Origin of the sequence: uncultured Alsobacter sp., from assembly GCF_945952055.1 — a bacterium.
In the GTDB taxonomy this organism is placed as follows: Bacteria; Pseudomonadota; Alphaproteobacteria; order Rhizobiales; family Beijerinckiaceae; genus Alsobacter.
On sequence record NZ_CAMFHB010000009.1, the window covers coordinates 114,051 to 168,006 of the forward strand.

General features: G+C 67.4%; 60 protein-coding genes (2 of these 60 only partly in view). 49 read left to right on the plus strand and 11 right to left on the minus strand.

Annotated elements, in window-relative coordinates; genetic code table 11:
• The 11 genes from Q0Q47_RS09465 to Q0Q47_RS09515 form a co-directional block, all read left to right on the plus strand.
• A protein-coding gene (locus Q0Q47_RS09465; protein WP_293857933.1) for a molybdopterin cofactor-binding domain-containing protein crosses the window boundary here: on the plus strand, positions 1 to 454 show its 3' portion. Its footprint begins 1,793 nt before the window's first position; only the last 454 of its 2,247 coding nucleotides appear in the window; the start codon falls outside the window, past its left edge; it ends in the stop codon at positions 452 to 454.
• A gap of 312 nt (positions 455 to 766) precedes the next feature.
• Positions 767 to 2,431, plus strand: coding sequence for a magnesium-protoporphyrin IX monomethyl ester anaerobic oxidative cyclase (gene bchE, locus Q0Q47_RS09470; RefSeq protein WP_293857936.1), 1,665 nt, complete (start codon positions 767 to 769; stop codon positions 2,429 to 2,431).
• A 39-nt stretch (positions 2,432 to 2,470) separates the two neighbouring features.
• Complete coding sequence (bchJ, locus tag Q0Q47_RS09475) at positions 2,471 to 3,088, plus strand: bacteriochlorophyll 4-vinyl reductase (protein ID WP_293857939.1); 618 nt, start codon at positions 2,471 to 2,473, stop codon at positions 3,086 to 3,088.
• A gap of 102 nt (positions 3,089 to 3,190) precedes the next feature.
• A complete protein-coding gene (locus Q0Q47_RS09480) occupies positions 3,191 to 3,508 on the plus strand; it encodes a hypothetical protein (RefSeq protein WP_293857942.1) in 318 nt (105 codons plus the stop codon).
• Positions 3,498 to 5,390 carry a methyl-accepting chemotaxis protein gene (locus tag Q0Q47_RS09485; protein WP_293857945.1) on the plus strand — a complete coding sequence of 631 codons (1,893 nt, stop codon included), beginning with the start codon at positions 3,498 to 3,500 and terminating at the stop codon, positions 5,388 to 5,390. Before Q0Q47_RS09480 ends, Q0Q47_RS09485 begins: the two co-directional genes overlap by 11 nt.
• Before the next feature lie 61 nt (positions 5,391 to 5,451).
• Positions 5,452 to 6,066, plus strand: a complete 615-nt coding sequence (locus tag Q0Q47_RS09490; RefSeq protein WP_293857948.1) for a cysteine hydrolase — start codon at positions 5,452 to 5,454, stop codon at positions 6,064 to 6,066.
• A 169-nt stretch (positions 6,067 to 6,235) separates the two neighbouring features.
• Entirely contained in the window at positions 6,236 to 6,895 is a 660-nt protein-coding gene (locus Q0Q47_RS09495; protein WP_293857951.1) for a hypothetical protein, read from the plus strand.
• Positions 6,896 to 7,121: 226 nt separating this feature from the next.
• The gene (locus Q0Q47_RS09500; RefSeq protein ID WP_293857954.1) at positions 7,122 to 7,583 is read left to right on the plus strand and encodes a hypothetical protein; all 462 of its coding nucleotides are present in this window, start codon (positions 7,122 to 7,124) and stop codon (positions 7,581 to 7,583) included.
• A 41-nt stretch (positions 7,584 to 7,624) separates the two neighbouring features.
• On the plus strand, positions 7,625 to 7,993 hold the full coding sequence (locus Q0Q47_RS09505) for a YciI family protein (RefSeq protein WP_293857957.1): 369 nt from the start codon (positions 7,625 to 7,627) through the stop codon (positions 7,991 to 7,993).
• A gap of 3 nt (positions 7,994 to 7,996) precedes the next feature.
• Positions 7,997 to 9,232, plus strand: coding sequence for a DUF6596 domain-containing protein (locus Q0Q47_RS09510; protein ID WP_293857960.1), 1,236 nt, complete (start codon positions 7,997 to 7,999; stop codon positions 9,230 to 9,232).
• Positions 9,233 to 9,270: 38 nt separating this feature from the next.
• Positions 9,271 to 11,169: an Ivy family c-type lysozyme inhibitor gene (locus Q0Q47_RS09515; protein ID WP_293857963.1), complete on the plus strand. Its 1,899-nt coding sequence runs from the start codon at positions 9,271 to 9,273 to the stop codon at positions 11,167 to 11,169.
• Here Q0Q47_RS09515 and Q0Q47_RS09520 read toward each other — a convergent pair.
• Positions 11,163 to 12,182, minus strand: coding sequence for a ParB/Srx family N-terminal domain-containing protein (locus Q0Q47_RS09520; RefSeq protein WP_293857966.1), 1,020 nt, complete (start codon positions 12,180 to 12,182; stop codon positions 11,163 to 11,165). The genes Q0Q47_RS09515 and Q0Q47_RS09520 overlap by 7 nt on opposite strands.
• A gap of 97 nt (positions 12,183 to 12,279) precedes the next feature.
• Between Q0Q47_RS09520 and Q0Q47_RS09525 the strand changes: the two genes are divergently transcribed.
• The 4 genes from Q0Q47_RS09525 (at position 12,280) to Q0Q47_RS09540 (ending at position 15,588) form a co-directional block, all read left to right on the plus strand.
• Complete coding sequence (locus Q0Q47_RS09525) at positions 12,280 to 12,648, plus strand: VOC family protein (RefSeq protein ID WP_293857969.1); 369 nt, start codon at positions 12,280 to 12,282, stop codon at positions 12,646 to 12,648.
• Positions 12,649 to 12,774: 126 nt separating this feature from the next.
• Positions 12,775 to 13,158, plus strand: a complete 384-nt coding sequence (locus Q0Q47_RS09530) for a hypothetical protein (protein WP_293857972.1) — start codon at positions 12,775 to 12,777, stop codon at positions 13,156 to 13,158.
• Positions 13,155 to 14,570, plus strand: a complete 1,416-nt coding sequence (locus tag Q0Q47_RS09535; RefSeq protein WP_293857975.1) for a hypothetical protein — start codon at positions 13,155 to 13,157, stop codon at positions 14,568 to 14,570. The genes Q0Q47_RS09530 and Q0Q47_RS09535 overlap by 4 nt, the downstream gene beginning before the upstream one ends.
• Positions 14,571 to 14,601: 31 nt before the next feature.
• Complete coding sequence (locus tag Q0Q47_RS09540) at positions 14,602 to 15,588, plus strand: kelch repeat-containing protein (protein ID WP_293857978.1); 987 nt, start codon at positions 14,602 to 14,604, stop codon at positions 15,586 to 15,588.
• Between the two features lie 10 nt (positions 15,589 to 15,598).
• Here Q0Q47_RS09540 and Q0Q47_RS09545 read toward each other — a convergent pair whose 3' ends face one another.
• Both Q0Q47_RS09545 and Q0Q47_RS09550 read right to left on the minus strand, forming a co-directional pair.
• Positions 15,599 to 15,973 (minus strand): MGMT family protein, encoded by a 375-nt coding sequence (locus Q0Q47_RS09545; protein WP_293857981.1) that lies wholly within the window; start codon positions 15,971 to 15,973, stop codon positions 15,599 to 15,601.
• Positions 15,974 to 16,034: 61 nt separating this feature from the next.
• Positions 16,035 to 16,586, minus strand: coding sequence for an MOSC domain-containing protein (locus Q0Q47_RS09550; protein WP_293857984.1), 552 nt, complete (start codon positions 16,584 to 16,586; stop codon positions 16,035 to 16,037).
• A gap of 155 nt (positions 16,587 to 16,741) precedes the next feature.
• Between Q0Q47_RS09550 and Q0Q47_RS09555 the strand changes: the two genes are divergently transcribed.
• Complete coding sequence (locus Q0Q47_RS09555) at positions 16,742 to 17,227, plus strand: AAC(3)-I family aminoglycoside N-acetyltransferase (protein ID WP_293857987.1); 486 nt, start codon at positions 16,742 to 16,744, stop codon at positions 17,225 to 17,227.
• The gene (locus tag Q0Q47_RS09560) at positions 17,224 to 17,670 is read left to right on the plus strand and encodes a GNAT family N-acetyltransferase (protein ID WP_293857990.1); all 447 of its coding nucleotides are present in this window, start codon (positions 17,224 to 17,226) and stop codon (positions 17,668 to 17,670) included. Before Q0Q47_RS09555 ends, Q0Q47_RS09560 begins: the two co-directional genes overlap by 4 nt.
• An 18-nt stretch (positions 17,671 to 17,688) precedes the next feature.
• On the opposite strand, the gene Q0Q47_RS09565 is transcribed toward Q0Q47_RS09560, so the two are convergent.
• Positions 17,689 to 18,654, minus strand: a complete 966-nt coding sequence (locus Q0Q47_RS09565) for an OmpA family protein (protein ID WP_293857993.1) — start codon at positions 18,652 to 18,654, stop codon at positions 17,689 to 17,691.
• Positions 18,655 to 18,826: 172 nt separating this feature from the next.
• The gene (locus Q0Q47_RS09570; protein ID WP_293857996.1) at positions 18,827 to 19,537 is read right to left on the minus strand and encodes a helix-turn-helix transcriptional regulator; all 711 of its coding nucleotides are present in this window, start codon (positions 19,535 to 19,537) and stop codon (positions 18,827 to 18,829) included.
• Between the two features lie 104 nt (positions 19,538 to 19,641).
• On the opposite strand from Q0Q47_RS09570, the gene Q0Q47_RS09575 reads away from it, so the two are divergent.
• The 6 genes from Q0Q47_RS09575 to Q0Q47_RS09600 all read left to right on the plus strand — a co-directional run bounded on the left by Q0Q47_RS09575 (position 19,642) and on the right by Q0Q47_RS09600 (position 25,297).
• A complete protein-coding gene (locus Q0Q47_RS09575; RefSeq protein ID WP_293857999.1) occupies positions 19,642 to 19,971 on the plus strand; it encodes an NIPSNAP family protein in 330 nt (109 codons plus the stop codon).
• The gene (locus Q0Q47_RS09580; protein ID WP_293858002.1) at positions 19,968 to 20,324 is read left to right on the plus strand and encodes an antibiotic biosynthesis monooxygenase; all 357 of its coding nucleotides are present in this window, start codon (positions 19,968 to 19,970) and stop codon (positions 20,322 to 20,324) included. Before Q0Q47_RS09575 ends, Q0Q47_RS09580 begins: the two co-directional genes overlap by 4 nt.
• Positions 20,325 to 20,493: 169 nt before the next feature.
• Positions 20,494 to 22,041, plus strand: a complete 1,548-nt coding sequence (locus Q0Q47_RS09585) for an ABC transporter substrate-binding protein (protein WP_293858005.1) — start codon at positions 20,494 to 20,496, stop codon at positions 22,039 to 22,041.
• Between the two features lie 7 nt (positions 22,042 to 22,048).
• Positions 22,049 to 23,026 carry an ABC transporter permease gene (locus tag Q0Q47_RS09590; RefSeq protein ID WP_293858007.1) on the plus strand — a complete coding sequence of 326 codons (978 nt, stop codon included), beginning with the start codon at positions 22,049 to 22,051 and terminating at the stop codon, positions 23,024 to 23,026.
• Positions 23,023 to 23,850: an ABC transporter permease gene (locus Q0Q47_RS09595; protein ID WP_293858010.1), complete on the plus strand. Its 828-nt coding sequence runs from the start codon at positions 23,023 to 23,025 to the stop codon at positions 23,848 to 23,850. Before Q0Q47_RS09590 ends, Q0Q47_RS09595 begins: the two co-directional genes overlap by 4 nt.
• Positions 23,831 to 25,297: an ABC transporter ATP-binding protein gene (locus Q0Q47_RS09600; protein ID WP_293858013.1), complete on the plus strand. Its 1,467-nt coding sequence runs from the start codon at positions 23,831 to 23,833 to the stop codon at positions 25,295 to 25,297. Before Q0Q47_RS09595 ends, Q0Q47_RS09600 begins: the two co-directional genes overlap by 20 nt.
• Before the next feature lie 19 nt (positions 25,298 to 25,316).
• On the opposite strand, the gene cydB is transcribed toward Q0Q47_RS09600, so the two are convergent.
• From cydB to Q0Q47_RS09615, 3 genes are read right to left on the minus strand one after another with little or no spacing between them, the layout of a single operon-like run.
• Positions 25,317 to 26,321, minus strand: a complete 1,005-nt coding sequence (cydB, locus tag Q0Q47_RS09605; RefSeq protein ID WP_293858016.1) for a cytochrome d ubiquinol oxidase subunit II — start codon at positions 26,319 to 26,321, stop codon at positions 25,317 to 25,319.
• The gene (locus Q0Q47_RS09610) at positions 26,318 to 27,691 is read right to left on the minus strand and encodes a cytochrome ubiquinol oxidase subunit I (protein ID WP_293858019.1); all 1,374 of its coding nucleotides are present in this window, start codon (positions 27,689 to 27,691) and stop codon (positions 26,318 to 26,320) included. Before Q0Q47_RS09610 ends, cydB begins: the two co-directional genes overlap by 4 nt.
• Positions 27,692 to 27,734: 43 nt before the next feature.
• On the minus strand, positions 27,735 to 28,310 hold the full coding sequence (locus Q0Q47_RS09615; protein WP_293858022.1) for a GbsR/MarR family transcriptional regulator: 576 nt from the start codon (positions 28,308 to 28,310) through the stop codon (positions 27,735 to 27,737).
• Between the two features lie 253 nt (positions 28,311 to 28,563).
• On the opposite strand from Q0Q47_RS09615, the gene Q0Q47_RS09620 reads away from it, so the two are divergent.
• The 14 genes from Q0Q47_RS09620 to Q0Q47_RS09685 all read left to right on the plus strand — a co-directional run bounded on the left by Q0Q47_RS09620 (position 28,564) and on the right by Q0Q47_RS09685 (position 39,206).
• Positions 28,564 to 28,830: a DUF6719 family protein gene (locus Q0Q47_RS09620; RefSeq protein WP_293858025.1), complete on the plus strand. Its 267-nt coding sequence runs from the start codon at positions 28,564 to 28,566 to the stop codon at positions 28,828 to 28,830.
• Between the two features lie 313 nt (positions 28,831 to 29,143).
• Entirely contained in the window at positions 29,144 to 29,851 is a 708-nt protein-coding gene (locus tag Q0Q47_RS09625; protein WP_293858028.1) for a TIM barrel protein, read from the plus strand.
• 49 nt (positions 29,852 to 29,900) lie between these two features.
• The gene (locus Q0Q47_RS09630; RefSeq protein ID WP_293858031.1) at positions 29,901 to 30,329 is read left to right on the plus strand and encodes a nuclear transport factor 2 family protein; all 429 of its coding nucleotides are present in this window, start codon (positions 29,901 to 29,903) and stop codon (positions 30,327 to 30,329) included.
• On the plus strand, positions 30,326 to 30,994 hold the full coding sequence (locus Q0Q47_RS09635) for an EthD domain-containing protein (protein ID WP_293858034.1): 669 nt from the start codon (positions 30,326 to 30,328) through the stop codon (positions 30,992 to 30,994). Before Q0Q47_RS09630 ends, Q0Q47_RS09635 begins: the two co-directional genes overlap by 4 nt.
• Positions 30,995 to 31,112: 118 nt before the next feature.
• Entirely contained in the window at positions 31,113 to 32,336 is a 1,224-nt protein-coding gene (locus Q0Q47_RS09640; RefSeq protein ID WP_293858037.1) for a cytochrome P450, read from the plus strand.
• Complete coding sequence (locus tag Q0Q47_RS09645) at positions 32,333 to 32,533, plus strand: ferredoxin (RefSeq protein ID WP_293858040.1); 201 nt, start codon at positions 32,333 to 32,335, stop codon at positions 32,531 to 32,533. The genes Q0Q47_RS09640 and Q0Q47_RS09645 overlap by 4 nt, the downstream gene beginning before the upstream one ends.
• A 65-nt stretch (positions 32,534 to 32,598) precedes the next feature.
• Positions 32,599 to 33,726 (plus strand): ABC transporter substrate-binding protein, encoded by a 1,128-nt coding sequence (locus Q0Q47_RS09650; RefSeq protein WP_293858043.1) that lies wholly within the window; start codon positions 32,599 to 32,601, stop codon positions 33,724 to 33,726.
• A gap of 229 nt (positions 33,727 to 33,955) precedes the next feature.
• Positions 33,956 to 34,894 carry an SDR family oxidoreductase gene (locus tag Q0Q47_RS09655; RefSeq protein ID WP_293858046.1) on the plus strand — a complete coding sequence of 313 codons (939 nt, stop codon included), beginning with the start codon at positions 33,956 to 33,958 and terminating at the stop codon, positions 34,892 to 34,894.
• Entirely contained in the window at positions 34,891 to 35,781 is an 891-nt protein-coding gene (locus Q0Q47_RS09660) for a branched-chain amino acid ABC transporter permease (protein WP_293858049.1), read from the plus strand. Before Q0Q47_RS09655 ends, Q0Q47_RS09660 begins: the two co-directional genes overlap by 4 nt.
• The gene (locus tag Q0Q47_RS09665; protein ID WP_293858052.1) at positions 35,781 to 36,674 is read left to right on the plus strand and encodes a branched-chain amino acid ABC transporter permease; all 894 of its coding nucleotides are present in this window, start codon (positions 35,781 to 35,783) and stop codon (positions 36,672 to 36,674) included. The genes Q0Q47_RS09660 and Q0Q47_RS09665 overlap by 1 nt, the downstream gene beginning before the upstream one ends.
• The gene (locus Q0Q47_RS09670) at positions 36,655 to 37,413 is read left to right on the plus strand and encodes an ABC transporter ATP-binding protein (protein WP_293858055.1); all 759 of its coding nucleotides are present in this window, start codon (positions 36,655 to 36,657) and stop codon (positions 37,411 to 37,413) included. The genes Q0Q47_RS09665 and Q0Q47_RS09670 overlap by 20 nt, the downstream gene beginning before the upstream one ends.
• Positions 37,413 to 38,132: an ABC transporter ATP-binding protein gene (locus Q0Q47_RS09675; protein WP_293858058.1), complete on the plus strand. Its 720-nt coding sequence runs from the start codon at positions 37,413 to 37,415 to the stop codon at positions 38,130 to 38,132. The genes Q0Q47_RS09670 and Q0Q47_RS09675 overlap by 1 nt, the downstream gene beginning before the upstream one ends.
• Before the next feature lie 103 nt (positions 38,133 to 38,235).
• Positions 38,236 to 38,559, plus strand: a complete 324-nt coding sequence (locus Q0Q47_RS09680) for a PepSY domain-containing protein (RefSeq protein ID WP_293858116.1) — start codon at positions 38,236 to 38,238, stop codon at positions 38,557 to 38,559.
• Positions 38,560 to 38,597: 38 nt separating this feature from the next.
• On the plus strand, positions 38,598 to 39,206 hold the full coding sequence (locus Q0Q47_RS09685; protein WP_293858061.1) for a general stress protein: 609 nt from the start codon (positions 38,598 to 38,600) through the stop codon (positions 39,204 to 39,206).
• 416 nt (positions 39,207 to 39,622) lie between these two features.
• Here Q0Q47_RS09685 and Q0Q47_RS09690 read toward each other — a convergent pair whose 3' ends face one another.
• Both Q0Q47_RS09690 and Q0Q47_RS09695 read right to left on the minus strand, forming a co-directional pair.
• Positions 39,623 to 40,378: a hypothetical protein gene (locus Q0Q47_RS09690; RefSeq protein ID WP_183788628.1), complete on the minus strand. Its 756-nt coding sequence runs from the start codon at positions 40,376 to 40,378 to the stop codon at positions 39,623 to 39,625.
• A complete protein-coding gene (locus tag Q0Q47_RS09695; RefSeq protein ID WP_293858069.1) occupies positions 40,375 to 40,986 on the minus strand; it encodes a hypothetical protein in 612 nt (203 codons plus the stop codon). Before Q0Q47_RS09695 ends, Q0Q47_RS09690 begins: the two co-directional genes overlap by 4 nt.
• A gap of 289 nt (positions 40,987 to 41,275) precedes the next feature.
• Between Q0Q47_RS09695 and Q0Q47_RS09700 the strand changes: the two genes are divergently transcribed.
• The 8 genes from Q0Q47_RS09700 (at position 41,276) to Q0Q47_RS09735 (ending at position 50,952) form a co-directional block, all read left to right on the plus strand.
• On the plus strand, positions 41,276 to 42,034 hold the full coding sequence (locus tag Q0Q47_RS09700) for a hypothetical protein (protein ID WP_293858072.1): 759 nt from the start codon (positions 41,276 to 41,278) through the stop codon (positions 42,032 to 42,034).
• A gap of 193 nt (positions 42,035 to 42,227) precedes the next feature.
• Positions 42,228 to 43,244, plus strand: coding sequence for a DUF1837 domain-containing protein (locus Q0Q47_RS09705; protein ID WP_183788621.1), 1,017 nt, complete (start codon positions 42,228 to 42,230; stop codon positions 43,242 to 43,244).
• Positions 43,241 to 45,805 carry a DEAD/DEAH box helicase gene (locus Q0Q47_RS09710; protein ID WP_183788619.1) on the plus strand — a complete coding sequence of 855 codons (2,565 nt, stop codon included), beginning with the start codon at positions 43,241 to 43,243 and terminating at the stop codon, positions 45,803 to 45,805. Before Q0Q47_RS09705 ends, Q0Q47_RS09710 begins: the two co-directional genes overlap by 4 nt.
• Positions 45,806 to 46,111: 306 nt before the next feature.
• Positions 46,112 to 47,332, plus strand: a complete 1,221-nt coding sequence (locus tag Q0Q47_RS09715) for an SIR2 family protein (protein WP_183788617.1) — start codon at positions 46,112 to 46,114, stop codon at positions 47,330 to 47,332.
• On the plus strand, positions 47,329 to 49,173 hold the full coding sequence (locus Q0Q47_RS09720; protein WP_183788615.1) for an ATP-binding protein: 1,845 nt from the start codon (positions 47,329 to 47,331) through the stop codon (positions 49,171 to 49,173). The genes Q0Q47_RS09715 and Q0Q47_RS09720 overlap by 4 nt, the downstream gene beginning before the upstream one ends.
• Before the next feature lie 278 nt (positions 49,174 to 49,451).
• A complete protein-coding gene (locus Q0Q47_RS09725; RefSeq protein ID WP_183788613.1) occupies positions 49,452 to 49,979 on the plus strand; it encodes an antirestriction protein ArdA in 528 nt (175 codons plus the stop codon).
• Between the two features lie 192 nt (positions 49,980 to 50,171).
• On the plus strand, positions 50,172 to 50,387 hold the full coding sequence (locus Q0Q47_RS09730) for a DUF6499 domain-containing protein (RefSeq protein WP_183788611.1): 216 nt from the start codon (positions 50,172 to 50,174) through the stop codon (positions 50,385 to 50,387).
• Between the two features lie 46 nt (positions 50,388 to 50,433).
• On the plus strand, positions 50,434 to 50,952 hold the full coding sequence (locus Q0Q47_RS09735) for a DUF2285 domain-containing protein (protein ID WP_183788609.1): 519 nt from the start codon (positions 50,434 to 50,436) through the stop codon (positions 50,950 to 50,952).
• 17 nt (positions 50,953 to 50,969) lie between these two features.
• Here Q0Q47_RS09735 and Q0Q47_RS09740 read toward each other — a convergent pair whose 3' ends face one another.
• Positions 50,970 to 51,257, minus strand: coding sequence for a DUF2285 domain-containing protein (locus Q0Q47_RS09740; protein ID WP_183788607.1), 288 nt, complete (start codon positions 51,255 to 51,257; stop codon positions 50,970 to 50,972).
• 465 nt (positions 51,258 to 51,722) lie between these two features.
• Between Q0Q47_RS09740 and Q0Q47_RS09745 the strand changes: the two genes are divergently transcribed.
• The 4 genes in view from Q0Q47_RS09745 to Q0Q47_RS09760 are tightly spaced (at most 58 nt apart) and all read left to right on the plus strand, a layout consistent with a single transcriptional unit that may run on beyond the window.
• Entirely contained in the window at positions 51,723 to 51,992 is a 270-nt protein-coding gene (locus Q0Q47_RS09745) for a helix-turn-helix domain-containing protein (protein WP_183788605.1), read from the plus strand.
• Complete coding sequence (locus Q0Q47_RS09750) at positions 51,993 to 53,069, plus strand: replication initiator protein A (RefSeq protein ID WP_293858093.1); 1,077 nt, start codon at positions 51,993 to 51,995, stop codon at positions 53,067 to 53,069. It begins immediately after the preceding gene.
• A 58-nt stretch (positions 53,070 to 53,127) separates the two neighbouring features.
• Positions 53,128 to 53,646: a DUF2840 domain-containing protein gene (locus Q0Q47_RS09755; protein ID WP_183788601.1), complete on the plus strand. Its 519-nt coding sequence runs from the start codon at positions 53,128 to 53,130 to the stop codon at positions 53,644 to 53,646.
• Positions 53,643 to 53,956 carry the 5' portion of a S26 family signal peptidase gene (locus Q0Q47_RS09760; RefSeq protein WP_293858098.1) on the plus strand. Its footprint extends 232 nt past the window's final position, so 314 of the gene's 546 nt are visible here — the first part of the coding sequence; it begins with the start codon at positions 53,643 to 53,645; its stop codon lies off the right edge, out of view. The genes Q0Q47_RS09755 and Q0Q47_RS09760 overlap by 4 nt, the downstream gene beginning before the upstream one ends.

Below are 53,956 nucleotides of genomic sequence, written 5' to 3' on the forward strand. Positions count from 1 at the left end.
TGGCATCGCCTTCGCCCGCTACAAGAACCTCGCCGCCTTCACGGCGATCGCCATGGAGGTCTCGGTCGACCCGTCGGATGGGTCGATCAAGGTGCTGCGGGCCACGATCGCCAACGACTCCGGCGAGATCGTCAACCCGGACGGCATCGCCAACCAGCTCGAGGGCGGCTTGATCCAGTCGCTCTCCTGGTCGCTCAAGGAGGCGGTGAAGTTCGACGGCGAGGGCATCCGCAGCAGCGACTGGGAAGCCTATCCGATCCTTACGTTCGAGGAGGTCCCGCACGTCGACATCGTGCACATCGACCGGCCCAACGCGCCGTTCCTCGGCACCGGCGAAGCCTCCCAGGGGCCCACGGCGGCGGCGCTCGCCAACGCGATCTTCGACGCCTGCGGCGTGCGCTTCCGCGACCTGCCGTTCACGCCGGACCGCATCAAGGCGGGTCTGCCGGCCTGACGGACTGCAACACGGGGAGCCGGGCCCTCGGTCCGGCTCTCCATTGTTTTTCTGATACCCTCCGAGCGTCATGCCCGGGCTTGGCCCGGGCACCCACGACTTGCGCTGCTGGGCCGAAGTCGTGGATGGCCGGGCCGAGCCCGGCCAGGACGACGGAGAGGGTGAGCAAAGCGACTGCCCACCTTTGAGGCGCTCGCACCACCGCAGGCTGCCCCTCTCATCGTCAACGCAGTATGTCGTTGATGTGTGTCAATGCAAGTTGACACACGCGGGTGTCCGCTGGGCCATTCTCCTCCGGCCCAGGTGCACCCCATGCGCATCCTCTTCATTCACCCGAACTACCGCTCCGGCGGAGCCGAGATCGCCGGGGCCTGGCCGCCGGCGTGGGTCGCGTACCTCACGGGTTCGCTGAAGAACGCGGGCTTCACCGACGTCAGCTTCATCGACGCCATGACCAACGGCATCGAGGAGGATCGCCTGCGCGAGATGATCGCGGCGGCGAACCCCGACGTGGTCGGCACGACGGCGATCACGCCGTCGATCTACAAGGCCGAGCGGGTGCTGCAGATCGCCAAGGAGATCAAGCCGGACGTCGTGACGGTGCTCGGCGGCGTGCACGCGACCTTCATGTACAAGCAGGTGCTGGCCGAGGCGCCCTGGATCGACGCCATCGTGCGCGGCGAGGGCGAGGAGATCATGACCGAGCTCGCCCGCTGCATCGACGACGGGCGCTGGCCCCGGGATCGCCAGTCCATCAAGGGGCTCGCCTTCATCGAGGACGGCAAGGTGATGGCCACGCAGGCCGCGCCCACCGTCAAGAACCTCGACGCGATCTCGCCCGACTGGAGCGTGCTCGACTGGTCCAAGTACATCTACATCCCGCTGGGCGTGAGGGTCGCGATCCCGAACATGGCGCGCGGCTGCCCCTTCACCTGCTCGTTCTGCAGCCAGTGGAAGTTCTGGCGCGACTACCGCATCCGCGACCCCAAGAAGGTGGTCGACGAGATCGAGGCGCTGAAGCGCGACCACGACGTGGGCTTCTTCATCCTCGCGGACGAGGAGCCGACCATCAACAAGAAGAAGTTCGTCGCCTTCTGCGAAGAGCTGATCAAGCGCGAGGTCAACATCCTGTGGGGCATCAACACCCGCGTCACCGACATCCTGCGTGACGAGGACCTGCTGCCCTTCTATCGCAAGGCCGGTCTCATCCACGTCTCGCTGGGCACCGAGGCCGCCGCGCAGCTGAAGCTCGACCTGTTCAACAAGGAGACGACGATCGCCCAGAACAAGCGGGCGGTGGAACTGCTGCGCAACGCCGGCATCGTCGTCGAAGCCCAGTTCATCGTCGGCCTCGAGAACGAGACGGCAGAGACGCTGGAAGAGACCTACAAGATGGCCTGCGACTGGAAGCCGGACCTGGCCAACTGGTCGATGTACACGCCCTGGCCGTTCTCCGACCTGTTCAACGACCTGGGCGACAAGGTCGAGATCTTCGACTTCGAGAAGTACAATTTCGTCACGCCGATCATCAAGCCCGAGGCGATGGACCGCGGCGAACTGCTCGACCGGGTGATGAACAACTACCGCCGCTTCTATATGAAGAAGGCGCTGTTCTCCTATCCCTGGGCCGGCAGCGGCGAGCGGCGACGCTATCTGCTGGGCTGCCTCAAGGCGTTCCTCAAGGCGGGCTTCGAACGCAAGTTCTACGACCTCGGCAAGGTCGACTACTGGGGCCCGCAGTCGCGCAAGAAGGTCGACTTCCACTTCGACAAGACGCGGACGAGGCCGGACCCCGACAAGGTCGAGTGGCAGACCACCCACAACCGCAAGCCCAAGCCGGCCCAGTCGCCGGAACAGCTCATGGCCTGCGGCGGCAGCCACGAGCAGATGGAGGACGACGCGCCTCCGCCGCGCCCGGGACTGCGCGTGCCGATCGTGCACGCGTCGCGCGGCGGAGACGACCGGCCACAGGCCTGATCGGGGGCGTCACGGCCGCGCCTGCCGGGAGACTGCGTCATGAACAAGCCGCTGCGACACCACGAGACGCGGCCTCGGACCGGCCGCATCGGCCCGAACGCGGTGACGCGGGTCGCCGAAGCCCTGGCCGGCGACCCGGACCTGCGCCTCGCCGTGTTCCGCCGGGCGGGCTGCCTGCGCCATCTCGCCGCGCCGCCGACCGCCATGGTGGACGAGCACGACGTCGCGGCCCTGCACGAGGCGCTCCACGTCCTTGCGGGAGAGGAGCGCGCGGCAGCGATCTCGCGGGAAGCCGGACGCCTGACCGCGGACTATCTGCTGGCCAACCGGATCCCGCGGGCCGCGCAGTGGATCCTCCGGCGCCTTCCCCGCCGGCTGGCCCTGCGCATTCTCGCCCGCGCGGTCGCACGCCATGCCTGGACCTTCGCGGGCAGCGGGGTCTTCACCTACGCGTTCGAGCCCGACCTCGTGCTGCAGATCGAGAACTCTCCGGTCGCCAGGCTCGTGACGACGCACGCCCCCGCCTGCACCTACTACGCCGCCGTTTTCGAGGGCTTGTTCGCCGGAGCAATCGGCATGGCGGCACGTGTCACGGAAACGCACTGCGAGGCCTGCGGCCATGGGTCGTGCCGGTTTATACTGACAACCGTAGGTTAGAATCTAATTCAGGATTTTCCGCCATAACTCGTCGCGAAGTATAGCGACGGGTCCGTTTTGGAAAATATCAAAAACAATCTACCTAAGAATACAGGAAGCGCCTTGCCGTTTGCGGCGGCGCTCACGCTCACCTGCGTGCTGGCCACCGCCACGGCCGCCCTGGGCCTGACGCCATCGGAGGACGACCCGGTCGCCGTGATCGGCCTGTCCTCCGGGCAGGCGGACCTGGTCCGCGCCGTCGCGCAGGCGGGCGGATCGCTGGTGCGCACCGTCGGCGACAACGTCGCCGTGGCCCTGCCCGGCGGTCCCGATTTCGTGTCCCGTCTCCATGGCCAGGGCTACTGGCTGGTCGTCGATGCCGGGGCGTTCCCGGGGTGTTCCGTGGTGGCTCCATCAAGCCGAGGTCAAGATGTCCGATAGCACTCTCGAACAGCTGCGCCGGAAATTCGCCGGCCCCATGGTGGCGCTCATCTGGGTGGCGGCCATCGTGGCGGGCGTCGTGGCAACCCTCCTGGGCCGGTCTCCGGTCATGATCGCCACGGTCGCCATCGGCCTCGCCGTGCTGGCCACGGTCTTCTGGCGGATGTCGCCGACGGGAGACGCGACGCGCTGGACCTCGACCGTCGTCCTGCTCGCGCAGGTGGCCCTCCTCGTCCTGGCGGCGGAGGGAACGCACCTCCAGCCCGACATGCACATGGCCTTCTTCGCCGCCCTGGCGGTCGCCGCGGGATGGTGCTGCCCGCCCTCGATCGTGCTCGGCACGGTCTTCGTCGCGGTTCACCACCTCGTCCTGAACTTCGCCTATCCGGCCGCGGTCTTCCCGGACGGGGCCGACTTCGGCCGTGTGGTGATCCACGCCGTCATCCTGCTCATCGAGGCAGGAGCGCTGATCATGCTGTGCTGGAACCTCGGAAAGGCGTTCGCCAGCATGGACGCCGATGCGAGCCGCGTGCAGGCGGCGCTCGCAGCCCGCGAGGCCGCCGAAGCCGAGCGGCTGACGATGAGCAGCCAGGTCGATACCACCCGCGCCCAGACCGAGGACAAGGTGCTGGGCACCGTCGGCGCCATCGTCGCCGCCGCGAAGGCCGGCGACTTCACGGTCCGGCCCGAGATCCCCCCGGAGCTCGGCCGGTTGGGCACCCTGGTCCAGGGTCTCAACGAGATGACGACGTCCATCGACAGCGCCAACACCGAGTTCCTGCGCGTCCTGAACGCGCTCAGCGAGGGCGACCTCACCCAGGAGATCAAGACGGCCTATCCCGGCCGCTTCGGCGAGTTGCGCGATGCCGTGAACCACACGATCGAGCGCCTGTCGACCACGATGTCCTCGATCCAGGGCACGACCCGGGACGTCGCCGTGTCGGCCCGGCAGATCCGGGCCGGAGCCGACGATCTCTCGGGCCGCACCGAGGAGCAGGCGTCCTCGCTCGAGGAGACCGCCGCCACGACCGAGCAGCTGGCGGCGTCCGTGAAGGCGTCCGCCGCATCGTCCCGCCAGGCCGTCGACCTCGCCGAGGAAGCGATGAAGGTGGCGCAGGACGGCGGTGCGATCGTCACGCAGGCGGTCGACGCGATGACCCGGATCGAGCAGGCCTCGCAGAAGATCACGGACATTACCTCCGTCATCGACGACATCGCGTTCCAGACCAACCTCCTCGCCCTCAACGCCGCCGTCGAGGCGGCGCGGGCCGGCGAAGCCGGCAAGGGGTTCGCGGTCGTGGCGTCGGAGGTCCGCACTCTCGCCCAGCGGTCGTCCGACGCGGCCAAGGACATCTCGGCGCTGATCGGCTCGTCGACCCAGGAGGTCGGAGAGGGCGTGAAGCTCGTGCGGTCCGCCGGCGAGGCGCTGGGCAAGATCGTCGGCGCATCGCAGCGGGTGGCCGACACCGTGACCGAGATCTCGACCGCCTCGGCCGAGCAGGCCAACGGCATCGACGAAATGAGCCAGGCCGTCGCCCACATGGACGACATGACCCAGCAGAACGCCGCGCTGGCCGAGGAAAGCGCGGCCTCCGCCGGGGCCATGGAGTCGCAGATCCAGCACCTGGACTCCCTGGTCGCGAGTTTCCGGACACGCTACGCCGCGCCCGTGAACCGCGCCGTCGCCCCGACCAGCGAGCCGGACCGGCTGCGCAAGCTGGCCAGCGAGGCCTTCAGCGCGGCGCGCCCCGGCGCCGCCGCGCCGCCGGCCGCCAAGGTCGCCGCAACCAGGCCCTCGCCGCCCCGGTCCTCGGCCCCCAAGCCGGGCCCGGCCCGCGCCGCGGCGGGCGGGCGGCCGCAAGGCGGCTGGGACGAGTTCTGACGCGAACCCGGAACGGCCTCCCGCAGCGGACGTTGAGCGGCTCCACGACCGTGGAGCCGTCATGTCCGGCAAGAGCTTCGACCCGCCTGGCCCGCGCGCGGTGCATCTGTGCATCGACATGCAGCGCCTGTTCTCGGACGACGGCCCCTGGCCCACGCCGTGGATGGAGCGGGTCCTGCCGGTGGTGGCCCGCCTGGCCGAACGCGCGCCCGAGCGGACCGTGTTCTCCCGCTTCATGCCCCCGCACAGGCCCGAGGATCGTCCGGGCCGCTGGCGCGCCTACTACGAGCGCTGGCGCGACGCCACGCTGGACCGGCTCGATCCCGCCCTGGTCGACCTGATGCCGGCTCTCGCCAGGCTGGCGCCGCCGGCCGAGGTGTTCGACAAGCCCACCTACTCCGCGTTCGCGGACGGCCGGCTCCATCGCAGGCTGTCGGCGCGGGGCTGCGACACCGTGGTCGTGTCCGGCGCGGAGACCGACATGTGCGTGCTGGCGACGTGCCTGGGTGCCGTCGACCTCGGATACCGCGTGATCGTGGTCACCGACGCCGTGTGCTCCTCGTCCGACGAGGGGCACGACAGCCTGCTGGCGCTCTATGCGTCGCGCTTCAGCCTGCAGATCGAGACCGCCACCTGCGACGAACTCCTCGCGGTCTGGCCGGCGCGGGACGGTTGAGCCGACTGGCCGCCGCCGCGCCGGCGTGTGCGTTTGCGCACAGCGGGCCGCCTCGATGTGCGGCATTCTGGAAGCATCAGACGACGTCGCGTAACCTCCCAACGTCCTGGACCCGCCGCGGCCCGAACCCGGCGGGTCATTTGTATCGGAACCTGCGAGGACCTGACCCATGGCGCGATCGGAATGGGGACGTGCGGCCGCCTTCGAGACGGATGCCGGGATCCAGGGAATCGCCGACAGCGACATCCACATGTCGCGTCTCACCGGAATGAGCCCGGCCGACATCGAGCACTTCCGCATCTTCACCATCCGCGAGGCGCTGCTCATCATCGTGCGGTGCCCCAAGCGGCAGGCCCGCTATTTCCAGGGCCACGTCCCCGCAAAGCCGCTGGTCGTGAAGCAGAAGTCGAACGAGGAAGGCCTCGTCGAGATGCCGGACGGCAGCCTGCGCGTCTCCGACTACGACCTGATGTGCGTCTACCGGCTCGCCGGAGCAAACAGCTACGAAAAGATCTTCTTTTCGGGCGTCGACCCGAAGAACCCGCGCAGCGCGCTGATGGCCGAGGCCAAGGAGATCATCCGCAAGCTCAATTCCAAGGTCGGCCTGCAGTCGAAGATCCAGCACGGTGCCCAGGACGATTTCAACAACCCGAAGAACCCCGGCGTGAAGCCTGCCGGCGGGTCCGGGCGTCCCGACCGTTTCGTCGCCTTCAACCTGGGCGATGTCACCTACCTCGCGGAACCCAACGAGGCCCGAGCCTATTATTCCAGGCATGGCCTGCATTGGCCGTACGACGACGGGGGCCGCCACACCGGTGGCGTTTCCTGACGCCCCATGCCCCGGGACGTGCGCAAACGCACCGCAAAGAGGCCAAGGTTTGAGGATCATCATCCCGTCACTTGAATTCGCGTAACCTCCAAATCCCTTCCGACCCGCCGCGGCCCGAACCCGGCGGGTCATTTTTTTGTCGCGTGCTGTCGAAATGCCGGCGGCATGGGTGTCATCGCGGTATCCGGACCCATGGCGGGGCCGGACACCGTGAGGAGAGTCCCCCATGTCCATGGCAAGCTTCGCGTCCGACGCACGGCGCGGCCGGTCCCGTCCCGCAATCGTCCTGTTCGCCTCCGCCGCGCTCGGCGTCGCCTGGAACGTCTTCGGGCTGGAGCGTTTTTCCGCGACGTCGTTCGCCTCCCGCGACGAACTCATCGCGCAGGGCCTGTCGGCGGCCCAGGCCACGCTCTATGTTGGGTTGCCGGGATGGATGACGGCAGCCTTCGCGATCGGGGTGCTCGGCGGTCTCGCCGGCAGCATCCTGATGCTGATGCGTCGCCGGTGGGCCGTGCCGGTGCTCTCGGTCTCGCTCGCGGCCTATGTCGCCCTGTTCACCGGCGACTGGGTGCATGGCGTGTTCGCCGCCTTCCCGGGCCAGTTCGCGATCCTGTCCACCGTCGTGGCGATCGCCGCGGGTCTCCTGGCCGTCGCCGTCCACGCGCGACGCCACGGCCTGCTGCGCTGACCGGCGACCCGAACCAACGACAGACAAGGGGAATCCAGACCATGCAGTACATGCTGATCCTGAACGAGACGGCCGAGGAATTCGCCAAGCGCAACCATCCGCAGCAGGCGGCCGAGTACTGGGGAGGCTGGAACGCCTTCATCGGCGCCATGGCGGCGGCAGGCGTCATCGTGAAGGGCGACGGGCTTCTCGGCCCCGAGACGGCCACCACCGTGCGGCTGCGCGACGGCCAGCGACAGATCCAGGACGGCCCCTTCGCCGAAACGAAGGAACAGCTGGGCGGCTACTTCGTGATCGAGGTGCCGGACCTGGACGCCGCCATCGCCTGGGCCCTCAAGGCGCCGTCGGCGGCCTATGCCTCGGTCGAGGTGCGGCCCGTGCTCGTGATGCCGGCACCGCCCGCGGCCTGACGAATGGACGCCGGGCAGACAGCGCAGGACGTGGCGAGGCGGTCCTATGGCCGCCTCGTGGCGATGCTGGCCGCGCGCGGGACGGGCCTGGCGGCGGCCGAGGACGCCCTCGCCGACGCCTTCGCGGCGGCGCTGGCCACCTGGCCCGCGCGGGGCATTCCCGCCAATCCCGAGGCCTGGCTGGTGACGACCGCCCGCAACCGGCTGGCCAACACCCGGCGGTCCCGGCGCGTGTCGGAGGCCGCCACGGGCGAGATCCTGATGCGCCTGGGAGACGCGCAGGCGGCATCCGACTTTCCCGACGAGCGCCTGAAGCTCCTCTTCGTCTGCGCCCATCCGGACATCGACCCGTCCATCCGCACGCCCCTGATGCTGCAGACGGTGCTGGGGCTCGACGCCGCCCGCATCGCCTCGGCCTTCGCGGTCCAGCCCGCGGCGATGGGGCAGCGCCTCGTCCGGGCCAAGGCCAGGATCGGCGCGTCCGGGCTGCGCTTCGAGGTGCCGGACGTGGCCGACCTCGACCTGCGCGTGGCCGACGTGCTGGAGGCCATCTACGGCGCCTACGGCACGGGCTGGGATGCCATCGCGGGGGCGGACGGCGACGAGAAGGGCCTCTCGGGCGAGGCGATCTATCTGGGCCGTCTGGTGGCGGCCTTGCTGCCGGACCATCCGGAGCCCAAGGGACTGCTCTCGCTCATGCTGTTCTGCGAGGCGCGGCGGCCGGCCCGCTTCGATGCCGCGGGCGCATTCGTGCCGCTCGCCGCCCAGGATGCCCGGCGGTGGACCCGTGACCTGATCATCGAGGCCGACGCCCTGCTGACGCTCGCGTCGAAGGCCGGCCGGTTCGGACGCTTCCAGTGCGAAGCGGCCATCCAGTCCGTGCACGTCCAGCGCCCGATCGTCGGCCACCTGAACCACGAGGCCATCGGGCTCCTGTACCGGATGCTGGTGGCCCACGCGCCGACCCTCGGCAACAGGGTGGGCCAGGCCGCCGCCACGCTGGACGCCGGCGATCCGGCCCGCGCCCTGGACCAGCTCGACGCCATCGAGAGCGACGGCAAGGAGCGCTACCAGCCCTATTGGGTGACGCGTCGTGCCTGCCTCGAGGCACTCGGCCGGCCGGACGAGGCGGGCCAGGCGCTCGAACGGGCCATTGGGCTGACCGAGCACCCGCGGCTGCGCGCCTATCTCCTCGCCTCCGCGCGACCCACCACCGAAGGCGTTGACCGCGCCGGTTGACCCCGTCCACCATGGCGGCCCGACAATCGGAGATGGTCATGCGCGCATCCGTCCACCGTCGTGCCCTTGCCACGGCCCTCGCCCTGGCTGGTGCGGCAGGGGGGGCCGGGGTGTCATCGGCCGCCGCAGCCGACTGGAGCGTGAAGCGAATCGCCCCCATCGTCGGCGGCGCGTCGCTCGGCAGCCTCGACCGCAGGTTCTCCCTCGGCTTCTCGTGCAGTCCCGACCCCAACAAGCTTGTCGTCCTCAGCCTGTTCCTGTCGGTGCCGCGCGGCTGGCAGGCCACCGAGCCGAGCATCCGTTTCATCGCCGACGGCGTGCCGATGGACCTGGAGATGAGCCCCTCCGAGGACGGGGTGACGATCAGCGACGCACTGTACGGCAACAGCATCGGCGTCACGCGGGAGCTCGCCCGGACGCTGATGTCGGCGCGCACCATTGCCGTCGAGGGGCCGCGGCAGAAGGGGCGCATTCCGTCCACGACTTCCTTCGAGGCGGCGGGGACGCCCCAGGCCCATGCCGCGCTGGACGGCCTGTGTTCGAGCCTCGGGCCATGGGCGACGGCGACCTCCGCCGCGGCGCCGATCGCGTCGTCACCCCCATCGCCGTCCGGGCAGGCCCCGGCCGCTCCGCCGGTCAAGGTCACGACGGGCCGCTACGTCTTCGAAGCCACGCGCAAGGAGCCGTGGAAATCGACCTGGCGCTCTCTCACCGAACAGGCGCCGCGCTGGCTCAAGAACCAGAACGGGCCCGCCTCGCCCTCGGTCGCCGAGACGGTGGATGGCGAGACGTTCGAGCATTTCGAGATCTGCATGGCGCATGCCTGCGACGAATCGAACGCCGAGTTCCTGTTCGCGCCGGATGGCACCCGAGGCTATGGCGTGGCCGTGGAGCGCAACGGGGCGCAGTGGATGGGCTCGCCGCCTCCCGCGGTCGCGGGCAAGCTCGCGTCCTACTTCCCGGCCGGACGCCGTCCCGCCTTGCCGTCGTTCGCGCAGGCTCCGCTTCCGGCTGCGGCGGCCCCGTCCCCCTCCGGCGCCGCCGCGCTGCCGCAGATCTCCTCCGCGCTCCAGCCGCTCCAGTCGACCCTGCAGCCGGCAACCCCCGCTCCGCTCCCGCCGGCGCCGCCGCCCGCAACGGCCGCGCCCCCGTCCACGATGGCGGCCTTGCCGCCAGCCGCGGCCGCGCCGCCGGTGGCGGACCCCGTCGCGGATCCCGCCTCGCCCGTCGCGGTCGGCGTGCGCGCGGTGCGAGCCGGATCCTCCGTCGACGGCTATGCGATCCTCCGGAAGGCCGCCGAGGAGGGCGACGCCCGGGCCATGGCCAATGTCGGGATCATGCTGCTCTACGGAACCGGCACACCCCGCGACGAGCGGTCAGGCCTGACGTGGCTGCGCCGTGCGGCCGACGCCGGAGAGCCGTTCGGGCATCTCGGCCTGGCGATCGCCGCGAGCACCGGCCTCGGCATGAGCAAGGACCTCGACGTCGCCAAGGCCTCGATCCGCCAGATCCTGAATTCGGCGGCTGCCCCGGAGGCCCTGCCATTGCTGCTGGCGATCCCGTCGTCCGGTCTGGCGCCAGGAACGGCCTACGACCAGGTCCTGGCGGAACAGAAGCGGATCTGCGCATTGATCCGCCCGACCGGACATCGTGGCGGAACTCTGAGCTGCCAGCTGCGGGACTCCGCACCGGACTTCCAGGCCGCCGCGGCCGCAGCCCTGCGCCGGAAACCCTGGACGGCGGGGCGCTCCGTCGAAGCCCTCTATGTCCCGGATTTCTTCGCCGACCGCGACGACGTCCTGCGCAACAACCTCTCCGACGTTCACGAGCAGTCACGCGGATACGACAAGTACGACCTGAAAGCCTACCTCCGCGCCCAGGGTCTCAGCCTCGACCGCGACGCGCCGCAAGGCGCGACGGCGGCCACGCCTCAGTAGCCGTGGGCGGCCTTGTACTTGAAGGCATAGGCCACCTTCCCCGGCTTCGCGTCAGAATAGGGGCGCGACACCTTCGCGAACTCGCCGGCATCCCACGGAGACAGGCGCCCGAGGCTCTTGGCCGTCCGGCCTTCGGCCACGATGGCGTCGTCCGGCAGGGCCGAAAAGCCGTGGGTCGCGTCCTTCAGGAAGGCGAGGTAGCCGGAGACGTCCTTCAGGTCGTAGTTGGCGGCCTTGATGGTGGGGTGATCGCGCAGCCAGGCGCCGATGTAGAACTCCTGGAACGCCACGTTCGAGGGCACCTGCCTGTAGCCCACGTCGCGGCCGAAATAGAGCACCGACCGGTACTGGTCGTTGCCGAAGTTCTTCATGCCGAGGCTCCTGGGAAGCGTCTCCGGCGCGACCTCCTTGCCGTTGGCGTCGCGCAGCCAGGTGAGGGCATTGCGGCGCATCTCGGTCCAGAAGGCGGTTTCGTCCAGGCTGCCGAAATTGTGGGTGATCCTGACACGGACGACGAGATCCGGCCCGCCGTCCGGCGTCTCCATGAACGAGGTGAAGGTGTGGTGGCCGTCGGTGAGGTAGAGCTGCCCGGCGGGACCGACGACGGCCGTCTTCATCGGCTCGATGGAGGCCTTCGTCTCGCTGCCCTTGCCGAGTTCGCAGCGGAAGCTCGACGGGTCGCCGAGCTTCGCGTCCGGTTTCGCCGACACGGCGGCGACGTAGCCGCTCGACTCGCACCAGTCGTCGAAGCGCTTGTTGATCTTGTCCTTGCCGAACTCGAAGCGACCCAGCCGGTAGTACAGTTCGTCGAAGCCGAGCGACGGCTGTGTCGGCCGCAGGTCGGCCAGCTTCACCTCCACGAGCTGCTCGGGCGTGTAGCCGCAGTGGACCTTGGCGGCGGGCGTGGCGGCCGTGGCGGCGCAGGCCTCGGCCCGTGCGGCGTCGGGCGCGAGGATCCCCGCGACGCAGGCGGAGGCCAGGAGCAGGCAGGCGAGGGACATCGGGCGCGACATGATGGAACTCCCTGGGCTGGGACGCGTGTGGCGCTTGGGGTATCGTGGCCTCGCGACGCTTCCATGACGCAGGCGCTGGAGCCTACCAGATCCGCCCATGACGATCCTCTCCCTCGATCACGTCCAGCTCGCCATGCCGCCCGGCCGCGAGGCCGAGGCCCGCGCCTTCTATGCCGGCACGCTCGGCCTTGCCGAAGTGGCCAAGCCGGCCACCCTGGCCGCGCGCGGCGGCTGCTGGTTCGAGAGCGGCGGCGTGAAGGTTCACCTGGGGGTCGAGGAGAGCTTCGCTCCGGCGCGCAAGGCCCACCCGGCCTTCCTCGTCGCCGACCTCGAGGCCTTCAAGCGCCGGCTGGCCGATGCCGGCATCCCCACCCGGGACGACGAGCCGTTGCCCGGCTACGCGCGGACCTTTGTGTCGGATCCCTTCGGCAACCGCATCGAGCTGATGCAGCGCGTCGCAGCCTGACCGCGCACCGCGGGGCCCGCGCCTCGGCGCGATGATGCCTGCCGATTGCACCGGTACGGCCGCGCGGTACAGTCTCGCCGGCCGCGAGGTCGGCCGTGTTTCCCCCTCACGTCCTGGAGGTTCTTCTTGATCTTGTCACGACGGCGCGTCGGTGCCGCATTGCTGCTCATGGGCCTGTCCGGCGGCGTGGCTCTCGCCCAGGGCAAGGCCGGTCGCGTTGTCGACTTCGGCATCAGCGAGGGAAAGATCTTCGGCCCCGGTCTCGACACGCAAGCGAAAGGCGGGCCGACGTTGCGGCTGCGCCAGAGCGAACGCGTGGAACTGCGCTGGACGAGCGACCGCGCGGTGGTCGTCCACATCCACAGCCATGGCATCGAGGCCAACGTGCCCGCGGGGCGGCCCACCTCCATCGTTTTCGAGGCCCGTGCCGCCGGCCGGTTCCCCGTCGAGCGGCACGACGTGGTCGGCCGCCACGTCACCCTGCTCTACATCGAGGTCATGCCCCGATGATCCATGGCGCCGCCGCGGCGATCGTCGTCGCGGCGCTGTGGCCGCGGGCGGCCTGGGCCCATGCCTTCGCGCAGCGCTACGACCTGCCGTTGCCGCTGTGGCACTACCTGGCAGGGGCCGGCGCGGCGGTCGCCCTGTCTTTCGTCGCCACGTCGCGCATCCGTGTCCATGGCCAGCTCGAACGCAGCGTGCCGATCGCGGTCGTGCCCCGGGCCCTCGTCCGGCCCCTGCGGGCGCTCGCGCGGGGCATCGGCGTGGCGGCCCTCGTGCTGCTGGTGGCGGTCGGCCTCCTCGCGGACCAGGGCGATTGGGACAGCAACCTGCTGCCGGTCGCCGTCTGGGTGCTGTGGTGGGTGGGCCTCACGCTGGCGACGATGCTGCTGGGACCCGTCTGGCGCCTCGTCGACCCGTGGCAGGCCATCGCCGCCCACGCGATCGGCCGCCGTGCGGCCAGGCGGCCGGGCCGTCTTGCCCGCGCCGGGTGCTGGCCGGCCGTCGCGCTGTTCCTCTGCTTCACCTTCGCCGAACTCGTGTGGACCGAGAACGCGGTGCCGTGGAAGCTGGCGACCGCGGTGATCGCGTGGTCGGTCCTGGCCCTGGCCGGCATGGCCCGGTGGGGCCGTGCCGCGTGGCGCCGGCACTGCGATCCCTTCGACCGCTTCTTCGGTCTCGTGGCGCGCGTCTCTCCTCTCGCCTGGCAGGAGACCGCCGGCGGAATGGCGCTGCGGCTGCGCTGGCCGGGTGCCGGACTGCTGAATGCGGGGCGCGCCGCCACCCCTTCGCAGGTCGCCTTCATCCTCGTCATGATCGCGACCGTGAGCTTCGACGGTCTCTCCGAGACCCCCTTGTGGGAGGCGGTGACCGGCGAGGCGCTGGCGCTCCTCTACGGCGCGGGTGTCGTGGCCCGCTGGGGCTACGGCGCGGCCGGCGCGCTCATCAAGTCCACGGGACTGCTCGCCGTGCCGCTCGGCTTCGCCGCGCTCTACCTCCTGGCCTGCGTGGGGACGGCGCGCATCGGGCGGGAGGCGTCCGGGACGGCGGCGCGCCGCTTCGCGCTCAGTCTCGTTCCCATCGCGGTGGCCTACCACCTGGCCCACTATCTCTCCTACGTCCTGGTCCAGGGCCAGGCGGCGCTTCCCCTGCTGTCGGATCCCTTCGCGCTCGGCTGGGACCTCTTCGGCACCCGGGGCCGCGAGATCGACATCGGCGTCATCGACATGCGGACGGTGTGGCTCGTCGCCGTCCTCGCCATCGTCGCGGGGCATGTCGTCGCGGTGGTCCTGGCGCATGCCGAGGCGTCGAGGGCCTATGGCGAGAGAGCGCAGGCCAGCCAGATCCCCATGCTCGTCCTCATGGTCGGCTACACCATGCTGAGCCTCTGGATTCTGGCGCAGCCCATCGTCAATCTATGAGTCCCGTGCCGCGACGACCGGAGCAGCAGCCATGACGACGTTTCGCGCCCGCCTTGCCGGCCTCCTCGGGCTCACCGTCCTCGCCTGCGGGCCGGCGGTCGCCCAGACGGCCGATCCCGCTCCCGGCGCCTGGGGGCAGAAGGCCCCGATGCTGGACGCCAATTCCGAGTTCACGCTGGCCTCCACCGGCGGCCGGATCTACGTGCTCGGCGGGTACCCGAAAGGGCGGGTGAGCGTGAAGACCGTGCAGGTCTACGACATCGCCACGGACAGCTGGACGCGCGGACCGGATCTGCCCGAGGTGAACAACCACGGGATGGCGGCGGCCCATGACGGGGTCGTCTACCTCTTCGGCGGGCAGACCGACCCCGACACCGCCTATGTCGACACGGTCTACGCCCTCGACACCAGGCAGGGCGCCGCCGCGCGCTGGGTCGAGAAGGCCCGCATGCCCACGCGGCGCAGCGCCGGCGCCGCCGTGGTGCACGAGGGCAAGATCTACGTGGTGGCGGGCCGCCCGCCGCGCGGCACCGACTTCGCGGTCTACGACCCGGCCCGGGACAGCTGGGAAACGCTCCCGCCCCTGCCCAGCCAGCGCAACCACATTGCCGTCGAGCTCATCGCCGGCAAGATCCACGTGTTCGGCGGCCGTCTCGGCGGAGGCTTCCAGTCGGACAAGACGGCGGCCCACGAGGTGTTCGACCCCGCGACGAAGACCTGGGGCGTCGCCGCGCCGATGCTGCGGCCGCGCAGCGGCATCAACAGCGTCACCGCCTTCGGATGCGTGCACGTGTGGGGCGGCGAGGAAAGCGCCGGCGTGTTCCCCGACCACGACGTCTACGACCCGCGCAAGGATGCCTGGACCAAGTTGCCCAACATGGCGATCCCGATCCACGGCGTCACCGGCGCGACCTTCGCCAACGGTCTCATCTACGTCACGGGCGGAGGCACGCAGGTCGGCGGCAACAGTGGCAGCACCCTCAACCAGGTCTATCGGCCGGCGATGACGTGCCAGTAGCGCCGAGCGATCAGGGCTCCTCCGCCCAGAACGTGCCGCGATGCGTGTCGTCGGGCTCCCACCGCAGGTCGGGTCGCAGGGTCAGCCGCCTGCCGTCCTGGAGGGTCAGTCCTTCCGCGGACAGTCTGGCGACCTGGACGATCTGGCGCGCGGTGCGACGGTCGGCCTTTCCGAAGTCGCCGTCGGCGGGGATCACCCGGTGCCACGGCACGAGCTCGGCTTCCTCCGGTGCCAGCTGCGACAGCATGTAGGCGACGTGCCGCGCGGGGATGTTGAGGGCCTCGCCCATCTGGGCCGCTTCCACGACGCGCCCCTCGGGGATACGGCGGACGCCGTCGAGCAGGGCCCGGCGCATGCGGGCGAAGGCAGGAGATCCCCGGCTCATGGAGATCCTCCGTCGACGGTCCGGCGAAGGAGACGGCCGGCGGGACGGGCGGACCCGCCCATCAGACCCGCTCCAGCCGCACATGCGGTTCCGGCGGAAGGACGACCCGGATCGGATCGTCGGCTCGAACCTCGCCACCCTCGAGAACCACGGCCATGATGCCGGCCTTGCGGACGAGGTTGCCCGCCGCGTCGCGATCGAGCACGGCCGAGAGCAGGCCACCCTGGAAACCGTCGATCTGGCTGCAGGGGTTGCGCAGGCCGGTGACCTCGATCACCGCGGCAGGGCCCAGATGGAGGCGGGTGCCCCGCGGCAGGGCGAGGATGTCGAGCCCGCGCGTCGTGACGTTCTCGCCCATCTCGCCCGGCAGCACCCGGAACCCCTTGGCGGCGAGTTCGTCGAACAGCTCGGCATGGATGAGATGGACCTGCCGCAGGTTCGGCTGCGTCGGATCGACGGCCACCCGCGATCGGTGCTTCACCGTGGCCCCGCAGTGGGCGTCGCCCTCGACGCCGAGCCCCGCGAGAAGCCGGATCGTCGCGTCGGCCGACTTGCTGAAGCCGTGGACGGGGCTGCGGCTGACGGCGGTCACGGTGGGGGAATGCTGGCTCATGTCTGCTCCGGCGGTCCTTTTCCTTTCTCCTAGCGCATGCGGCCGGGAGCGGGAAATCGGCGGCGGGCCCCTGGCTGCGCGGGCCGTGGGCCGCAAACAGGACACGATGATCGGACAGCTTTCGCAGCGCCGTGGGGCCAGGGGAGACCGTCGCGATGGATGCACCCGCAATCAGGCGGCTCGGGCCGCAGGACATCGCGCCCATGCGGTCTCTCAATGCGCTCTTCGCCCGCGTCTTCGACGACGCCGCGTCCTACGCGTCGAACCTGCCCGAGGCCTCGCACCTCGCCCGCATCCTGGCCCGGGACCACGTCATCGCCCTGGTGGCGAGCGTGGGCGACACGGTGGTGGGAGGCCTCGTCGCCTATCGGCTCGACAAGCTGGAGCAGGCGCGCAGCGAGGTTTATCTGTACGATCTCGCGGTCGAGGCCGAGCATCGCCGGCGCGGCATCGCAACCGCGCTGATCGAGCACCTCGTGGCGATCGCGGCAGCGCAGGGAGCCTGGGTGGTGTATGTCCAGGCCGACCATGGCGACGACCCCGCCGTGGCGCTCTACGAAAAGCTCGGGGCGAGGGAGGACGTCATGCATTTCGACATTCCGGTGCGCCGCGCGCCTGCCGGGCAGGAGACGGCGCGTTGATCCGCAGAGCGGTCCACGCCGACGTACCCCGCATCCGGGAGATCCGCGCGGCCGTGCGGGAGAACCGGCTGCGCGATCCGTCGCGGGTCACGCTCGAGGACATCCTCTGGTTCGTCGACAATCCTGGCATTCATCTGTGGGTTGAAGCGGGAGAGGTGCTCGGCTTCTCGGCCGCCGATCCCCGCGACGGGAACGTTTGGGCCCTGTTCGTCGATCCTGACCACGAGGGGCGAGGCATCGGCCGCGCGCTCCTGGAACGGGCCATCGCCGTGCTCCGCGACGCGGGCTGCCGCCGGGCCTGGCTGACGACCGGAAACGGCACGCGCGCGGAACGGCTCTACCTGCGCTCCGGCTTCGTCATGACGGGCGTCGCCGACGGCGAACTCGTGCTCGTGCGCGAGATCGGCGACGAGGCGCGGACCGCGGCTTCGCCCGGGTCCTGAACCGGCCGATCGAACCGGCTACCTGGCCACGAGCTCCACGCGGCGGTTCTTGGCACGCCCGTCCTCCGACGAATTGAGCGCCACCGGGGAGGCCATTCCGGCGCCGAAGGGCACGAGGCGCTCCGACGCGATGCCATACTGGCCGACCAGCGCCGCCACCACGGCCGCCGCCCGGCGGCGAGACAGGTCGACGTTGTAGTCGAAGGCGCCCTGGTTGTCGGTGTGGCCGGCGACGATCAGCTTGAGGTCGGCCGCGGCCCGCAGCAGCTTGGCGATCTGGTCCAGGGTGGGCTTCGATTCAGGCTTCAGCACGTCGCGGTTCGTGTCGAAATAGATGCCGTAGAGCGCCACGCGCCCCGACGCGACGAGCGCCTTCTGCATGGCGTCGGCCTCGACGACGACCACCTTGCCGACCTCCATCGGCTTCAGCTCGACCACGCGGGCGAACACGGTGGTGCCGCTCGCGGCCTCGCCCACCAGCAGGGCGACGTAGACCTGCCCTTGGGGCCGGTCCAGCGTGGCCAGCAGGTAGCGGGCGTGATCGGCGTACCGGCCGTTCTCCTGCGCGCTGTCGACGGACCAGCCGAGCAGATAGGGATCGTTCATCGAGCCGCCGAAGCAGGCCGCATCGGCGCACTCGAACACCGTGGCGAAGCCCTTGCCGGCGAGCGAGGCCTTGAGGTTGGCGAGGATCTCGAGCGACGAGCGCCCCGAGGGCGCGTCGTAGCGGATCCGGGTCACCCGGCCCTGCAGCCGTCGCCATTCCGGGCCGCCGGTTTCCGTGACCTGCTTGGCGAGGATGGCGTCGTAATTGAGCGGCGAGGCGAGAAGCGCGGCCTCGTCGAAGTCGCTCGTGGCGTAGAACGTGATCTCGGAGCCCTGGTAGCGCCCCACCAGCGGATGATCGCGCCCGCCCGCGACGTCCTTCGCCCAGAGGGCACCCGGCATCAACAGAAGGGCGACAACGACGGCCAGGATCCGCATGGTGGCACCTCATCCTCGGGGACGGCGAACCGGCGAGGCCCGCTGCTCAATCTGCGTCGATACAATCATCGGTGGCAAAGTCCGGCCTGTCGAGGGTTCTTGGCCGACAGGCGGAGACGACCGGCGGCGCGCATCCGCGCGGGGCTCGCGTCCGGTCGGTCCCGCGCGGTCGCTACCGCCGCGTGGCGATCCGTGCCGGCGTGCCGTCGCCGGCCAGGGCCAGCAGAGCCTCGGCCCCGCCGGGAGCGAAGGTCACGGTGCGCGAGACGCCGTCCCTGCGGCACCAGCCGCGGCGCAGGGCGAGGGCCGCCACGGCAGCCCCGAGCGCCCCGGCCAGATGGGGGCGCCGTTCCGACCAGTCCAGGCAGGCCCGGCACAGCGGACGGGAGCGGGTTTCCAGGGCCGCGACGTCGAGGCCCTCGGCGACGAACCGGGTTCGTCCCGCCGGCGTCAGGCCAACGCCTTCCGACGTGGCGGCCACAAGACCGCCTTCGACCAGGCGGGCATAGAACAGGGTCGCGGTCTCTCCGGCCAGATGGTCGTAGCAGAACCTGGCCGCGCGCATCGCCGCGTCGCGCGGGCCTGGACGGGTTCGCGACAGGCCGACCCGGGCGGCGAGGCCCATGAGCGCCTCGATGGCCTCGGCCACGTCCGGCCCGGCGATGCGGTGATAGCGGTGCCGGCCCTGCACCTCCACCACGACCAGGCGCGCGTCCAGGAGCTGCGCCAGGTGCCCCGAGGCCGTGGAAGCGCTCACGCCGGCCTCGGCCGCGCATTCGCCGGCCGTCAGGGCACGCCCGGCCATCAGCGCGGCGATGATGTTGGCACGGGCAGGGTCGCCGATCAGCGTCCCGAGCCGTGCGATGTCCGGTCCATCCTTCATCGGCTGCATCCTAGCCGATCGGTCCGGGCGATGCTTCGATCCCGGGCGAAACGTCGGGACGGGCGGCCGCGCTATGCCTGGTCTCCCAACCGGAGGACCCTGCCGTGATCACCTGTTTCATCCGCTACGACATCGAGCCCTTCAGCCAGGACGCCTTCACCCGCTATGCGCGGATGTGGGGCCAGGCGATCCCCGCCTGCGGCGCCGATCTCGTCGGCTATTTCGGGCCGCACGAAGGATCGTTGACGACGGCCTACGGCGTCTACACGCTCGACAGCCTGGCGGCCTACGAGGCCTACCGCACGAGGCTGAAGGCCAGCGAAGCGGGCCAGACCGCCTTCGACTTCGCGCGGCGCGAGCGCTTCATCAGGCGCGAGGACCGCGTCTTCCTCACCCGGGTCTCCGGACCGCATGCCGAGAGGGTCCTGCCATGATCGCCGTCATCTTCGAAGTCTGGCCCGCCGAGGGGCAGCACGGGGCCTATCTCGACCTCGCGGCCGCGCTGCGCGACGACCTCGTGACCCGGGACGGCTTCGTCTCCGTGGAGCGGTTCCAGTCGCTGTCCGATCCGGGCAAGCTCCTGTCCCTGTCGGTGTGGCGCGACGAGGAGGCGGTGCGAGCGTGGCGCAATCGTCCCGCCCATCGGGCGACCCAGGCGAAGGGTCGTGCCGGCGTGTTCCGGGACTACCGTCTGCGCGTGGCGGGCGTGATCCGCGACTACGGCATGCATGAGCGGCACGAGGCGCCGGCCGACAGCGCCGCCGTCCACTGCCCGCTGACCGGATGAGGCGGCCCGCCGGGCAGGCTTGCGGTCACCCTGCGACACGGCCCGACGCCCGCTTGACGGCCTCGAACGACATCGCTACGACTGAATGTAATGTTATAACATTACGTCTCTGGTCGTCGCCACGGGTCCTCGCGTCAACGGGACCCTGGCCGTCTCGTTCGAGGTCCCGATGGTCACGCCCTCCGCACCGACACGCCGTTCCCTGCTCGCCCTGTCGGCGGGAGGGATCTCCACGGTTCTCCTGCCGTCGCGCCCGAGGGCCGGCGAGCCGGGCGTCCTGCGCGTCGCCTCGCCCTGGGAGTGGACCTCGAACGAGCCCACCGACACCGGCTACCTGATGACGCGCCTGGGCATCGGCGAGACCCTCGTGCAGGTCGAACCGGACGGTCGCCTGTCGGGCGGGATCGCCGAAAGCTGGTCCGTGGACGACGACCGGCTGACATGGCGCTTCCGGATCCGTCAGGGTGCCCTCTTCCACGACGGCACGCCCGTGACCCCCGAGGCGACCGCCGCCAGCCTCCGCCGCGCCCTTGCCGGCGAGAGCCTGCAGCAGGTTCCGGTCGATCGCCTTTTCACCGACGGGCCGGACGTCGTCATCCGCACCGTGAGCCCCTTCAGCCCGCTTCCCGCGATGCTGGTGGACTACGCCGCGGTGGTCCTCGCCCCGGCCTCCTGGGGCCCCGACGGGACCGTCCAGCGGGTGATCGCGACGGGCCCCTTCCGGATCGTCTCGACGGAGGGAAAGACCCTCGTCGACCTCGAGCGCTTCGACCGGTACTGGGGCGCCGCGGCGTCGGTCGCCCGCGTGCGCTACACCGCCATCCCGAACGGTGACACGCGCACCAACGTGGCGATCTCGGGAGACCAGGACATCGTGTTCTCCACGCCGCCGGCGGCGACGTCGCGCATCGACGCGGCCGGCCGTTCGAAGGTCGTGAGCATGACGGTGCCGCGGGTGCGCGTGCTCGCCTTCAACGCGGGCCTTCCCCAATTCGAGGACGTGCGCGTTCGTCGCGCCATCAGCATGGCGATCGACCGTCGTGGCATCGCGAGCGCCGTCCTGCGCCACCCCGGTTCGGCGGCGACCCAGCTGCTGCCGCCGGTCGTTCCCGGCTGGCACGATGCGACCCTGGAGCCCTATGCCTTCGACGTGTCGGCGGCCAAGGCCCTCCTCGACCAGGCGGGCTGGACGCCCGGCCCCGATGGCATCCGCGGCAAGGACGGCCTGCGTCTCGCCGGCACGCTGCTCACCATCGCCAATCGGCCCGAACTCACCGTGATGGGCACCGCGATGCAGGCCCAGCTCAAGGCCATCGGCATGGAGCTCACGGTGGTGCCTGGCCCGGCGGCCGCGGTGCCGGCCGCGATCCAGGCCGGCACCATGCAGATGACCCTGTTCGCCCGGACCTACGTCAACGTTCCCGACGTGGTGGCCACGATCGTCCCCGACTTCACGCGGCAGCGCTCCACCTGGGGCACGCTCGAGTGGCCGGGCCGCACGCGCATGAAGGCGCTCACCGACGCCTATGTCAGGACCTTCGACGAGGCCGACAAGGCGCCCCTGCGCCGGGACATCCTCCGCCTGATCCAGGACGAGCTCCCGGTGCTGGCCGTGTCGTGGTTCGAGCACACGGTGGCGGTGGGCACGCGGGTCGGGGGGCTGGTGATCGACCCCTACGAGATGCGCTACATGCTGTCCGGCGTGCGCCTGTCCTGAGCCCGCCGTGACCGCCTCCGCGACCTCTCTGGCGGGGCCGCTCGCGCGGCTCGTGCTGGGCCGGTTGGGCCAGGCGCTGGCGACCGCGGCGCTGCTGGCGACGCTGTGCTTCGCCTTCGTCCATGCGCTCCCCGGCGACCTCGCGCTGCGGGTCGCGGCGGCGCGGGTCGGCGACGAGCGCGTGACGACGCAGACCGCCGACAGGATCCGCCGTTCCGAGGGGCTCGACCGTCCGCTCGTCTTCCAGTACCTGCACTGGATGGCGACGCTGGCGCGCGGCGACCTTGGACGGTCGCTGGTGACCGGCCAGCCGGTCGCCGGCGAGCTCGCCCGCCACGGCGCCTTCACGCTGCGGCTCGGCCTGGCGGGATGGCTTCTCTCCTACGCGATCGCCTTGCCCCTCGGCATCGCCGCGGGGCTGCGGCCGGGGCGCTGGCTCGATCGCGCGACGACGGCCCTGGCGGTGACACTGGCTTCGCTGCCGTCCTTCCTGGTGGGCCTGGGATTGGTCTCCCTGTTCGCGCTCACCTTGCGCTGGCTGCCGCCGGCGGGCTTCGGCACGACGGCCCACATGGTGCTGCCCGCGCTCACGCTCGCGCTGTCGCTCGTCGCCCTCTCGATTCCCGTCATCCGCAATGCCGTGGTGGAGGTCCGCTCGGCCTTCTACATGACCTACGCCCGCGTCCGGGGCTTGAGCGCCGCCGCGGCCCTGCGCCACCACGGGCTGCGCAACGCGGCGATCCCCGTCGTCACCTTCGCGGCGCTGCAGTTCGCCTACGTCATGGACGGCTTCGTCGTCATCGAGACGCTGTTCAACTATCCCGGCATGGGCGAACTGCTGGTCACGGCGCTCATCGCCCGTGACGTGCCGGTGATCGTGGGAGCCGGTCTGACGCTCGGTTTCGCCTTCGCGCTGGTCAGCCTCGCCGCCGACCTCGCGCGGGTCTGGCTCGATCCCAGGCGCCTTCGGGAGGGCCGGCCGTGAACGGGGCTCCGGGCCCGGCCGGACCGCGCCGATGGCGGCCCGCGGCCTGTGCCGCCGTCCTCCTGGGCGGGCTCGCGCTGCTGGGGCCGATGCTCGCGCCCTATCCCCCGGACGCGCAGGATCTGATGCGGGTGATGGAGCCGCCCAGCGCCAGCCATTGGCTCGGCACCGACCTCGTGGGTCGCGACGTGCTGGCCAGGGTGCTGGCCGGCGCGCCGCACTCCCTGGGTCTCGCGCTCGTCTGCGTCGTGTTGGCGGCCGCCACGGGGATGACGCTGGGCATGGTCGCCGCCAATGCGGGCCCCACGCTCCGGACGGCTATCCTGCGTCTCGCCGACCTGATGCTGGCCTGCCCGGGGCTCCTGCTCGCCCTGCTGTTCGCCGGTTTCCTGGGCGGCGGTATCTGGCCGATGCTGATCGGACTGAAGCTGTCCCTGTGGCCGCACTACGCCAGGATGGCTGAGGCCATCGCGACCGGCGCGCTGCGGGAGAACCACGTCGAGGCGGCGCGGCTCGCCGCCTTCCCGGAGAGGACCATCCTGGTCCGCCATGTCCTCCCGCCCGTGCTGCGCGGCGTGATGCCCCTCGCCACGCTCGGCGCCGGCCAGGCCATCATGTCGATCTCCGCCCTCGGCTTCCTGGGGCTCGGGTTGAAGCCACCGACGCCCGAGTGGGGGGCCATGATCAACGAGCTGATGCCCTTCCTGGCGGAAGGGTTCGTCCAGGTCGCGGCGCCCTGCGCCATGATCGTCCTGTCCGTTCTCGTCCTGGCTGTCGCGGGACGGTCCATGGGAGGCTCCTCGGATGCCCGCGAGCACGGCTGAGGCGGCTCTCACGATCCGCAATCTCTGGATCCGGGACCGCGAAGGCGGGGTGCTGGTCAGGAACGTGTCGCTGTCCCTGCCCAGGGGCGGGGTCCTGACGCTGATCGGCGAGACGGGCAGCGGCAAGAGCCTGATCGCCCAGGCTCTGTTCGGAATGCTGCCCGAGGGACTGAAGGTGGAGGGGACGATCCACCTGGCCGGACAGCCGCCGATCCCGGCCGGGGACGCCCGGCAACTCGCGGCCTTGTGGCGGAGCACGCTCGCCCTCGTGCCGCAGGAGCCCGCGCGGGCCTTCGACCCGACCATGACGGTGGGCCGGCAGATGGCGCTCGCCGGCATGGGCGAGGGCGAGGTCGCCTCGTCCCTGCGGACTTTCGACCTGCCGGAGGCGGTGGGCCGTGCCTATCCCTTCGCCCTGTCCGGCGGCATGGCCCAGCGCGTGCTGGTGGCATGGGCCCTGGGCCTGGGATCGCCGGTCGTGGTGGCGGACGAGCCGACGAAGGGCCTGGATGCCGACCGGGTCACGCAGGCGGTCTCGGCGCTCGCGGCGCTGGCCAGGGCCGGCCGCAGCCTGCTCGTGATCACCCACGACAGGCGCGTGGCCGAGGACCTGCCCGGTACGCTGGCCATCCTGCGCGACGGCGAGATCGTCGAGCAGGGCGAGAGCACGGCGGTGCTCGCCGCACCGGTGAGCGACTACGCCCGTACCTGGCTCGACGCCGATCCCCGGCACTGGCCCCGGTGCCTGCGCTGCTGCGACATGTCCAGCCTCGCCCTCTCGGCCCACGGACTGGCCTTCGCCTGGCCGGGGCAGGCTCCCCTGTTCCGCGCAGTCGACCTGCATCTGCCGCGGGGAGGCGTGCTGGCGGTGGCCGGCCCGAGCGGCAGCGGCAAGAGCACGCTGGGCGACATCCTGCTGGGCATCAGGCGGCCCAGCGCCGGAAGCGTGGAATGGAGCGGCGTCGACATCGTCGCCGACCCGTCGGCCATCCGGCCGCGGCGACAGCGTTACCAGAAGCTGCACCAGGACCCGGCGTCCACCTTCGTGCCGCATCTCCCCCTGGCGCGTCAGTTCCTCGCGCTGCGGGAGGTCCGGCCCGGACTGGCGATCGAGCGCGAGATGCCGCCGCTTCTCGAGCGGCTGAAGGTGCGGCCGTCGCTGCTCGGCCGCCGCCCCGGCGAGATCTCCGGCGGTGAGGCCCAGCGCCTCGCCCTCGCGCGCATCCTGCTGCTCGATCCGGTCGCCATCGTCGCCGACGAGCCGACCTCGCGGCTCGATCCCGTCGTCCAGCGCGAGACGATGTCCCTCCTCAGGTCCATCGTCGACCAACGCGGCCTCGGGCTCGTGCTCATCGGCCACGACAGGGCGATGCTGCGTGCCATCGCCGACGACCGCCTCGAGCTCGGGATCGCGGAGCGTGCCGCGTCGTCGAGCAGGCTCGCGTGACAGCGCCTCGCGGGACGGTTCAATCGTAGCGCAGCTCGTTGGCCTTGCCGCGGAACACCCAGTAGCTGAAGGCGGTGTAGGCGACGATCATCGGCAGGACGACCACCGCCCCGACCAGGATGATGAGCAGGCTCTCGGGTGCGCTCGCCGCCTGCCAGATCGTCAGGCGCTCGGGCACGACGTAGGGATAGAACGAGTAGGCCAGGCCCAGGAAGCCGAGCGCGAAGAGCGTGACGGCGCCCAGGAACGGCGCGAAGTCGAGCGAGTGGTCGGCGCGCGGCATGCGCCGCAGGAACACCCACAGCGCGGCGAAGAGCGCCGCGGTCGTCAGCGGGATCGGCATCAGGCCGATGATGTTGGGAAAGGCGAACCACCGCTCGAAGATGCGGGCGCTGACGAGAGGCGTCGCGGCCGAGACGATCAGCATGCCCACGGCGGTGAGCGCGAGCGCCTTGCGCGACCACGCGACGGCCCGCTTCTGCAGCTCGCCGTCGGTCTTGGCGACGAGCCAGGTCGCTCCGACCAGCAGGTAGGCGGCCGCCAGCCCCAGCGCCGCGACGAGCGCAAAGGCCTGGGCCGCCCACCCCTCCTTGAACCCCATGATGTAGAGCCCGAGCATGTAGCCCTGCGTCAGCGAGGCCAGCGTGGAGCCGGCGATGAAGGCGACGTCCCACCAGCGCCTGTACTGCTCCTGGGCCTTCACCCGGAACTCGAAGGCGACGCCGCGTAGCGTCAAGCCGAGCAGCATCAGCGCCACCGGCAGGTAGAGCGCCGACAGCACCATGCCGTGGGCGGTGGGGAAGGCGACGAGCAGCAGCCCGATGCCCAGCACCAGCCAAGTCTCGTTGGCGTCCCAGAAGGGACCGATGCTGGCCACCATGCGGTCGCGTTCGGCGCGCTCCGCGCGGGCCATCAGCATGCCCACGCCGAGGTCGTAGCCGTCCAGGATGACGTAGGCGAGGATCGACAGCCCCATCAGCGCGGCAAAGATCAGGGGCAGGGTCTGCGCGTCGAGGTGGGTCATGTCGCGACCGTGGTTGCGAGGGCCAGCGCGGGGGCCGGGGTGGCGGGCACCGGCGCCGCCTGCGGAATGCCCTTCCCGGCGAGATGGAACAGGACCGAGACATAGGCGGCGATCAGCACCGCGTAGAGCGCGAGATACATGGCGAGCGTCGTCCCGATCATCGCGGCGGGAACCTGGGACGCCGCCTGAGCCGTGGTGAGGACCCCCGTCACCAGCCAGGGCTGGCGGCCGATCTCGGTCACGTACCAGCCGGCGAGCGTCGCCACCCAGCCGGAGAACGTCATGGCCACGAGCACGACGGCGAGGGGGGCAGCGATGTCGCCCTTTCGGCGCAGCCGCCACGCCGCGATCCACGACACCGCGAGCATCAGCACGCCGATTCCAACCATAATGCGGAAGGCGAAGAACACCGGCGCCACGGGCGGATGGTTGACGGTGCCGTCGGCGGCGACGAAGTCGTTGAGACCCGGGACCACGCCCGCCGGCGAGTGCTTGAGGATCATGCTGGCGCCGGACGGGACCCCGATCTCGAAGGTGTTGCGCCGCTGGCCCGCGTCGGGGACGGCGAACAGGAGGAGCGGCACGTGGGAGCGCGTCTCCCAGTTGCCCTCCATGGCCGCGACCTTGGCGGGCTGGTGCTCGAGGGTGTTAAGCCCGTGCAGGTCGCCCACCACGATCTGCACCGGGATGAGCAGGGCGGCGAGCGCCACGCCGGTGCGCATGGCCGCCATCACGTCGGGGCCGCGGTCCCGGCGCAGCCAGCGATAGGCCGACAGGCCGGCGACCAGGAAGGCGCAGGTCAGTCCCGACGCCAGCAGCATGTGGGCGAGCCGGTAAGGCATCGACGGGTTGAAGACGATGGCCCACCAGTCCGTCGCGTGGGCCACCCCGTCGCGCAGCTCGAAGCCGGCCGGCGTGTGCATCCACGAGTTCAGCACCAGGATCCAGAAGGCCGACATGGTGGTGCCGAAGGCGACCAGGACCGTCGCGCCCGTGTGAACCCAGTTCGGCACCTTGCGGAAGCCGAACAGCATGATCCCGAGGAAGGTGGCCTCCAGGAAGAAGGCGGTGAGCACCTCGTAGGCGAGCAGCGGGCCGGCGATGTTGCCCACCCGCTCCATGAAGCCCGGCCAGTTGGTGCCGAACTGGAAGCTCATCGTGATCCCGGAGACGACGCCGAGCGCGAAGGACAGCGCGAACACCTTCACGAAGAACCGGTAGGCGTCCATCCAGCGCGTGTCGCCGGAGGCGTTGAAGCGCAGCTTGAAGTAGAGCAGCACCCAGCCGAGCGCGATCGTGATCGTCGGGAAGAGGATGTGGAAGGAAATGTTCGCGCCGAACTGGATGCGCGCGAGAAGGGTGGGGTCCATGGCGTCGGGGGTCCTATGGCCGGGATCTTGGCTCCAGGGCTCGTCAGGCGTCCCGGGCGGCTTTTCCCTTGCCGCCGGGCAACGTGAGGATCTTGTCCTTGAAGTCGAGGACCTTGACGACCTTCGAGCCGAGGCTGAGGAGCTGGATGAGCCGCTCGGTCTCCAGCTTCTGCACGTCGGAATACCAACCGGTCATCAGCTCGATGAGCTCGTGCATCTCGCGCATCCGGTCCTGGGCGTGGCGCTCGGCCTCGGAGTCGGGCGAGCGCATCAGGAGTTCGCGCAGCATCGTCAGCGTGGGGTCGATCTCGCGCTTCTTGCGCTCGTCGACGAGCGTGCGGACGATCGCGTAGATGTCGTCGGGCGTCGCGAAGAACTCGCGCCGGTCTCCCGCGACGGAGCGCTGCCGCAACAGGTTCCAGGCCTGCAGCTCCTTCAGCCCCATCGAGACGTTCGACCGCGAGATGCCGAGGCGTTCGACGATGTCGTCGGCACACAGCGGCCGCTCGGCGACGAACAGCACGGCGTAGATCTGGCCGACCGTGCGGTTGATGCCCCAGCGGCTGCCCATCTCGCCGAAGTGCAGGACGAAAGCTTCGCACAGAGGGGGGAGCTGCATCGCATTCCTCAATTTTCAGGAATTCCTGAAATATTGGAATATCCCAATCCTGTCCATGGGGTGGGATGTCGCGGGCACGGCCGCGGCGCCGCGCTCCGACTGCCCCCAAAAGGGTAGGCCCTGGCGGATCTCCGGCCACGAGAGGCCATGGACAGGCGCCGGCAGAGCCAAGCACAATCGGAAGTAGAGCCGCCGGTGTGGCGGCCCAGCAGGACTCGTCTCGAGCTTTGGGCAGAATGCCCAGGAGGATCCGATGCGCCCGTTGTCCCTGCCGTTCGCCTTCGCCACCGCCCTCGCCAGCGCCTTCGTCATTGGCCAGGCCCAGGCCGCCCAGGAGATCCTGAAGAAGGAGCCGCCGGCCGGCGCTCTGCGCTATGGGCAGATCATCTACGTCGACAATGGAAAATGCCCGAAAGGGCAGGTCATGCAGGTGATGGGCGGCCATATCAGCGCCAACACGAAGCGCAATTTCGGGACCACCAACACGGCCCGCGAGCGCAAGTGCGTCGCGCGGCCCTGACCGCCGGCGGACCGGCGCGTCCGGCCTGACGACGGCATCCTCCAGATCCGCTTTTCGCAACGGGCCGCGCCCGGGGCACTTGCCACTTGTGCCGGCTTCGCACACACTCCGCTGCACACAGGAAGGCCTCGCTCGGTATACACGAGCGCTCCGCCCGACGCGCCCTGCGCGGGTGACGAAAAGGGGCCGCAGGGGGAGGTGTCGTTGGCGAGCCGCAGCATCTCGGTCCATCACCTGACGGCTCCCGAGCTCCCGGCGCCAGACTTCGTGAGCGCGGCCGCCGGGGCCGGCTGCGCCAAGGTCGCCCTGTTTCGTGCAATCGACCAATCGGCCCGGCGTGCACTACCCCGTCGTCGCTTCCGGGGAAGCGGCCCGGGCCACCCGCCGCAGGCTGGCCGACACGGGCGTGGAGGCCTATGCGCTCGACGCCTTCATCCTGCGCCCGGACACGCTGGTGCCCGACTTCGAGCCCGCGCTCGCGGTGGGGGCGGAGCTCGGCGGCCGGCGCATCACGGCCCTGGTGGGCGATCCGGACGCCGGCCGTGCCCGCGACCGCTTCTCCGCCCTGTGCGACCTCGCGGCCTCGCACGGTCTCGCGGTGCACCTCGAATTCCACGCCATGAGCACCATCCGGACGCTGGCCGCGGCCCGGGCGTTCCTGGGCCACGACCATCCCGCGGGCGCCGGCATCGCCGCGGATTCCCTCCACCTCTTCCGGTCCGGCGAGGGCCCGCGTGCCCTCACGCAGGACAGCCCCGTTCCCGTGGTCTACGCGCAGCTCTGCGACGGCCCGGCGACGATTCCCGCCGACCGCGTGCTCGACGAGATGGTCAACGACCGCGGCGTGCCGGGCACCGGGGCGTTCGACCTGCAGGGCTTCGTGCGTGCCTTGCCGCCCGACGTCGTGATCGATCTCGAGGTGCCATGCCGCGCCCTGCGGGAGCGCGGCATGGCCCCCTACGACATCGTCGGCCATGTCGTGTCCGCCGGACGCGCGGTGATCGCGGCGGCCGAAGGCTGAGACGACCGCCTTCCGGCGGGGCCGGGGGGCTGGACAGGGGAGGGACGCCATGGCCTTCGATGGCCCGCCGGAGGACCGGCTCGCGATCCGTGAGCGGCTCGACGCCTATGGCGACGCGGTGATGCGCAAGGACGTCGAGGCCTGGATCGCCTGCTGGGCGGACGACGCGACCTGGGTGATCCGGGGTCAGACCCTGGTGGGTCTCGAGACCATCCGGAGCGCCTGGTTGAAGGCCATGGAGCGCTACGCCTTCGTCGGCTTCTACACGGCGCAGGCGGCCGTCGCGATCACCGGCGATGTGGCCCTGTCGCAGGCGCACACCCTGGAATTCCTCGTGTCGCACGACGGCGCCGAGCGCCGCCAGCACGGCTTCTACCGGGATCGCCTGGTGCGGCACGGCAGCGCCTGGCTCTTCGCCGAACGCGCCTTCGACTGTCTCCACCCGCCGTCCGAACCCCAGCCCCGGAGCCTCCCATGATCACGCGCATCGGCCTCGCACCCCGTCGGCCGGGATTGGACGTCGACACCTTCCAGGCGCACTGGCGGGGTCGGCACGGCGAACTCGCCGCCCAACTCCCCGGGGTCAGGCGCTACTGGCAGAACCACGCCGTCCTGCGCGACGGCGAGCCCCTGCTGCCCTGGACCGGGTTCGACGCCTGCGCCGAGATCGATTTCGAGAGCCTCGAGGCGATGGCCGGCGCCTTCGTCACCCCGCTCTATCTGGGCCCGATCCGGGACGACGAGGCCTACCTGATCGAGAAGACGCGCGGCGGCATGGTGCTCACCCGGCGCACGATCCTGTCCGGCGCTCCGCACCTGGAGGGCATCCGTCTCCTGACCTTCCTGAGGGCTGCTCCGGGCAAGCCCGCGCGCGATCTCCAGGCCGCCCTGGCCGAGGCGCCGGACGTGCCCGAGGCGGTCGGCCGCGAACTCTGCGCCGCCCTCGACCCCGAGGAGGCGGGAGGGCACGTCAGCGTGTTCGACGCGGTGGAGGTCCTGTGGTTCGCCACCGCGCAGGACGCGGAACGGCACGTCGTGTCCGCCGGCGCGCGGGCCCGCCGGGCGGGCTTCGCCGAACGCGTGCGCGGGGTGGAGCGGCTCATCGCACGGGTGCGCGTGATGGTCGACGCGGCCGCCGGATGACGTGTTTCCCGTGTCTTGACACTCCTTCTGGAATATATACGCTGCCTTCAACGTGCATGCAGAAGTGCCGACAAAATTATACGCACGAGAGGTCGACTGCGCACCGCAGGGAGGGCCGATGACACCGGGGAACACCCTCGACGCAAGCGTGCCGGCGCATGTGCCCGCACATCTCGTCCATGGCTTCGACTACTACAATGCACCCGAACTGAAGCGCGAGCCGCACCGTTCGATGCACGAGTTCGTGAAGTCGCGCCCGCCGATCTTCTACACGCCTCACAATGGCGGCCACTGGGTGGTGGGACGCTCGTCCGACGCGCTGGAAATGTTGCGCCAGCCGGAGAACTTCTCCAGCGATCCGCAATACAATTGGGCGGCGCGCGTGCCGCGGACCGTGCCGCAGCAATACGATCCGCCGGATCTCACCGAATACCGCAAGATCATCTCGCCCTTCTTCTCGCCCGTGGCGATCCGCGCCATGGAACCGCAGATCCGGGCGGTGGCGCGCAGCCTCATCGCCGCCGTCGAGCCGCGCGGCGGCTGCGAGTTCCTGGAGGATGTCGCCGAGGAGTTCCCGGTCGTGGTGTTCCTGCAGATGGCGGGCGCGCCGCTGTCGGACCGTCACCACCTGGTCGACCTCGCCGACAAGGCCGTTCGCGATCCCGACCGCGCCGTGCGCATGCGGGTGGTGCTGAACCTCGCCGAGTACGTGAAGGCGTCCATCGCCGACCGCCGCCGCAACCCGGGCCCCGATCTCATCAGCCACATCGCCCAGGCGCGCTTCCACGACCGCCCGCTCACCGAGGACGAACTCGTCGGCATGGGCGTGCTGCTGTTCCTGGCGGGGCTCGACACGGTCGCCGCGGCGCTCGCCTTCAGCATGCTGTTTCTGGCCCGCAATCCCGCGCACTACGCGACCTTGCGGCGCGACCCGGCCACGATCGTGCCGGCGATCGAGGAGATCCTGCGGGTGCACGGCGTGGCCGGCATGGAGCGCGGCGTCACCCACGACTTCGAGTATGGGGGCGCTCCGATGCGCCGCGGCGACCGGATCCTGTTCGTGCCGCAGCTCTACGGCTTCGACCAGCCCGGCCTCGACGATCCCTTCAAGGTCGACTTCACCCGCTCCGTGAGCCCGCATCTCGCCTTCGGCGCGGGCCCGCATCGCTGCATCGGCTCGCACCTCGCGCGCACCGAGATGCGAGTGTTCCTGGAGGAGTGGATCGCCGCGGTGCCGTCCTTCGCCATCGCGCCGGGCGCGGACGTCGCCATGCGCGGCGGCAATGTCTGGTCGCCGGTCGCCCTGCCGCTCGTCTGGCCTGCTTCGGGAGCGGCCGCATGAAGATCGCGGTCGACCGCTCGGTCTGCGCCGGACACGCGCTCTGCGCGTTGCGGGCGCCACGCGTCTACGTTCTGGACGAGGACGGCTACTGCGCCTCCGACGGCCAGGCCGTCCCGCCCGAGCTGGAGGAGGAGGCCGCGCAGGGCGCGGCCAACTGCCCCGAGCGGGCCATCACCCTGATCGAGGAGCCCGGCTGAGGGCGCTCCGCACCACATCGCACGGCAACGGGGGCCATCGAAGCACCCCATCGGGAGGAGACGTGATGAAGAAGGCAGCGCTTTTTGCGTCGGTTGCGGGCCTGCTCCTGAGCATGTCCACGGCCAGGGCCGCCGAGTACACGGTCGCGATCATCCAGTCGATGTCGGGCGCGCTCGCCTTCGTCGGCGTGCCGCTGGTCGACGGCATGAAGCTCGCCGCGGAGGAGATCAACGCGAAGCAGGAGCTGGGTCCGGGCAACACGCTGAAGCTGATCATCGAGGACGACGAGACCAACCGCGCCCAGGCCGTCTCGCTGGTGAAGCGCCACGCCGCCGACCCCAAGGTGCTGGCCATCATGGGCCCGACCACGACCGCCGTCGCCATCGCGGGCGCGCAGGCCGCCAACGAGGAGAAGATCGTCGCCCTGGTGACGACCAACAGCCCCGAGATCGCCAAGACGGGCCCCTACGGCTTCCGCCTGTCGCAGCCGCCGGAAGTGCTCATGGAGGCCATCGGCAAGTATTCGGTCGAGAAGCTCGGCATCAAGGAATGCGTCCTGATCGGCGTGCTCGACAACGCCGCCTATGTCGAGCAGACGCAGGCCTACCAGGACTACGTGACCTCCAAGGGCGTCAAGATCCTCGCGCGCGAGGGCATCAAGCAGGGCGACACGGACTTCTCCGCGCTCAGCGCCAAGGTCGCGTCCATGAACCCCGAATGCGTGTTCATGTCGGCCATCGCGCCCACGGCGGCCAACCTCATCATCCAGCTCAAGCAGGCCGGCCTGCCGCCGACCACCAAGCTCGTGGGCATGAGCAGCATGACCTCGGCGGCGCTGTTCGAGGTGGGCGGCGCGGCGGTCGAGGGCCTCTATCTCGTCGGCGACTGGGTGCCCGGCGGCGGCTCCGAGCAAGGCAAGGCCTTCGCGGCCGCCTACAAGAAGCGCTTCGGCACGGAGCCCGACAACTGGGGTCCGATGGGCTATGGCGGCCTGCGCGTCATGTCCGAGGCCATCCGCAAGTCCCTGCCCGACGCGACCCGCGACAAGATCCGGGAGAACCTGGCTCAGATCAAGGACTACCCGACCCTCTTTGGCGGCGGGAAGTTCACCTACGACCCCCAGCGCGCCCCGCGCTACGGCACCAACATCCTCGTCGTGAAGAACGGCCAGTTCGTCCTCGCGCCGAACTGAGCCGCACTGAAGTCGCTGTCATGCCCCCCAGCCCCCATCTCCCTCATCCTGAGCAGCCCGCGCAGCGGGCGTGTCGAAGGACGCAGCATGCCCGCAACGCAACCGTTGTGGGTCCTTCGACACGCGGCCTTCGGCCGCTGTTCAGGATGAGGAGGTGGGTGGCTGGTGGAGCATTCCTGTGCGTTTCGTCTCCCGCAAACTGCGCTAGCTCCACCCGCCGGGCCATCCCATGAAGGTCGTCGTTTTCGGCGCCACCGGAGACCAGGGGAGGGCGCAGGTGCGCGCCCTCGCCCAGGCGGGGCACACACCGCTTGCCGTCAGCCGCGGGGGCAACCACGCCTCGGCCTTCGGCGGCGAGGTCCAGCCCTTGCGGGCCGACTTCGGCGACCATGGCAGCCTGGCCCGGGCCGTCGCGGCCGGCGACGCGGTGTTCATCAACCTGCCGTCGACGTCGTTCCAGGCGGCCGCGCCGCTGGTCGCCGCGACCGCCGCCATCGCCGGCGCAGCCAGGGCGGCGGGATCGCGCGCCATCGTCTTCAACACGAGCCTGCCGGTTCCGCGCGACAAGCTGGGTTTTGCCGCGCAGGACGCCCGCCACGAGATGCGCCGCGCGGTCCTGGATGCCGGCGTGCCGGCGGTGATCGTCCAGCCGGTCGTCTTCCTCGACAACCTGCTGAAGGCCTGGGCCTGGCCCTCCATCGCCGCGAGCGGCACGATCGTCTACCCGCACAAGGAGACGCTCGACGTCAGCTGGATCTGCCACGACGATCTCGCGGCGCTCATGGTGGCGGCGCTGGAGCGCCCGGCGCTCGCCGGCTCGATCTTCGACGTCGGCGGGCCTGACACGGTGCGCGGTCCCGAACTCGCCCGGCGGCTCGGCGCCGCCTGGGGTCACCCCATCGCCTTCCGCAGCCAGTCGATCGAGGACTTCTGCGCCGGGATGAACGCCGTGTTCGAGCGCGTCGCCACGCTGGAGGCCGACCGGCTGGTGGGCGAGCTCGGCCGCATCTACCGCTGGTACAACGAGGCACCCGAGCATCCCTTCAAGGTGGACATGGCCCCCGTGCTCGCGAAGCTCCCCGTGACGCTGACGCCCATCGCCACGTGGGCCGCGCGGCAGACGCTTCCCGGCCCCATCGGCGGGCCGGCCGGGAGCCCCGCCGCATGATCGCGCAGCAGCTCCTCAACGGCCTCATCACCGGCTCGGTCTACGCGCTCTTCGCGCTCGGTTTCACGCTCGTCTTCGGCACGCACAAGATCCTGAACCTCGCCCACGGCAGCGTGTTCATGAGCGGTGCCTTCGCCGCCTATTTCGCCGTGTTGAACGGGCTGCCGCTGTGGTTCGCCATGGTGCTGGCCATGCTGTGCGGCGGCCTCGTGTGCTACGTCATCGAGCTTGCCGCCTTCCGGCCGCTGCGCTCGCGCGGCCAGATCGAGTTCGCCGCGCTGATCGCGTCCATCGGCGCCAACCTGATGATCTCGAGCCTGGCGCAGCGCATCTCGAACACCAAGGTCCTGCGCTTTCCCTTCGGCACCTTTCCCGTCCAGTTCTACACGGTAATGGGCGTGCGCATCTCGCTGCTGCAGATCGTCATCGTCTGCGTGGTGGCGATCCTGCTGGCGGGCCTGCTCTTCTACATGTACCGGACGTCGTTCGGCCGGCAGGTGCGCGCGGTCAGCGGCAACGAGCGCGCCGCGCGGCTGCTGGGCGTGAGCCCCAACGTGGTCTTCTTCCAGACCTTCTTCATCTCCGGGGCGCTGGCCGGCATGGCCGGCGTGCTGATCGGCCTCTCGTTCAACTCGATCCACTTCCTGATGGGCGAGCCGTACCTCCTGCGCGCCTTCGTGGTGGTGGTGCTGGGCGGGCTCGGCAGCATCACCGGCGCGGTGGTGGCCGGGCTTCTGCTCGGCGTCATCCAGACCCTGACGGTGGCCTACCTGCCGACCGGCCTCTCCGACGCGATCATCTTCTCGCTCCTGTTCATCATCCTCCTGGTGCGTCCGAGCGGGCTTTTCGGCAGCGCCATCACCGCCACCGCGGCGAGGCGCCAGTGATGAGTTTCGCAGCCTACCAGCCGCTCCTGGACTTCTTCCTGCTGAGCCTCGGCTTCGCCTACAGCCAGCAGGTCGTGCTGCGGGCCGGCGTCTTCTCCATCGCCACGCCGGCCTTCGCCGCGCTCGGCGGCTACTGCTCGGCCATCCTCGTGCAGCGCTACGGCGCGCCGGCCATTCCGTCCGTGCTGCTGGCGCTGGTGATCGGCGGCGTGGCGGGCTTCCTGATCTCGATCCCGCTGGCGCGCCTGCGCGGCGTGTTCCAGGCCATCGCCACCCTGGCCCTCGTGCAGATCGTGGTCTCGCTCGCCTATTATCTCGAGCCGCTGACCGGCGGGGCGACGGGCATCCACAACATCCCCAAGCTGGTCAACACCTGGCACCTGCTCGCGGTGGTCGCGGTGGTGATCTGGTTCATGTATGTCCTGAGCCGGTCGGGCGTGGGGCGGGCCTTCGACGTGCTGCGCCAGGACGAGATGGTCGGCGCCACGCTGGGCGTCTCCATCGCGCGCTACCATGCGCTCGCCTTCATCATCAGCGGCGCGCTCGGCGGCCTCTTCGGGGGGCTGCAGAGCCTCTACGTCTTCACCATCGAGCCGGAGATGTTCGGCTTCGCCTTCCTGACGGCGGTACTCACCTACATCATCCTGGGCGGGCCGCGCTCGGTGCTCGGCCCCATCGTCGGCACGGCGGTGATGGTGGCCCTGCCGGAGATCTCCCGCCCGCTGGCCGAGCATCGCCAGTTCGTGCAGGGCGCTATCCTGATGGCCATGATCGTGTTCCTCCCGCACGGGCTCGTCGACGGGCTCGAGGTCGCCTGGCGCCAGCGCCAGGCCCGGCGGCTCGACAAGGAGGACCGCGAGAAGCGGAGGGCTCATGCTGTCGCTGGCCCTTGAACGAGTCTCCAAGAGCTTCGGCGGCGTGCAGGCCGTCTCGGACGTGAGCCTGGAGGTGACCCCCGGCCAGATCACCGGCCTCATCGGTCCCAATGGCGCCGGCAAGACGACCGTGGTGAACCTGATCACGGGCGTGCTCCGTCTGACCGAAGGCCGGATCCGGCTCGGCGACACGGACCTGACCGAGGCCAACGCCAGCACGGTGGCGCGGCTCGGCGTCTCCCGCACCTTCCAGAACATCCGCCTGCTCAAGGAGGCGAGCGTCCTCGACAACGTGATGATCGGGTTCCACCGGCAGGAGGAGACCGGGCTGGCGGCGCAGCTCGTCGGCCTGCCGTCGTCCTGGCGCGAGAGCCGCTCCCTGGTGAAGCGGGCGCAGGCGCTTCTGGAGCGCTTCGGCATGACCCGCTTCGCCCGGCACCCGGCGGGCGCCCTCTCCTATGGCCACCAGCGGCGCGTCGAAATGATCCGCGCCATCGCCAGCGGCCCGCGGGTGCTGCTGCTGGACGAGCCCGTGGCGGGCATGAACGACGTGGAGGCGGCGGAGCTCGGGCACATCTTCGAGGACGTGGCCAAGAGCGGCGTCGCGCTGCTGCTGATCGAGCACAACATCCGCTTCGTGAACGCGCTGTGCCGGCACGTCTACGTGCTCGACAGCGGCCGCCTCATCGCGCAGGGGACGCCCGGGCAGGTCATGCACGATCCCGGCGTCATCGCCGCCTATCTGGGGACGTCGTGATGCTCGCCATCCGGGACCTGCGCGCCGCCTATGACGGGATCGAGGCCCTGCGCGGCGTCTCGCTGGAGGTGCAGGCCGGCGCCATGGTGGCGCTGGTGGGCGCCAACGGGGCGGGCAAGTCGACGCTGCTGAACTGCCTGTCCGGGATCGTTCCTGCCGCGGCCGGCAGCGTGGTCTTCGAGGGCGAGGACATCACCCGCGTCAGCGCCCACAAGATCGCCCGGCGCGGCCTCCTGCACGTGCCGGAGGGCCGGCAGATCCTGGTCGACCTCAGCGTCGAGGAGAACCTGCGCCTGGGCGCGCTCGCCGCGCGGCAGCGCGCCCGCCGCGAGACCATGGACACGGTCCTCGCGCTGTTCCCGATCCTCAAGGACAAGCTGCGCCAGCAGGCCGGCGCCCTCTCCGGCGGCCAGCAGCAGATGCTCGCCATCGGCCGCGCCCTGATGGGCGAGCCGCGCATGCTGCTCCTCGACGAGCCGAGCCTCGGGCTCGCTCCCCTCGTCACCGACCAGGTCTTCGCGGCGCTGCGCACGCTCAACGCCGGCGGCCTCACGATCCTCCTGGTCGAACAGAACGCCCGCCGCGCCTTCCTTTCCACCTCCTGGGCCTACCTGCTCGACCAGGGCACCATCGCCAAGGACGGCCCCAGCGCGGCGCTGGCGCAGGACGCGGAGGTGATCGCGCGGTACCTCGGGCACCTGGCGGCGGGGGAGGGGTAGAGCCGCCACGCCAGTCGGCATGAAGCGTACCCGCGTCGCGCTTGGCGGGAACCGACGGTTTCGCCGGAGGTTGGAGATGCTCCTGCAATGCTCAAGGAGCTTACTGATGAGGCATCTCCTCGCCGCCGCACTTCTGACCGTCATGGCCGTTCCGGCCCTCGCGCAGACGACGGCGCCGGCCGCCAACCCCAATCCCAGCACGCCTGCGGTGACCACGCCCAACTCCGGCAACAATCCGGGGGCTCCCGCCGCGGGCGCCAACAGCTTCACCGAGGGGCAGGCCAAGTCCCGGATCGAGGCCGCGGGGTACACCGGGGTGACGGGGCTGATGAAGGACAAAGACGGCATCTGGCGCGGCCAGGCCACCAAGGCCGGCAAGTCCCAGGCCGTCAGCCTCGATTACCAGGGCAACGTCGTCCCCAAGTGAGGACGCCCCACCCCAGTGACATTGAATAAGGAGCTATCATGACGAAGACCGTTACCGCGATGTTCGACGACTACCAGTCCGGCGCTGCCGCCGTGCGTGCCCTCGAGACCGCCGGCGTTCCTGCGTCCGACATCAGCATTATCGCCAACAATGCCGACAACTGGCATACCGGTGCCGAGCGTACCTCCGAGGCGGCCGAGGATGCCGGCAAGGGCGCCGGCGTCGGAGCCGCGGTCGGTGGTGTCGGCGGCCTGCTGGCAGGGTTGGGCATGCTCGCGATCCCCGGCCTCGGTCCGATCGTGGCGGCCGGCTGGCTTGCCTCGACGGCGGCCGGTGCCGTCACGGGCGCGGTCGTCGGTGCCGCCGCCGGCGGCCTGGTCGGTAGCCTGACCGAAGCCGGCGTGCCGGAGCGCGACGCCCACGTCTATGCCGAGGGCGTCCGCCGTGGCGGAACGCTGGTCACCGCGAAGGTGCCGGATTCCATGGCCACCGAAGCCCAGGCGATTCTGCAGCGCAACCGCTCCGTCGACCTGACCCACCGCGCCGCGGCCTACCGCGAGAGCGGCTGGTCGTCGTTCGACGAGTCGGCCCCGGCCTACACGGCCGAGGAGGTCCAGCGCGAGCGCACCCGCTACATGACGCGCTGATTGCCCCTGCAGTGATGTCGTTCGCCGGCGGGTCGTCTTGGCCTGCCGGCGTTTTCACATCCGGATCGAGCTGGGTCCCCGATCAACGTCATCGATCGGCAGTCCCTCGCGCGATCGGGCGCGGGGCGAGGTCCCGAAAACGAAAACCCGAAGATTTTCAACGTTGAATGGCGGGCCGAAGACGAAGAAACGGAGAACTACACCTACGCTATAGCCCTCCAAAATTGAGGCGCAAGCGAATGGCTGGCCACGTCAAGCGCTGTGGCGGCGCGTGCCGTGGCAATGAAACTGCGGCTTGGTGCCGGTGCCGATCTGCATCAAGATCCGGTCAGCCCGCACACATCGACGTATTGTCGCGCTATCTTCTGCTATTTTCGCCGGCCAAAGGGGCCGTAGATTCAGGAACGGCGGACGAACTATCGCGCAGACTGATAGGCGGCGATCGCCGCTTCCTTGGCGTCGTTCAACGCCTGCAGCTCGTTCTGAAGCTTCCCGGTCGCGGTCGGGCCGGACAGCGTAATGATACCGATAATGGCAAAGCCGAAGTCGAGGCAGGCGCAGATGCCGCGGATCGTCTCGTGGTGGCCTGAGCCGTATAGGCTGGTGTAGGTGACGGCCACCATGCCGTCCGGTCGATCTTCGTTGATCGACACATGGCCGAAAACGCCCTTCAGATTGGGGTGCGCGCCGTAGTCGATCGCGCCCTCGTAGGCCTCTTTGGCGAGCCTACCGATATCCGGAGCCTTATGGGCAAAACCCTTGATCGCCTTATCGAAGGTGAAGGCGTTGCGGCAAGCCTTCTTGTCGGCCTCGCTGCGGTGTCGGTTGCCCCAGACCTCGGAAAGGGCGGGCTGCTGCTCCATGAGGTAACCATAGCTTGCAGATTCGAGGGCGGTCCGCAGAAGTGGAAAAACCGCTGCCGGATGCCCGCTTAATGCCATGCGCGCCGCGCCGAGGAACATCTGGTAGGCGTTGAGGAAGAGGACGAAGGCGAAGGCCGACGTCGGCGATACGTGATCCCACACGTCGCGCCGAAAATAGGCGTCGTACTGCAACAGCGCCTTCAGCAAGGGGCTGTCGGCTGCCCGCAGCTCGTGCACGGTCTCCTCGGCCGCCGCCATGTATTGCACGAGCCCGTCGCCCAACTCGACCCGTGCTTTGCCTTCCTTCATGCGCCGCCCGTCCACTGGACGGAGCGGATGAAGTCTTCCCGACTCCATCGAGTGAGCGCGTATTCGCCCTTTTTGAGGGGAATTCCGCCGGTTACGCGCCGCGCAAGCTCGTCGCCGGCGAGGAAGAAAATGTGAGTTTCGCACTCAAGGAAAACATAGCCCGTCGCTCGTTTCCACTTCTCGATGAACTGTTTGCTACGGCCCATCCACTGCATGATCGCATAGCGGCGGCCATCGATCTCGACGGGCCGGGCTCCCCAATTCATTGAGGCCTTGAAGCTCCAGCCGGTGAAGCTCGACGGCCCGTCATGAACGTGGACGAGCCAATACATTCGGTGGCCCTGACGATAAAAGGCTTCGCGTGCCGCTCGTTCCTCCTCCGAAATCGGAGAGTATTGCAGCTCCAGAACGGCCGCGTGCGCGGTACCAGCGTTGCAAAGCACGTCGGCCCTGTGGCGCTCGCCGGTCGCTTGGTCGATCAGACCGACCTCGCGGCAGTTCTCGGGAAAGGCCTCTTTCCAGCCTAGATGCCAGGGGCCTTCCGGTTCGCTCCATGGATCGCAATCCCCGGCCTTGTGCCGCCAGTGCCTGACATTCTCGACCGGCATGACGGAGGTCAGCAACCCGCCGCAATCACGGCAGACCGTGCTTTCCCCTTTTGTGAGGGGGGCGCGCTTTATTCCGTCAATCCAAGCGTAAAGCATCCATCCCCGCTACAGTGTTTTGGGCCTTTCAGGATCGGCCTCCCGGAAGCGCCGAGTCTAGTCGAATCTGATTTGAACATTAGCGTGAGGTCTTTCCGGGAGGCGAGGAAGGCAATTCCGTTTCTATAAAGACATAGCTTTATACGAGGCGGATGTCAGTGGCCGTAGTGTCCAAGATATTTTAGGATCGTAGATGACGACAGGGAGGGAAGGTGTGGCAAGGAAAAGTGCTGTATCGAAGGCGATCTACACGCGCCACATCCGGCTTTACCGCTATCTCAACGACGCATGGATATTTACGTCGCTGCTGCGACCGGAGTTGAAGACGCGCGCGGACAAGCTCCAGACTTCAAAGAGCAAGGCAAAAAAGCCCTATCCGGTACCGAAGCGCAAAGGCACGGTGACAAGCCGGCGCCGGGACGAGGATATCGGCTTGATCTTCTACGCCCAGCACGAGCGGGGCGTCTTTGAGACGAACATCGTCTCGATGGTGTCGCGGGTCGAAGCCTTCATCCAGGACTGTATTGCGATCGCCGCGAGTACCTTTCCCGCCAAGCTATCGGTTCTGGCGGACAAGAGCGGTATTCCCCTCGACCTGTTCCTTGAGCACGAGGACCGGGATGACGTGATCCGCCGTTTCGTCGCGCTGAAGTGCGAGGGACTGATGTTTGGCAAACCGTCCGAATATCTCGACAAGGCGGCGAAGGTGCTGTCGATTGAGCTTGAGCCAGAAACAGTGCGCGCCTTCATCGAGATCAAGGCCTCACGGGATATCATCATCCACAACAGCGGGCTCATCAACAAGCTCTACGTCGAGAAGGCGGGCGAAAAGCGTCGGGGCGAGGCTGGGGAAGAACTGATCATTGACGATGCTTATTTCCGGCACGTCATCGTAACACTAAAGGCGCTGGCCGGGGCCATCCAGTCGAAGACGGAAGCGGTCTACAAGTAGCTGCTCCGCTCCTGCGGCGTGACGCCTTTTTAGCGGCGGGTATCTCAGGATCAATGGGCGTCCGAGTTTAGAATAAAGCTGAGCGTGTTTGAATGGCGCGATCACGCGAACGGTTGGGCGACGTAGTTGCCGGTTGAAAAGCCCATAGATTCAAAGTTGGTGTTGACCTAACCTGCTTGAAAAGGGGGTGGACTTGGCTAGCAATGACGTAACAGCAGTCGAAGGGGAAACTGCGTGGGCGACGGACCAATTGGCTCTCGCTGCCGCGATGACTGCACTTCTGAAGGACCACGCGGGCCTCGGTATCCGCCTGAAGGAGGTCCCGTTCGACTGGACGTCTGGGATGCACCGGCTCACAGGTAGCTTCCACTACATCACCTTCGCTGATGGCGTTCCCACGGTTCAGGAATTTGTCGAGTACCTTTATGACTGCCTGATCCCGTACTGCCTGCCAAAGAGCAAGGTCCGGGATGCGCTACAGGGGATCGACCCCGTTCTCGATTATCACCGCATCGTCAGACTTGGCGACGATGCGAAGAGCTTGTTTATCAAGGCGAAGAATCAACTCGAGTCTGGTGGAGAGCCGGGAGAGCTAATCCTCTATGCTTTGCTGGAATGGGTGCTAAAGGCACCGCGTCTGGTCTCGAAGATGTACTTGAAGACTAATAGCAACATGCCCGTTCACGGCACGGATGGCATTCATCTTGGCTACGACGAAGCCAAGGATGTTCTGACCATCTATTTTGGCGAGTCTAAAATATACCAGAGCTTTTCGTCGGCGGCTGACGCTGCGTTCACCTCTATGGCCGAGCTCCTGGCGAATGCCGGTCAGATCTCTCGTGAGATTGAGATCCTGAACAACCTGTCCGACCTCAACAGCTTGGACCCGGCGTTTCGGGCGAAGATCGCGGACTATATCAACCCGTACTCCACGTCGAAGCTAACGCTGCAAAAGCGTATCGTTCACGCATGCCTGCTTGGCTTTGAGTATGCCGCTTACAACCGCATCCTTGATCTTGAACCCGACAAAGTCGCATCGGCATTCGAGGAAAAGTACAAGAAGAGGATCGGCAGCGCCTGCCGCGTGATCGAGCGCCACTACGGCAAGCGCCTGCCGGTAACCACGAACCTGCATCTCTTCCTTCTGCCGTTCCCGTCCCTAAAGATCTTCAGGGCGGCCTTCTATGAGAAGCTCGGAGTGGCGGCATGAGCTTCGTGGACGGGCTTTGCGAAACGATCAGCGGCGATCCCCGCTTCGCGGCCGACTATGAGGCCATACTGCGTCAATCGATTTTGAGCGGCGCGGGCTTCGCTGACGGCCCTGCGCTTGAAGAAGAAGTCCTGCGGCGGCTCCTTCAAAGCGCTACGATATTCGCGCAATCTGAAGAAGCGGAATGGCGGCAGCTCGCCTATCGCATTAGTGTCGGATCGCTAGCCTACAGCGAAACTCTCGCCGGGATCAGGGGTGCGTCCAGACTTGTCCTGGCGCGTCTTGGAAATTACCCCGCGATCAAATTCGCGTTCAAGGGCGAGGCGGAGCCAAGGACGCTCACTGAAGGGGTGTTTTACGAGATCCTCGGCCGTCAGCTGGACAATACCGTGCACATTGGCGAGCGCAGCGCCGTCCTTACCGACATGCAACGGGCGGTCTGGGAGGCCTTGGTGTCTGGCTCCTCGCTGGCGCTTTCCGCGCCCACCTCGGCGGGCAAATCGTTTGTGTTCCTAGCGTATATTGAACATCTAAAGCGAACGCGTCCGAACGCTAACCTAGTCTATCTTGTGCCGAGCCGCGCCCTGATCAGCCAGGTTGCCACGGATTTGCGCGCAGCAAGCCTCGACAATGCGTTCGAGGTGACGACGGTGCCGATACCGGCAGCGCCGACTGATTTAGGCACGCCGATCTATGTGCTCACGCCGGAACGGCTCCAGGTGCTCTTTCATACGGCTCCTGACCTCAGCTTCGACGTGGCGATCGTCGATGAGGCGCATCTTATCGGCGAGGGCTCCCGGGGAGTGGTCCTGCATTCAGTCTTGCAGGACCTGCAACGGCGTCACCCCGACATGCAGTTCCTGTTCTCGTCCCCGCAAGTTCGAGAACCGGCCGTCTTCGGCACGGTGGTCGGCCGCAAGAGCGTCAAGGTGGTCAAGACCAAAGACTCCCCCGTCGCCCAGAACATCATCCTGCTGAACCGCAGAGCGAGCGACGATAAGAAGATCGATATGCTGCTATGGCGGGACGGCGAGAAGACCCCGCTCGCGGAGATCGATGCCGCGATCCCCATCTACAATTCCCATGATGGGCTCGTGTATCTGAGCTGGGCTCTTGGAAATGCCTCTCAAAGCCTCGTTTACGCTGTGGGTCCTGCGGCATGCGAGGATATCGCTTTCAAGATCAAAGAGCTGTCGCAAGATCCGGCGGTTGCTGAGGTGGTGCCTTCCTCCGGACCCGGTGAGCTATCTGTACAGGTTCGCAAGGACCTGACTGCCTTTGCGAAAGAGGCGGTCCATCCGAGCTACGTGCTTGCTGAAACCGTGGAGGGCGGCGTCGGCTTCCACTATGGCCGCATCCCTCCGCTGCTGAGGAACGCGGTTGAGAGTGCCTTTGCTGACGGGCATCTCGACTACATCGTCTGCACAAGCACGTTGCTGCAGGGCGTTAATCTGCCCGCGCGTAACGTGTTTATGCAGAACCCCCATAAAGGAGAAGAGAACCCGATCGAACCCGTCGATTTCTGGAACCTCGCGGGACGTGCCGGTCGCCTTGGTCGGGACTTCCAGGGGAACGTCTTTCTCGTCGATTACGATGAGTGGGAATCGAGTCCGCTCTCCGGGCCGAAGGATGAGCCCATCAAGCCGTCGCTTGAGACCACCCTGACCGACACCTCGGCCGAGCTGCTGGAGTATATAGCGGCGACGGACCGTCCATCGGGCGAGTCTCCGCATTTGGAAGCCGCCTTCTCAAAGCTCCTTCGCGATCGTCGGCAAGGGCAGCTTGACGATACCCTTGACCTCCTCAGCGGATTGTCGCCGCAGACACGGGCGGGCATCACCTCCGCCCTGGCGATCGCTGACAATCATATCGGTTTGAACGTGGAAACGCTGGCGGCCAGCCCTCAGATTTCGGGGTACCGGCAGCGAGAACTCTACGATTATATGATCGAGAAGATCGGGCAAAAGGGTCCCGACTATCTGATCCCGCTGCATCCTATCGCGGGGTGGAAGGAAGCGCTCGACAAGCTGCGACCGGTTTTTGCCCGGGTGCACAAATATCTTGAGCTAAAGAGCGGCCAGCATCATCGGTACTGGGCTCCTTTGGCTCTTCGCTGGATGCGCGGTGAGCCGCTGCCGATGATCATCGAGGAGGCGATCAAGTACCACAAGAGCCAGGGGAAGAACCGGTCCAGCCGGACGGTCATCCGAGAGGTGCTGACGGATGTGGAAAGCAGTCTCCGGTTCAAATACGTGAACATGCTGGGCTGCTACGGAGCTGTGCTGAAAGAGGCCCTGATCGCAACCGGACACGCTTCTCACGTTGCAAAGATACCGGCGCTGCCCCTGTATCTGGAGCTTGGGGCAGCATCGCAAACGATGATCCAGTTTATCAGCCTCGGTCTCTCTCGCCACACGGCGCACATCCTGTCCGGCCTGACGATTAACAGGGATATGGATCTAGGATCAGCGCGACGCTTCCTCTCCCGGCTGACACCCGAGACAGCAGGGCTATCGCCTTACGTGGCAGGGGAACTGAGACGAGTGCTTCAAAACGTCTAAGCACGCACGTGGACGAAGCGGGACAGTGGAAAACTGTTCAGGGATGCGAGTTAGTCTGCCAGTCGCGGTGCAGGTTGCCGCTGGCAAAACGTAGGTCCACTTCCGGCGTCTTTCCGTACGAATGCAGTCTGTCAGCAACCGGCCCCGTTGCTGTCTCCAGCCCGCGGGAGCTCGTGGATAGGGTCTTTGACCTGTGAGATTTACGTGACACCGCATTTTGCAAACGATAGTAAAGGTGCGGCGGGGGAGCATGTAATACGTTGCTATCAGCATGTCCCCGTTGACGGTTGGACCATGAGGGGCTCAATGGCACAAGACGCCGATATTGCTGAGCAGTTCGAGAAACATCTTAACAGTCCGAAGCAAACTTGGCTTCTCGGAGCGGGTGTCAGCTATCCTGCCAATATTCCGCTGATGTATCCGTTGACTGATCGTGTAATGGAACTGGCAAGGGGCGACCTTTTCGCAGCCGACGCCGACGCCCTTCGCGTTCTGGATTTTGTTGTCCGGGATTGCGCTGAAACCTCACATATCGAGCATCATCTGACTCACCTTGGGGATCTCATTTCCATCGCTGAGCGATCGCGTACCGGCGGCATAGATATTGGCGGAGGACGCGTTTCAAAGGAGAAGCTCGAAGAAGTCCATCAGGGGCTCATTGAGCAAATCGCGTCGACCGTAAGATGGGGTTATCGGGCAGCGCGTAAGAACGACGAGGGTGAGATAGTCTCCGAAGCGCAAGTAGGTAGCCAGAGCGGCGCCATCATAGACATCTCAGGACACCGGAAATTTGTCGAAGCCGTGTTCGGCACCAGTCGTGCTGGCCTCGATTTTGTACGAACGCCCGTTGAATTCTTCACCACCAACTACGACACATTACTGGAAGACGCCCTCGCGTTAGCCGGGATCGAGTTCCAAGATGGATTTATCGGCGGCGGCGTCGCGTTCTGGAATGCTCGGAATTATGCGAGCCAAACAGGGACACGGGCCGTCGTATCGAAACTGCATGGCTCAATCGACTGGTATAGACCGCGTTCTGGCACGACAAATTTGCTGCGAGTAAGGCATGGGGACACCTATCCAGGCGATGGCGGCTCGGTCATGATCTATCCGCAAGCGACCAAATATCTGAATACGCAGCGTGATCCTTTCGCCGAAATCTTTCAAAGATTCCGGCAGCGGCTATCCCATGGAAGCGATCACGTCCTGCTCGTTTGCGGCTACTCTTTTGGAGACGAGCACATTAACGCTGAGATCGAAATTGCTATGTCTTCTTCGAGAAATCAGTTGACTATAATTGCTTTCAATGACGAGCCGAACGGAGAACTGCCCGCGACCGTAAGGGAATGGCAGTCGAAATCTTGGAGTCAACGGCTTTTTGTTGCGAGTCCGAAGGGCATCTACCAAGGATCAATAGGGCCAGTCTTTCCCATTGAAGAAGGAAAGCGGGACTGGTGGACTTTTGATGGAGCGGCAACGCTTCTTGCCAGCGGACTTCCAAAGGACATTCAGGACGCAATGGCATGAGCGCATTTCTTCTGGATACCGATTTGGAGATTGGCACAGTCTTCGAGGTTGCTGGTAGCGCCATAAAAATCGCGCTCAAGCGCGACATCACCGAACTTACTAGGAGCCATAGCGGACGAGTTTATGACGTAGGCCAAATAGGCAGCATTGTGAAAATGCACCTTGGGCGTAGAATTCTATTCGCCACTGTAAGACTCCTGCGGCTCCAATCTGATGAAGAAGCGGCGGCGCTTTCAACGACTCAGGGCAAGTCTTTCGATCAAGACCGCAGGGTCATAGAGGCCGACATGCTTGGTGAAGCATGGTTTAACCCCGCAGAGAAGGAACTCTCCTTCAAGCGCGGGGTTTCGACATACCCTCTACCGCTTCAAGCGGTGCATCTGATCACCAAGGAAGAGACCGACAAGTTATTTGCCAGCGCAGAGAAGGCATCCGAGGATGGCGCAGACCGATTAGTGACCATCGGTTCTTATGTAGGAGCGACGCGCGTATCTTGTCGTGCCAATATGGACAAGCTTTTCGGCCACCATTGCGCAATCCTCGGCTCTACGGGGTCTGGAAAATCTAGCGCGGTAGCAGCCGTAATCCACTCGATTTTAGAGCATCAATGCCGACCCGAGCAGAGCACCAGACCTTGCATCATTCTGATTGACCCGCACGGAGAGTATGCTTCCGCGTTCGGCAACAGGGCCAAAGTCTTTCGAGCATATGATGCGCTGGGGAATAACCCCGATGACGTGTCCACGCTGAAACTCCCGTACTGGCTCATGTCGAGCGACGAGTTCCGCTCGCTCGTTATCGGTAAAACGGAATTCGAAGCCACGTCTCAGGCAAACACTGTCTATAAGGCGCTTGCCCACGCACGAATGGTGGGTGCTGGTCTAGCTCGCAGCGCGGCTGGCGGAATCCCTGCTGATCTTCCGCCGGGACAACATCCAGAACAACCTATGCCCATGGCCGGAGTGAACGAAGATCACCTCGTATCGTTCGACCGTGATAAACCTCGTCCCTTCACCCTCTCTGAGTTCGAAACTCACATTAGAGAGCGTCAGGCGAAGCGCAACGGTCCCAATTGGACCGACGTGACGGCGTCGGATTTCCAAAAGGACTATGCGTCGATACTGAACAAGTTTCGCGTGCTCAGGACTGACCCCCGGGTTCAGTTCCTTATGGAAGAGCATGGTCCGGACGCACCGAGCCTTCCTGACGTTTTGTCTCAGTTCCTGAATGTGGATGGAGCGGACGATGCCTGCTTGAAGATCATAGACATTTCAGGATTGCCTAACGAAGTGGCCGGACCATTGACGGGCGCAATCGCGCGCCTGCTGTTCCAATACAAGCTCCACCAGACGCGAGAAGAACGCGAACGAGACCCTGTGCTGTTCGTTTGCGAGGAGGCGCATCGCTACGTACCAAATCGTGGCGACGCTCAGTACGAGGTGGCGCAAACAGCGGTACGAAGGCTTGCGCGCGAGGGACGCAAATACGGTCTTGGCCTTATGCTTGTCTCGCAGCGACCGTCCGACATCGAGGATACGGTTATATCCCAATGCAATTCGTGGATCGTGTTGCGCCTCGCAAACAGCACTGATCAAGAACACGTTGCCCGCATCTTGCCGGACAGCCTAGCAGGTATGACCAAAGTGCTCTCTTCGTTGCCTAGGCAAGAGGCGCTTTTCGTTGGTGAAGCAGCGGCCATTCCTTCTCGGATAAGGCTGCGAACTCTCAGCCGAGACCAGTTACCGAATTCACACGATATTTCCTTTGCTGAAGGCTGGTCCTCAGAGGGCACGACAGCGGCGACGTTGGCAACGATTGTAGGAAGAATGACCGCTTTCTGAAGATAGCTAGCGATGAATCTGGGCAGGCGCGGCTGCCGCCGCGTCTCATCTGATCGTTACCAAGAAGGTTGCTAAGGGCTTTGCCCTCGCGCCAGCAAGGTAAGTGGAACCGCCCGGGGCGGTATCCCCAGCCTTCCGCGCCCAATGGGCTTGTGCAGGCCGGGTGATCCCCCTCCACCCCGGCCGCCCTTGCTCGTTGCTACCCCAGTCTCGGCGACGGCCAGAAGGTCAGGCGCGGCGTTCCGCTTCGCTGACCTTCAGACCCGAGGATCAGAGACATGACCAACGTATCCGACAGCAACCCCCGCACCTATGTCGCCTGCCTTGCCGCCTACAATAACGGCTATCTGCATGGGGCTTGGATCGACGCGGATCAGGACGCGGACCAAATCCGGGACGAGATTGCCGCGATGCTTGCCCGTTCCCCTGTCGAGGACGCGGAGGAATACGCCATTCACGACTATGAGGGCTTCGAGGGCCTCAGCATCTCCGAATATACCGGCATCGACACCGTGGCGCGGATGGCCGCTTTGATCGCAGAGCATGGCGCACTTGGCGCGGGCCTGCTGGAGCATTTCAGCGGCGACATGGACCAAGCCGAATCAACGTTGGAGGATTGCTATCATGGTCAGTTCGCCAGCCTCGCCGACTACATGGAGGAATTGACGACCGAGAGCATCACGATCCCCGAGGCGCTGCGCTACTATGTCGATTGGGAGGGGATGGCGCGCGACGCCGAGATGGGCGGCGACCTGTTCACTATCGAGACGGCGCACGGCGAAGTGCATGTGTTTTCCAACAGGTGAAAACATGACTGCCTGTCCGTGCTCATACGGGCAGGCATCGCGAAAGCACGGCTGTCGCCAACCCAAAAGCACCAAAAATGATCGGGTTGGCGGCTCAAGGTATCTGCTTTGAGCGGCTTCTATATTTCCCGTGATCCTTGAACCTCCTTTTGCCGGGCGCTGCCCAGCATCCCGGCTTGGGGAGGTGACGCCATGCTCAGCATCGATTGGCGATCACCGGCGGCATATGGGCACACAAAGCATATCCCGGCCGCTGGTTTCGCTTGGGAATATTTGCGCCGCAACGACGAATATCGTCGGGACTGCCAGACCATCGCATTGACCGGAGGGGCGGCTGCCAGCGACCTTGAAGCGTTCGCGCATCGCTGGGGGGTGCGATTTCCCGTGCGATCCCGACGCGCCGCATGATCGGCAATCGCCAATCTGGAGCCCGCGCTTTCAACCGCAAGCCGTGATGTTGTCGCCGGTCGTTCACAAGGGCGACGACACCGAACCGATATTGACGTTGGCGCATCTCGACGGCCTCGACCTGCGCCGCGCCGCCGATGGCTGGCACGGTATCTGGCATGTGGATGGCGTCGCGCACCAATTCTGGCTGCCCGAGACGGTGCCCGCCGCCGCCTTCTATGCCGTGACCCTGCCGATGGATTCCTTTCTGGAGCTGCGTGCCCACGCCGCACGCCGTCTTTGGCGGTCCCTTAACGGCCGTGCGCCCGGTCCCGATTTTCGGGCAGTCCCCGCCCAACTCCGGCAATGGCACAACCTGTCCCTGCGCGCGCTCGACGCCCGGCTGCATGGCGAGAGCTATCGTACCATCGCTGAAGTCCTGCTCGGCTTTCGCGGCACCAAGGAAGACTTTGAGAACGATCCGCGCAAGAACAAGGCCCGCCGCCTGGTCGCGCACGGTAATAAGATGATGCGCGGCGGCTATCGCCTTCTGCTCCACTATCCGATCAAGCCCGGCAAGCGTTGATTGTGTGGGCATTGCGCTCACGCCCTGTTGGCTGCCGCCTGCTCCAGAATCTTCCGATAGCCCTCACGCGATAGCCATTGCGCGCGTTCGAGATGGCTTTGCCAGCAACGATAGGTCCGAAGTTCATAGGCGACCGGATCGCGGTGCAGCACGATGCGCGCGACTTCCTTCCAGTGCGCGCCCTCGGCCTTGGCATCGAGAAGGCGCAGATAGGTGATGTAATGCTGTTCGTCATAGACGGTTATGGTGTCGCCTGTCGGCGCTTCGTCATCCACATCGGGATCGAGTTCGACGGGTGTTCGCATGGTCATTCCCCGTATCGGAGAGAGCTTTGTCTGCGGTACGCCCCCGCAAACGATTCTCTCTGACTCTTGGTGATCGGGGAGTTCGAAACCGCTGTTACACGGCCCCATGGCCTTTAGCTCGGAAAGCCTGTTGTATACGCCACAGGCTCCCCGACCATAAGGTCAAGGAGTGTGGTGCCGTGACGGCCGGCACCAACCGGTAACAGAGGGGTTTCGACGCCCCGGAGCAGCGCGTCTGCTCCACCCGCATTCTTAGCCGAACCGCGTGCGAATGTCTTCGCCTATTCAGCACGGCAGGCGATGAGTCGCTGAAATCCCTCATCTATTGGCCGCGCATCGCCCCGAGAGGGGGTGCCGCCAGCGCATAGGCGCAAATGCGGCACGCTACGCGCCGCCGGTCTCTCGCCATGGTTCGCCACAGTCCGCTGCCGCCCTCGGCAGCCCAATCCCGACTGGAGGTGATCCATGCCCAACCCGCTTGCGGGCCTGCCGCCGCGCCTGTTGCGCACCAAGGAAGCCGCGCGCTTCCTCGGCATATCCATCCGAACCCTTGAGAAGCATCGCACCTATGGCACCGGACCGACCTATCGCAAGGTCGGCGGTCGCGTCCTCTACACCGTCCGCGATCTGGAAGACTGGAGCGCGGCTGGCGAGCGCAAATCCACCCGCGACAAGACCGCCGGCACGGTCTTTCCCGCGCGTCCGCTTACGCCCGAGGAACGGGGCAACTGCTAGATGCTGCGCGAGGACGATCATGCCCCCGCGCAGCCGACCGAGGACAGCGAGCGCAGCCGCCTAGACCCCTTCGTGGTCGCAACGGGCGACGCGCCGCCGCGCGACCAGCGCGACTTGATGGAGCGGCCATTCTTCTCGCTGGCGAAGACCCCGCGCACCAAGCCGATTCTCTACAAGGCCGCCGACATAGAGGTGCAGGTGTTCGGGATGCCCGAGCACGGCATGGCGACCATATGGGACGCCGATGTGCTGATATGGGCGGCCTCGCAGATCGTCGCGGCCGAGAACAACGGCCTCACCACGTCGCGCTTTGTCCGGTTTACGCCCTACCATCTGTTGCGCGCCATCGGGCGGCCGACCGGCAATCACCAATACCGGCTTCTGAAAGCCGCACTGGCGCGGCTGCAATCGACCGTCATCGCCACCACCATCCGCAACGGCCCGCATTGGCGTCGCCGGCAATTCTCATGGATCAACGAGTGGGAGGAAATGACGACGCGCGCCGGCCGCGTCGAGGGCATGGAGTTCGTCCTGCCCGAATGGTTCTACAACAGCGTCAACGACCGCTCGCTGGTCCTGACCATCGACCCGGCCTATTTCCGGCTGACTGGCGGCATCGAGCGATGGCTTTACCGAGTCGCCAGAAAGCACGCCGGACATCAGCGCCACGGCTGGATTTTCGAGGTCGCGCACCTCCACCAGAAATCCGGCAGCCTCGCCCGGCCGTCCGATTTCGCGCTCGACCTGCGCCGGATCGCGGCCCGTCAGCAACTCCCCGGCTACCTGCTCCAGATCGAGTGGGAAGACGGCCGCGAGCTGCTGCGCATCCGGCCCGGAAACCTGTCAACAGGCACTGTTGATAACCCTGTTAATGCCATCGGCAGATCAGGCGCACGGGGTATCGGCACATCAGGCGCATCACTATCGGCAGATCAGGCGCACGAACCGCAGCTAACGCTTTGGCCTGAAAAGCGGAATCCGACCGCTAACTTGTCTAACAGAGAATCTAACTCTTTTTCTTTGACGCGCGCGCAGGCGAAGCGTGGTGCCGGTTCTGCCCGAAGGGGCGAGCCATGACGGTCGCGCTCGACGCGCTGCGCCCGCGCAGCCCCCAGCACATCACCGGAGACGAACAATGACCCGTCGCGCTCATCGCAGCGCGCACGGCCGTCCGCTGCCGGACAGGCCTGCGCCCTTCACAACATTGGTTGAGCTGACCTTCGAGAAACGCAAGGTCGAGCACTGGATACGCTTCGGCCGCAAGAGCTATGAACAGATCATCGACCGCCGCCGCAGCGTCGTCGGCTTCGCACCGGGCAGCGTCTTTGCCTTCGTGCGATGGGCGAAGAGCGAGCACGGCACTGTCGTTTCGCGCATCGACATTGTGCGCGCCATCGGTCGGGGTGAGCCGTTCCAGACATTGCCCTTCGTCCGGCCCGGCGGCGAAATCCTGCTGCGCCTCGATAGCTGGTCCAAGGTGCAGCGCGCGTTTGCAGCTATCGACGCCGTGGATGAGCTCGGCCTCGATCCGGCCGACGCCTCGCCGGAGCATTGGCGGCACGTCCACAACCGTTTGACCGCCAATCTGGAGCCGCACGCCTACACGCCCGAGCGACATGCCGCTTGGCTTCATCGCCGAAGGATCGACCCATGACGCGCCGCCTTACCCTTACGGTGACGGCGCTGGCGGTGCTCGGCATCACCGCCGCAAGCGCGGTCGAGACGCCATTGAGGCTCATCTGGAACGCCACGGCCAGCGCGCCAGTCGGGTTCTACACCGTCGAGCCGGCCCACCGGATCGACGTGCCCGAGCTGGTCGCCATCATGCCGCCCGAACCGCTCGCCGCCTTCATGGTCGAGCGCGGCTATATCGCGCGCGGCGTCCCGCTGTTGAAGCGCGTCTTGGGCCTTCCGGGACAGCGGGTTTGCCGCTTGCGATCTACGATCACGGTGAACGGGATCGA

Excerpts from the sequence above, each read along its gene's own strand:
- bchE (WP_293857936.1), top strand. The coding sequence starts at position 767 with ATGCGCATCCTCTTCATTCACCCGAACTACCGCTCCGGCGGAGCCGAG.
- bchJ (WP_293857939.1), top strand. The coding sequence starts at position 2,471 with ATGAACAAGCCGCTGCGACACCACGAGACGCGGCCTCGGACCGGCCGC.
- Q0Q47_RS09485 (WP_293857945.1), top strand. The coding sequence starts at position 3,498 with ATGTCCGATAGCACTCTCGAACAGCTGCGCCGGAAATTCGCCGGCCCC.
- Q0Q47_RS09490 (WP_293857948.1), top strand. The coding sequence starts at position 5,452 with ATGTCCGGCAAGAGCTTCGACCCGCCTGGCCCGCGCGCGGTGCATCTG.
- Q0Q47_RS09495 (WP_293857951.1), top strand. The coding sequence starts at position 6,236 with ATGGCGCGATCGGAATGGGGACGTGCGGCCGCCTTCGAGACGGATGCC.
- Q0Q47_RS09500 (WP_293857954.1), top strand. The coding sequence starts at position 7,122 with ATGTCCATGGCAAGCTTCGCGTCCGACGCACGGCGCGGCCGGTCCCGT.
- Q0Q47_RS09505 (WP_293857957.1), top strand. The coding sequence starts at position 7,625 with ATGCAGTACATGCTGATCCTGAACGAGACGGCCGAGGAATTCGCCAAG.
- Q0Q47_RS09510 (WP_293857960.1), top strand. The coding sequence starts at position 7,997 with ATGGACGCCGGGCAGACAGCGCAGGACGTGGCGAGGCGGTCCTATGGC.
- Q0Q47_RS09515 (WP_293857963.1), top strand. The coding sequence starts at position 9,271 with ATGCGCGCATCCGTCCACCGTCGTGCCCTTGCCACGGCCCTCGCCCTG.
- Q0Q47_RS09520 (WP_293857966.1), bottom strand. The coding sequence starts at position 12,182 with ATGTCGCGCCCGATGTCCCTCGCCTGCCTGCTCCTGGCCTCCGCCTGC.
- Q0Q47_RS09525 (WP_293857969.1), top strand. The coding sequence starts at position 12,280 with ATGACGATCCTCTCCCTCGATCACGTCCAGCTCGCCATGCCGCCCGGC.
- Q0Q47_RS09535 (WP_293857975.1), top strand. The coding sequence starts at position 13,155 with ATGATCCATGGCGCCGCCGCGGCGATCGTCGTCGCGGCGCTGTGGCCG.
- Q0Q47_RS09540 (WP_293857978.1), top strand. The coding sequence starts at position 14,602 with ATGACGACGTTTCGCGCCCGCCTTGCCGGCCTCCTCGGGCTCACCGTC.
- Q0Q47_RS09545 (WP_293857981.1), bottom strand. The coding sequence starts at position 15,973 with ATGAGCCGGGGATCTCCTGCCTTCGCCCGCATGCGCCGGGCCCTGCTC.
- Q0Q47_RS09550 (WP_293857984.1), bottom strand. The coding sequence starts at position 16,586 with ATGAGCCAGCATTCCCCCACCGTGACCGCCGTCAGCCGCAGCCCCGTC.
- Q0Q47_RS09555 (WP_293857987.1), top strand. The coding sequence starts at position 16,742 with ATGGATGCACCCGCAATCAGGCGGCTCGGGCCGCAGGACATCGCGCCC.
- Q0Q47_RS09565 (WP_293857993.1), bottom strand. The coding sequence starts at position 18,654 with ATGCGGATCCTGGCCGTCGTTGTCGCCCTTCTGTTGATGCCGGGTGCC.
- Q0Q47_RS09570 (WP_293857996.1), bottom strand. The coding sequence starts at position 19,537 with ATGAAGGATGGACCGGACATCGCACGGCTCGGGACGCTGATCGGCGAC.
- Q0Q47_RS09580 (WP_293858002.1), top strand. The coding sequence starts at position 19,968 with ATGATCGCCGTCATCTTCGAAGTCTGGCCCGCCGAGGGGCAGCACGGG.
- Q0Q47_RS09585 (WP_293858005.1), top strand. The coding sequence starts at position 20,494 with ATGGTCACGCCCTCCGCACCGACACGCCGTTCCCTGCTCGCCCTGTCG.
- Q0Q47_RS09600 (WP_293858013.1), top strand. The coding sequence starts at position 23,831 with ATGCCCGCGAGCACGGCTGAGGCGGCTCTCACGATCCGCAATCTCTGG.
- cydB (WP_293858016.1), bottom strand. The coding sequence starts at position 26,321 with ATGACCCACCTCGACGCGCAGACCCTGCCCCTGATCTTTGCCGCGCTG.
- Q0Q47_RS09610 (WP_293858019.1), bottom strand. The coding sequence starts at position 27,691 with ATGGACCCCACCCTTCTCGCGCGCATCCAGTTCGGCGCGAACATTTCC.
- Q0Q47_RS09615 (WP_293858022.1), bottom strand. The coding sequence starts at position 28,310 with ATGCAGCTCCCCCCTCTGTGCGAAGCTTTCGTCCTGCACTTCGGCGAG.
- Q0Q47_RS09620 (WP_293858025.1), top strand. The coding sequence starts at position 28,564 with ATGCGCCCGTTGTCCCTGCCGTTCGCCTTCGCCACCGCCCTCGCCAGC.
- Q0Q47_RS09630 (WP_293858031.1), top strand. The coding sequence starts at position 29,901 with ATGGCCTTCGATGGCCCGCCGGAGGACCGGCTCGCGATCCGTGAGCGG.
- Q0Q47_RS09635 (WP_293858034.1), top strand. The coding sequence starts at position 30,326 with ATGATCACGCGCATCGGCCTCGCACCCCGTCGGCCGGGATTGGACGTC.
- Q0Q47_RS09640 (WP_293858037.1), top strand. The coding sequence starts at position 31,113 with ATGACACCGGGGAACACCCTCGACGCAAGCGTGCCGGCGCATGTGCCC.
- Q0Q47_RS09645 (WP_293858040.1), top strand. The coding sequence starts at position 32,333 with ATGAAGATCGCGGTCGACCGCTCGGTCTGCGCCGGACACGCGCTCTGC.
- Q0Q47_RS09650 (WP_293858043.1), top strand. The coding sequence starts at position 32,599 with ATGAAGAAGGCAGCGCTTTTTGCGTCGGTTGCGGGCCTGCTCCTGAGC.
- Q0Q47_RS09655 (WP_293858046.1), top strand. The coding sequence starts at position 33,956 with ATGAAGGTCGTCGTTTTCGGCGCCACCGGAGACCAGGGGAGGGCGCAG.
- Q0Q47_RS09660 (WP_293858049.1), top strand. The coding sequence starts at position 34,891 with ATGATCGCGCAGCAGCTCCTCAACGGCCTCATCACCGGCTCGGTCTAC.
- Q0Q47_RS09665 (WP_293858052.1), top strand. The coding sequence starts at position 35,781 with ATGAGTTTCGCAGCCTACCAGCCGCTCCTGGACTTCTTCCTGCTGAGC.
- Q0Q47_RS09670 (WP_293858055.1), top strand. The coding sequence starts at position 36,655 with ATGCTGTCGCTGGCCCTTGAACGAGTCTCCAAGAGCTTCGGCGGCGTG.
- Q0Q47_RS09675 (WP_293858058.1), top strand. The coding sequence starts at position 37,413 with ATGCTCGCCATCCGGGACCTGCGCGCCGCCTATGACGGGATCGAGGCC.
- Q0Q47_RS09685 (WP_293858061.1), top strand. The coding sequence starts at position 38,598 with ATGACGAAGACCGTTACCGCGATGTTCGACGACTACCAGTCCGGCGCT.
- Q0Q47_RS09690 (WP_183788628.1), bottom strand. The coding sequence starts at position 40,378 with ATGAAGGAAGGCAAAGCACGGGTCGAGTTGGGCGACGGGCTCGTGCAA.
- Q0Q47_RS09695 (WP_293858069.1), bottom strand. The coding sequence starts at position 40,986 with ATGCCGGTCGAGAATGTCAGGCACTGGCGGCACAAGGCCGGGGATTGC.
- Q0Q47_RS09700 (WP_293858072.1), top strand. The coding sequence starts at position 41,276 with ATGACGACAGGGAGGGAAGGTGTGGCAAGGAAAAGTGCTGTATCGAAG.
- Q0Q47_RS09710 (WP_183788619.1), top strand. The coding sequence starts at position 43,241 with ATGAGCTTCGTGGACGGGCTTTGCGAAACGATCAGCGGCGATCCCCGC.
- Q0Q47_RS09715 (WP_183788617.1), top strand. The coding sequence starts at position 46,112 with ATGGCACAAGACGCCGATATTGCTGAGCAGTTCGAGAAACATCTTAAC.
- Q0Q47_RS09720 (WP_183788615.1), top strand. The coding sequence starts at position 47,329 with ATGAGCGCATTTCTTCTGGATACCGATTTGGAGATTGGCACAGTCTTC.
- Q0Q47_RS09725 (WP_183788613.1), top strand. The coding sequence starts at position 49,452 with ATGACCAACGTATCCGACAGCAACCCCCGCACCTATGTCGCCTGCCTT.
- Q0Q47_RS09730 (WP_183788611.1), top strand. The coding sequence starts at position 50,172 with ATGCTCAGCATCGATTGGCGATCACCGGCGGCATATGGGCACACAAAG.
- Q0Q47_RS09735 (WP_183788609.1), top strand. The coding sequence starts at position 50,434 with ATGTTGTCGCCGGTCGTTCACAAGGGCGACGACACCGAACCGATATTG.
- Q0Q47_RS09740 (WP_183788607.1), bottom strand. The coding sequence starts at position 51,257 with ATGCGAACACCCGTCGAACTCGATCCCGATGTGGATGACGAAGCGCCG.
- Q0Q47_RS09745 (WP_183788605.1), top strand. The coding sequence starts at position 51,723 with ATGCCCAACCCGCTTGCGGGCCTGCCGCCGCGCCTGTTGCGCACCAAG.
- Q0Q47_RS09750 (WP_293858093.1), top strand. The coding sequence starts at position 51,993 with ATGCTGCGCGAGGACGATCATGCCCCCGCGCAGCCGACCGAGGACAGC.
- Q0Q47_RS09755 (WP_183788601.1), top strand. The coding sequence starts at position 53,128 with ATGACCCGTCGCGCTCATCGCAGCGCGCACGGCCGTCCGCTGCCGGAC.